The following is a 57,671-nucleotide window of genomic DNA, read 5'->3' on the forward strand; positions in this document are numbered from 1 at the left end:
CCGAGTTCCCGCTGGCTGATCTCCAGGATCACCGGGCTGTTCAGGTCCACCGCCGCCTTCAGCACCGGCCGCACACAGGCGCGGTAGCGGGCGCTGAAGGCCGCCACCGCGTAGCCGCCCTGCTGGGCCGGCGGCAGCAGTTCAGTGAGGGTCAGACTTCCGGGCAGTTTCATTGCAGCACCTCCAGGGCCCGGCTCAGTCCACTCTGGGGGCTGCTCAGCACCGGAGCGCCGCCCGGCTGCAGCGACGGCACCAGCCGGGCCATGCTCGCCTGGGCCAGCAGCACCACGTCCACCCGGCCCGCAAGGTCATTGAGCGCCGCCGTGACCAGCCGGTCGTGCTGCTCCGGCTGCCCGCCGATCAGGGCGGTGTAGGCGCCCTCCACCAGCACCCGCTCCACCTGCACCGGGCGCCCGGCCTGCTCGGCGGCCCGCTCCACCAGCCGCGCGGTCGGCTCCAGCGTGCTGGCCACCGTGGCGATCACGCCGATCCGCTCCCCGCGCTGCACTGCCTCGGCCGCCATCGGCCCGTCAATCCGCAGGAACGGCACCGGCAGCTCCGGGCCCAGCGCCTCCACCGCCTCCCCGACCGACGAGCAGCAGCACAGCACCGCGTCGGCGCCGGCACGGACCGCCGACTCGGCGTAGGTTTTCAGCCGGGCGGTGACCTCCGGCGTCAGGTGTCCGGCCCGCATCACGTCCGGCAGCAGGCTGTCGTCCAGCAGGTTCACCACCCGGACGTCGGGGGCCAGCTGGCCCGCCAGGGCCGACATGGTGGCCACCGTGACCGGGGTGGTATGCAGCAGCGCGAGTGTGCTCATGGCTGTCCTTTCCGCTGCACCTGCAGCGCGAGCGTAACGATTTCCCAGGGTCGGGCGGTCAGGGACACGCGGTCGTTCTCCACCGGCAGCGCCTCCAGCGGCCGTTCCCGCAGGTTGACCCGTTCGGCGGCCCACAGCGCAAACGGCAGGCCGACCGTGACCGGCTGCGGCTCGGGCGTCTGGTTGACGAAGCGCACGATCAGCGCTTCGCCCTCCTCGGCCCGCTTGATGGCCGTGACCAGCACCCGGCCCTCCACCTGCACGAACTGTCCCACCGGCTCCAGGTCGCCTGCCTCATCACGGTGCCGGTTGCGCAGCGGCACCACCTGGCTGGTGTGCGGCGTGGCCTGCAGCGGGGCCAGGCGCTCGTGCGCGGCCCGCCACACCTCCGCCTCGGCCCACGAGCCGGCGTGCGGCAGCACGCTGTACTCGGCCACCACCGGCCCGAGCATCTGGGCTTCCGGCGTGGCGGTGGTGGGACCGGCGCCCCCGACGCGCGTCAGGAAGTCCTCGCGCGATAGCCAGCCGACCGCCCGCAGCACCGTCAGGCAGACGGTGCCGTCCTCGCTGACGCTGAATTCCGGCAGGCCGACGTTGAGGATGCTCAGCCCGCGCTGGCCGTCGGTGACACTGACAAAGGCCATCTGCGGGTGCTCGTGGACCGCCGGCTCGCTGCTGCCGCGCTGGTCGTCGGGCAGCCCCACCGGCCGGTCCACCACCCCGAAGGGCGTCTCGGCGCTCGAGACCTGCACCGCCGCGCCGAGCGGGAAGCGGGCGCGCAGCCGGTGGTCGCGGGCGGTGTTGTCGAAGTGGGTGCGGACATCCAGGCGCCGACCGCCCGCGTGCAGGGTCAGGTCGGTGTGCAGCGTGAACGGCACGTGCTGCGGGCTGCGGCTCTGCCGGTCCTCGGTCAGGCCGTCCGGGAGGGTCCAGTTCCAGGTGACGCGCAGCGTGGCGCGGGCCGGCCCCACCTCCACCCAGCGGAGCCGCGGCTGAACGCGGTCGCTGTGGAACACCTGATCGCCCAGCGGCCACGCGTAGTTGTAGGTGTCGCCGTTGTCGCCGCCGTCGTCGAAGGTGTTCAGACCCTCATAGCGGTATCCGGTCTGCTTGTCGAGCAGGTCCACGCCGCCGGTCTCGCTGTTCACCGTGACCCGCAGGAAACTGTTCTCCAGCGTGCCGGGCCCCACGGCCAGGTCACTGACCGCCACCTCGCCCTTGTCGAGCGCCACCGGACCCAGCACCTGGTACGGCAGCGCCCGGTCCGCCCGGGGCACCGCCCGGCGCCGCAGCACGTACGAACGGTACCCCAGCCCCGGCACGTCGCGCGCCACGAAGCGCAGCTCGGTGAACTCGTTGGCGTCGTGCGGCCGGGTGGCCTGAGCGCCCAGCCACGGGAACGGCTCGGCCTTGTCCAGCTCGCTGTACACCGTGCCCACCTGGAAGGGCAGCTCCTCTCCGGTGTGGTCCGTCAGCGCCCAGCCCTCCGGCGTGACCTCCAGGAAGCTGTTCATCTGCAGCCGCGTTTCGTCGCTGCGGGTCCAGTTCAGCGGGTTGAACACCGTGACCAGCTGGCCACCCTCGGCAAAGCGGCGGTCAATCCGGCTGGTGAACGAGTGCTGGGCATCCTCGGCCAGCAGGTCCGCCATCTGCTGCGCCTCGTCGAAGCGGGTGATCATCTCGCGGTGCACCTGATCGGTGGAGCAGCCGCAGATGCTGTCGTGCGGGTGGTTCTCGATCAGCCGCTCCCAGGCGGTCCACAGGTAGTCGTGCTCGTAGCGCTCGCCCAGCAGCCAGTGAATGGCCTGCAGCGGCTCGGCGTAGCGCTCCAGCGCGGTCTGGGCCCGGGTGTTGCGCTGCTTGAGGTACAGCCGGGCGCTCAGCACCCCCGGCAGCAGGTGGGCCTTGCGCCCGAAGGCGCGGCCCTCACCCGGCCACACCACCTGCACCCGCTCCTGCTGCCGCTGCACGTCCTGCACGAACGCTTCCAGCGAGCTGATCCGGTACGTGACGCCGTCGTCCTGCAGCTGCTCGTTGAGCCCCGCGAGCAGCTCCGGCAGGCGCGCGTCCACCGGCAGGTGATCGCCGCCCATCGGTTCCAGCAGCACGTCAGTGGCCGCGTAGTTCGCCAGATAGCGGCTGGTCCGGCGGGCCCGTCCGATGGTCTGGTCCTCGGTCAGGGCCGGATCCTCGGGCACCACCTTGTAATGGCTGCGGTAGTACTCCAGCGGCAGGAACACACCCAGCACCCGGGTGCCGTCCGGCGCCTCCCACCAGAACTCGGTCTGCATCTCGGCCGGAAAGCGCGGGTCGCGGGCGCGCGGGTACAGGTACGAGTTGCGGCCCACCTCCGCCGTGCCCGCCTCGCCGCCCACCGGCGGCCCGCCGAAGCCGCGCCACACCACCGCGCTGCCGATGTCGAAGCCCTGCAGCAGCTGCGGCATCTGCGCGATGTGCCCGAACTGGTCCGGCAGGTACCCGACCCGGCTGAGCGGCACGCCCAGCTCGGTGGCAGTGCGCTCGCCCAGCCACAGGTTGCGGATGGTGGCCTCGCCGCTCACCAGAAACTCGTCCGGCAGGATGTGCCACGGCCCCACCTGCAGCCGGCCCGCGCGGATCAGGTCGGTCAGCTCGTCGCGCCGGGAGGAGCGCACCTGCAGGTAGTCCTTCAGCACGATGGTCTGCCCGTCCAGCACGAAACACGCCAGCTCCGGGTTGGCGGCCAGCGCGTCCATCACGGCGTCCACCGTGTGCACCAGCCGGAACCGGAAGCGCTCGCGGGTGCCCCACCACTCACGGTCCCAGTGGGTGTGGTGGTACATGTGCACCGTCAGGCGGCGCGCCGCAGGTTCGCTGGTCATGGCTGCTCCTGCCCGGCCGCGTGCCGCGCCCAGGTCTCGCGCACCAGCCGGTAGTCGTCGGGGGTGAGGGCCTGCCCGTCGCCGTCCACGTGCGTCACGTAATACAGGCTGGGAATGCCCAGCTCCGGCTGCAGCCGGGTGTAGGCGCGCCAGGCGTCCAGGCTCGGCATCGGCCAGTTGTCGGTGTCGATCAGGTGGTGCGGCAGGGCGGCCCGCGCCACCCGCGCCCGGTGGGTCATCTGCTCGATCACGTCCGCGCTGGTGTTCACGTCGTTCAGCCGGATCATGTCGGTCACGTCGGCAAACACCGGGTTCGGCGTGTGCGTCATGATCAGCGCGTCCGGCTTGCAGCGCTTGGCTTCGTCGTGCAGGATCCACAGCAGGCGGTGCAGCAGGTGAATGCCCCAGGCCGTCCCGTGCCGCTTCAGGCCCGGGCCGCTGGGCGTGCGGGCGCTGAAGTCCACCTTCACGCCGTCGGCGCCGTATTCCAGCAGCATCCGGCGCACGGCCAAGCGCAGCGCCGCCTCGTAGGCCGGGCTGGTCGGGTCGGTGGTGACCGGCTCGCCCAGGTCGTTCAGCACGCACGCCTCCGGGGGCAGTCCCTCCGCGTCCCAGGCCTTCCACCACAGCAGCACGTGCTGACCGCGCTGATGCGCCCGCTCAATCCAGCCTTCCAGGTCTGGCCAGCGCTCCCGGTCCACCTCGCAGGTGCCGTAGTGCAGGCTCCACTTGTCGTCCAGCACCAGGATGCCCGGGTGCAGCTCGTGGGCCGTCAGGGCCTCCAGAAAGGCGTCGTAGTTTGCCTGGGTGCAGTGGTCCGGCGCGCGCCCGCCCTGCAGGCGCGACACGGCGCACTGCGCCCCCCAGCCGCACTGGATCGGCGTGGCCCACCAGTCGGCCGGGGTGCCGCGGTCCAGCCGGGTGTAGCCGAGTTCGGCGTGCCGGGCGCTGTGCTGCTCGATGGCCCGGTACGGATCCTCGGCGAAGGCAAGGCGCAGCGTGGGCGTCTGAAAGGTGCCGTCCACCTGCGTCTGACCTTCGTAGGCCAGCCGGAACGAGAAGGCGTCCTCCTGCGCGTCGTAGTGAAAGCCGCTGAAGTTCAGGGCGTCCACCGGCGCCACGATGCCGGCGCTGAGCCACAGGCCGTCGACGGCGGAGAGCGGTTCGGCGGCGCTGTCCGGCAGGGGCGCGCCGCCCTGGTCCGCTCCCAGCGCCGCCGCGGCCGGGCCAGCATCGCGCCGGAAGGCGTACATCAACGGCGCCGGCGTGAAGAACCAGTGGCCCTTGCCCGGCAGGCTGGTGCCCATCACATCGATGGCGCTGGACTGGGCTGCCGGCACCGTGCGGTGTTCGCGGCTGTACGGTTCCGGGTTGAACATCCGGGTGAAACTGGCGCCGCTGGAGAAGTACCCGCTGCCCCAGCGCAGGTGCCCGCTGTACTGGCCGCCGAACAGCGTGACGTCGGTCAGGGTGCCCTGGCCCGTCACCTCCACGTGGCTGTCAATGCCGGAGGCGTCGCAGCGCAGCACCAGCGATTTGCTCTGCCACAGCCCGCCCTCCAGCTGGAAGCGCAGCGTGACGCTGCCCGCCTCCTGTGTGACCTCCGGCGGGTGCAGCCGCGCGGTGCGGTCCAGGCCGTGGGTGGTGTTCACCCCCGGCGCCAGAAACAGTTCTGCGTAGACCTGACCGCCGGCCGTGCACAGCCGCGCGAACGGCCGTCCACTGTCCAGCTGCAGCACATACGCGCTGCTGGAGACCTCCAGCCCCAGGGCGTGGTGCTCAACGCGCACCGGTGATGCGTCCGAAATCATGCTCATGGCGACCCCTTGTGTTGACTTGCACCACACCTTACCCTATTGCTTAAATATTTTAAATAACCCGGACCCTGGAGGCGGCATGACCAGCACGCGCAGCAAAGATCTCACCTTCCACCTCATCGGCCACGCCCACATCGATCCGGTCTGGCTCTGGGACTGGCGCGAGGGCCACGAGACCGTCAAGGCCACCTTTCGCAGCGCCCTGGACCGGCTGCAGGAAAACCCGGACATGGTGTTCGTGCATTCCAGCGCCGCCCAGTACGCCTGGATGGAGCAGCACCCGGCCCTGCTCGCCGAGGTGCGGGCCGCCGTGGAACGCGGCCAGTGGGAGCCGGTCGGCGGCTGGTGGGTGGAACCGGACGTGAATCTGGCCCACGGCGAGGCGCTGGCCCGCCAGGCGCTGCTGGGCCAGCGCACCTTCCGGCGGCTGCTGGGCCGGACCGCGCGGGTCGGCTTTCTGCCGGACTCGTTCGGCCATCCCGGCACGCTGCCGCAGCTGCTGGAGCAGTCGGGGTTGGAGGCCTTCGTGTTCATGCGGCCCGGCGCGGGCGAAATTGAGCTGCCGTCCAACCTGTTCCAGTGGGAGGGGGTGGACGGCACCCGGCTGCGGAGCGTGCGGGTGGAGTGCTACAACAGCAGCCCCACCCAGGTGCACACCAGCCTGGAGCGCAACCTGGCGTGGCGCCCGGACGCGCTGACCCACTGGCTGGGCCTGTTCGGGGTGGGCAACCACGGCGGCGGCCCCACCCGGCGGGCCATGGCGGACCTGCGGGCGCTGCAGCAGCATCCGGACTGGCCCACCCTGCAGCTGGACTCGCTGAGCGGCTTTCTGGAGGCGGTGCGGGACGCGCCGGCCCCGGTGTATGCCGGTGAGCTGCAGCATCACGCGCGCGGCTGCTACGCCGCCGTGAGCAGCATCAAGCGGCTGAACCGGCACGGCGAACACGCCCTGATGCGCGCCGAGAAGCTGGCGATCATGGCGGCCGACGCGGGCTTCCCGTACCCGCACGCGCAGCTGACCCACGCCTGGGAGGTGCTGCTGTTCAACCAGTTCCACGACATCCTGGCCGGCAGCAGCATCGAGAGCGCGGTGCGCGAGGCCGAGCAGCAGCTGAACGAAGTGCTGAGCATCGCCGGGCGGGTCAGTTTCGCAGCGGTGCAGGCGGTGGCGGACCGGGTGGAGACTCGCCGGGACGGCCAGGACGCCACCGAGGTGATCCGCAGTCTGAGCTGGGGGCCGGACGGCTGGGTCAGCGACTACGGCGACGGGGTGCCGCTGCTGGTGTTCAACCCGTCCGGCGACGCGCGCGACGAAGCGGTGGAGCTGGAACTGAACGACTGGCACACCTCCAACCTGCGGCTGACCGACGAGGCGGGGCAGACGGTGCCGCATCAGCGGCTCCAGCCCGAGAGCGTGAACGGCAACGGCCGGCCGCGCTTCGTGTTCCGGGCCCAGCTGCCGCCGTTCGGTTACCGGATGTACCGGGTGCTGGACGAGCCGTCACCCGAAGCGGAACCGGCGCTGTCGGCCACGCCGGAGCGGCTGGAAAACCCGCACTGGACCCTGCTGTTCGAACCGGACACCGGGGGCCTGCGCGGCCTGATCGACCGGTCACGGGGCCTGGACCTGCTGATCGGGACTGGTGCCCAGCTGCAGGTGGTGCGCGACGACAGCGACACCTGGGGCCACGGCGCCCGCGCGTTCCGCCAGCTGGTCGGCGTGTTCGGGGATGCCCGGCTGGAGGTGGTGGAGTGCGGCCCGGTGCGCGCGACGGTGCGGGCCACCACCCGCTACGGCCGCTCCACGGCCGCGCAGACCTTCACCCTCTACGCCGACTCGCCCGAGATCCACGGACAGCTCACGCTCGACTGGCAGGAGCCGCACCACGCGGTCCAGCTGGTGTTCCCGGCAGCGCTGAGCGACGTGGTCGCCACCTATGAAGCGCCGTACGGCTCGGTCACGCGTCCGGCCGACGGCGAGGAGGAGCCGGTCCAGTCGTGGCTGGACGTGAGCGGCGTGGCCCGGGACCGGCGGGGGGTGGCGCACCCGGCAGGGCTGGCGCTGCTGAACGACAGCAAATCGTCGGCCAGCGTGCTGGGCGGTGAGCTGCGCCTGACCCTGGCGCGCAGCCCGGTGTACGGGCACCACGATCCGGCCACCCTGGACCCGGCCCGGACGTACCGGTACCTGGACCTGGGCCGGCAGCACACCCGCTGGATGTTGGTGCCGCACCAGGGCAGCTGGCAGGCGGCGCGCATTCCGGCGCTGGCCGAGCAGCTGAACCAGCCGGCCGTGTTCACCCGCGAGTACGTGCATCCCGGCAGCTGGCCGGCCACCCGCAGCACCCTGCACCTGGAGGGGCTGCCGACGGTGGCGGTCAGCGCCGTCAAGCGGGCGGAAGAGGGGGACGGCCTGATCGTGCGGCTGCACGAGTGGGGCGGGCAGCCGGCCCAGGGCACCGTGCACCTGTCCGGCCAGGCCATTCCGGTCAGCCTGCGCCCGCAGCAGGTGCTGACGCTGCATGTGGGGACCGGCGGTCAGGTGCAGCAGACCAACTTCCTGGAGGAGCCGCATGACTGAGACGGTGCCCCAGGGCGGCACAGCCACCCTCACCGAACCGGCCAGCCACCCCCGGCCGCAGCTGCGCCGCCCCTGGCGCTCACTGGACGGCTGGTGGGACTTCGCGGTGGACGAGCAGGACGATCCGGACGCCGTAGAGTTCCGGCAGCGGATCCGGGTGCCGTACGCCCCCCAGACGGCCGCCAGCGGCCTGGACCTCGCGCTGGACGGCACCACCCTGTGGTACCGCACCACCGTCCATCCGGACGCGCACGAGCGCCCCGGCCCGCAGGAGCGGCTGCTGGTGCACTTCGGCGCGGTGGACTGGTCGGCGGAGGTGTACGTCAATGGCGCCTTCGCCGGCCGGCACGAGGGCGGGTATACGCCCTTCAGCATCGACGTCAGCCGCGCGGCCCGCGCCGGCCCCTTCGAGCTGATGGTGCGCAGCGTGGACGACCACACCGACATGGCCATGCCGCGCGGCAAGCAGGACTGGCGCGCCGAGCCGCACGCCATCTGGTATCCGCCCACCAGTGGGGTGTGGCGCACGGTGTGGCTGGAAAAGGTGCCGCGCCAGCACATTGCCCAGCTCAGCTGGACGCCGGACCTCCCGCGCTTCGAGCTGACCGCCTCGGTGGCCCTGGCCGAACCGCCCCGGCCCGGCACCCGGCTGCGCCTGGAACTGCTGGACCACGGGCGTCCGCTGGCCGACACGGACGTGCTGGTCACCGGGCAGCGGATCACCGTCCCGCTGCGCCTGCCGGACCCGGGCGTGGACGACGCCCGCAACGACCTGCTGTGGATGCCGGACCATCCGAAGCTGCTGGACGTGCGCGTCACGCTGAGCGTGGACGGCGTGGTCACCGACCGGGCCGACGGCTACGCAGCGCTGCGCTCGCTGGAAACGCGCGGCCGCCGCTTCCTGCTGAACGGGATTCCGCACCCGCTGCGGCTGGCCCTGCACCAGGGCTACTGGGCCGACACCGGCATGACCGGCGACGATGAGCGCTTCCGGGCGGACGTGGAGCTGGCCCGCCGGCTGGGGTTCAACGGCGTGCGGCTGCACCAGAAGATCGAGGACCCGCGCTTCCTGTACTGGTGCGACCGGATCGGCCTGGCGGTGTGGGTGGACCTGCCGGGCGCCTACGCCTTCACCCCCACCAGCATCGACCGGCTGACCCGCACGTGGCTGGAGGTGCTGCAGCTGTACCGCTCGCATCCGAGCGTGGTGGCCTGGGTGCCGTTCAACGAGAGCTGGGGGCTGCCGGACATTCCGCAGCGCCCGGAGCAGCAGCAGGCGCAGCGGGCGCTGTACGCCCTGACCCGCACCCTGGACCCGACCCGGCCGGTGAGCGGCAGCGACGGCTGGGAGCAGGTGGTCACCGACCTCTTTACCGTGCACGACTACGTGCAGGACCCGGCCGAGCTGCTGGCGCGCTACGGAAGTCGCGCGGCGGTGGAGGAGAACCTGTGGCGGCTGTGGCCGGGCGGCCGCGAACAGGGGCTGAACGGCTTCACGCCTGGCGACCGGCCGGTGATCCTCAGCGAGTTCGGGGGCACGTCGCTGGTGCCGGAAGGCGACGCGGGCTGGGGCTACGCCATCCTGCGCGACCCCGAGCAGTTCATGGCGCGCGCCGAGGCGCTGCTGCTCGCCGCCAACCAGGCGATTCTGAACAAGGGCATCCACGGCTACTGCTACACCCAGCTGACCGACACCTACCAGGAGATGAACGGCCTGGCCACCATGGACCGGGTGCTGAAGGGCGACGCGGCGCGGCTGTCCAGCGCGGTGCGCGGCGAGGCGCATGACCCGGCCAATCCGCTGTGGTACGCCAAGCGCTGGCTGCGCGGCAGGTCCACCCTGCTGCCCGGCGAAAAAGCGTGAGCTTGACGCCGCCACGCGGCAGGCACCATCATTTCATCAGGCCCGCCTGGACCGAGGGAGCGCGATGAATCAGGGCAAACCCAGAAGGATCCGGCAGGGCCGGAACCTGCCCGAGGTGCGGGCTGACAACCTCAGCGTGGTGCTGGAGGCGCTTCAGAAGCTGCAACCGATCTCGCGCAGCGGGCTGGCCGAGGCCACCGGCCTGACGGCCGCCACCATCACCCACATGGTGGACGAGCTCAGCGCCTATGACCTGCTGGTCGAGACGCCGTCCAGCGAGCGGCAGATCGGCCGGCGGCCCACCCTGCTGACCCTCAACCCGGAACGCGGACAGGTGATCGGGGTGGAGCTGTCCCGCTCGCGCATCCAGGTGATTCGCTCGAACTTCGGCGGGCAGACGCTGGCGCGGCTGGATCGCCCGTTCCAGCCGACCGCCTCGGTCGAGCAGGGCCTGACGCAACTGGCCGGGGTGATCTCCGACATCGTGGATCAGGACCGGCCGCTGCTGGGCATCGGGGTGGGGGTGCCGGGGCCGGTGAACAGCGCCGAGGGGGTGGTGCTGGGGCCGCCCAACTTCGGGGGCTGGCGCAATGTGGCGCTGACGGCGTGGCTGCGCGAGCGTTTCGGCGTGCCGTGCTGGCTGGACGACGACGCCAAGGCGGCCGCCTTCGGGGAACGCTGGTACGGTGCGGGCCGCCACGAGGATACGCTGCTGTACATCTCGCTGCGCTCCGGGGTGGGGGCTGGCCTGATCGTGGGCGACCGGGTGTACCGCGGCGCCCACGAGCTGGCCGGAGAGATCGGGCACACCACCATTCACGTGGACGGCCCGCTGTGCGAGTGCGGCAACCGCGGCTGCCTGGAAACGCTGGTCAGCGTGCCGGCCATCCTGCAGGAGGCGCGCCGGCTGGGCCTGACGGTGGGCTCACCCGCCGAGCTGCACACCTTGGCCCACGCCGGCGACCCGGTGGCCCGCAGCATTCAGGAGCGGGTCCACACCTACCTGTCGGCGGCGCTGGTCAACGCGGTCAACCACTACGACCCGGCGCTGATCGTGCTGGGCGGCGTGCTGGTGCGCAGCTGGCCGGACCTGACCGCCACGCTGGCCGAGAAGGTCAAGGGCCGGTCCTTCGGCTACCTCTCCAAGGACATCCGCATCGTGCAGAGCGTGCTGGGTGAAGACGCCACCGCGCTGGGCGCGGTGGCGATTGCCATCGATCACATTCTGGGCGACCCGCATCAGGCCCTGAGCGCCAGCCGCGCGGTGCTCGGCGGGGGTGCGGCTCAGCCCTTCACGCCGCCGCTCACCGCCGCGCCTTCCACGAAGTAACGCTGGAAGGTAAAGAACAGGATGATCACCGGCAGCATCACCATCAGGGCGGCGGCCATCAGGTACTGCCACTGCACCACGGTGGCGGTGCGGAAGAACTGCAGCCCCACCTGCAGGGTGTAGAGCCGCTCGTCGTTCAGGTACAGCAGCGGGCCGACGTAACTGTCCCAGGCGCCCTCGAAGGTGAAGATCGCGACGGTGGCGAGGGCCGGACGCGACAGCGGCATGATCACCCGGCTCCAGATCCACCAGTCGCTGGCGCCGTCCACCCGCGCCGCCTCCGAGTACTCGTTGGGAATGCCCATGAAGAACTGCCGCAGTAGGAAGGTGAAGAAGGCGCCGGCGAAGAAGCTCGGCACCACCAGCGGCAGGTATGTGCCGACCCAGTGCAGCTTGGAGAACAGGATGTACTGCGGGATCAGCGTCACCATGCCGGGAATCATCATGGTGGAGAGCAGCAGCGTGAACAGCAGGTTGCGGCCGGGAAAGCGCAACTTGGCAAAGCCGTAGGCGGCCAGCGACGACGACAGCACGGTGCCGATCACCACCGCCAGCGTGTACAGCGCGGTGTTGATGGCGTAGCGGGTGAAGGGCGCCAGCGACCACGCCTTGGCGAAGTTATCGAAGCGCAGCGGGTTGGGAATCCAGACCGGCGGGTTGGCGTACACCTGCGTGTCGGCCTTGAGCGCGGTGGAGAGCATCCACAGGCCCGGGAACAGCACCGCCACGCTGATGGCGCACAGGATCAGGAACGCGATCACCTTCCAGAACAGCGTGGCGCCGGCCTGCCGACTGAACGGCCGGCGCTCGCGGGCGGTGGTGGGGGCCTCGGTCACGGGCGGGTTGTGCTGAACGGTCATGAACGGGCCTCTCCTTCGTAGTACACCCAGCGCCGCGAGATCAGGAACTGCAGCATGGTCAGGAACAGTGTGATGATCAGCAGGATCCAGGCCATGGCGCTGGCGTAGCCCATCTGGTATTCGCCGAAGGCCTTCTGCCACATGTACAGGCCGTAGAAGAGGGTCGAGTACGACGGCCCGCCCTTGCCGCCCTCCGACACGATCAGCGACGTTTCCCAGAACTGGAAGGCCGCCGAGATGCCGGTCACCAGCTTGAAGAAGATGGTCGGCGACATCATCGGCACCGTGACGTTCCAGAACTGCTTGACCGGCGACGCGCCGTCCAGCATGGCCGCCTCGTAGAGGTGGCGCGGAATGCCCTGCAGCCCGGCCAGATAGATGATGTAGCCGCCGGCCGCGCCCCACATGCTCATGATCACCAGTGCCGGCTTGGCCCAGGTGGGGTCAGAGAACCACAGCGGCGGATTGGACACCCCGATGGCCCGCAGGAACACGTTGATCGGCCCGAAGTCGGGGTTGAAGACCCACAGCCACAGCAGCAGCACCGCCACGCCGGTCAGCACTTTTGGCAGAAAGAAGATGGTGCGGAAGATGCGCTGGCCGGGAATCTGCTGGTTGAGCAGCACCGCGATCAGCACCCCAGTGATGACGCTCAGCGGCACCGCGAACAGCACATAAAAGCCGGTGTTGTACAGCGAGGTCCAGAACAGCTCGTCGTCGAAGAGCAGACGGCGGTAGTTGTCCAGGCCCACCCAGCGCATCCGGGAGGTGACGTCGTAGTTGGTGAGGCTGGCGTACAGCGACCACAGCATCGGGCCGGCGATGAACACCAGAAAGCCCACCAGCCACGGCGCGATGAACAGGTAGCCGGTGACCGCCTCCCGGCGGCGGGCCAGCGTCATCCGGGGCATACAAACCTGCCGGGGCAGCATCCGGAGGCCGGGCGGCTGGGCACATCGGCGGACAGAACAGGGTACGGCATACAACCTCCTGGGCGCACCCGGCGAACAGTCGCTGGGGGGATGTGATGGGCGAGTTGCTTAAATATATAAAAAAATGCGCCGGTTTGGTATATGCTTTTTTTAAGATCATCCACCATTCCCCCTTGCCCGGAGAGGAGCTCTTCATGCCCACGCTTCCGCTGGAGGCATCGTCCAGTCATGTCCTGGCCATCGACATCGGTGGCACCAAACTGGCCGCCGGCATCGTGTCGGGCGCCGGCGTGCTGCTGGATTCCGCCCGCACCCCCACCCACGCCGCCGAAGGCCCAGACCGGGTGCTCGACCGTCTGCTGGACCTGTGCCGGACCCTGCTGCGTCGCAGCAGCGTGCCGGTGCAGCGGGTCGGCGTGGGCTGCGGCGGCCCGCTCGACACGGTCCGGGGCCTGATCCTGAACCCGCCGAACCTGCCCGGCTGGCTGGAGTTCCCGCTGGTGGCGCGGCTGCAGCAGGCGCTGGACCTGCCGGTCTCGCTGGACAACGACGCGAACGCCGCCGCGCTGGCCGAGTTTCACTTCGGGGCCGGCCGCGGGACCCGGCACATGGTCTACCTCACCATCTCCACCGGCATCGGCAGCGGCCTGATCCTGAACGGTGAGCTGTACCGGGGCAAGCGCGGCAATGCCGGCGAGCTGGGGCACCTGCAGGTGCGCGTGGACGGCCGGGCCTGCAACTGCGGCGGGCGCGGCTGCCTGGAAGCCTACGCGTCCGGCACCAACATCGCCCGGCGCGCCCGTGAGCTGGCCGCCCAGCACCCGGCGTCGCTGCTGGCCCGCAGCGTCCCGGACCTGGAGGCCATCACGGCCCAGACGGTGCTGCAGGCGCTGCAGGCCCAGGACGAGGTGGCCGTGCAGCTGTGGGACGAGACGCTGGACCTGCTGGCGGCCGGCGTGGCCAGCACCGTGAACGCCTTCGACCCGGAGCGGATCGTGATCGGTGGCGGCATCACCAACTTCGGTGACCTGCTGTTTGTCCCGCTGCGCGAGCGGGTCGCGGCCCGGGCGATGCCGGCACTGTGGTCCGGCGTGGAGCTGTGCCGCGCGGAGCTGGCCGCCGACGTGGGCATTCTGGGCGCGGCGGCCGTGGCCCTGCGCGAACGCCAGGGGCTGCCGGTATGACCGCCGCCGAGACGCATCTGCAGCAGTACATCGCGCGGCACCAGGAGGCCCTGAACCGGCTGCCGGAGCTGGCACCACAGGTGAGCGCGGCGGCCCTGGCCTGCGTGCAGGCGCTGACGGGTGGCGGCAAGCTGCTGACCTGCGGCAACGGGGGCAGCGCCGCCGACGCCCAGCACTTCGCGGCGGAGCTGACCGGCCGCTACCGCCGCGAACGCCGGCCACTCCCGGCCATCGCCCTGACCACCGACTCCAGCGCGCTCACGTGTATCGGCAACGACTACGCCTTCGAGGAGGTGTTCGCGCGGCAGGCGCAGGCGCTGGTGCAGCCGGGCGACGTGCTGGTGGGCATCACCACCAGCGGCAACAGCCGCAACGTGGTGCGGGCGCTGCAGGTCGCGCGTGAGCGCGGCGGCGTCACCATCGCCTTCACCGGTGAGGGCGGCGGAGAGGCGGCGGCACACGCCGACATCGCGCTGCGGGCCCCCAGCACCCGCACGGCTCACATCCAGGAGCTGCACATCCTGATGATCCACGTGCTGTGCGAAACGATTGACGACGCTTTTGTTGAGGACCCCACGGTATGACTGCGACAGATCCGGCCCGGCCGGTGTTTCATATGATCGGCAACGCCCACATCGACCCGGTGTGGCTCTGGAACTGGCAGGAGGGCTTTCAGGAGATCAAGGCCACCTACCGCTCGGCGCTGGACCGGCTGGCAGAGCATCCGGACTTCGTGTTCACCTGTTCGTCGGCCGCCCACCTCGCGTGGATCGAGGCCAACGAGCCGGAAATGTTCGAGGAGATCCGTGCCCAGGTGCGGGCGGGGCGCTGGGCGCTGGTGGGCGGCTGGTGGGTGCAGCCGGACTGCAACCTGCCGGGCGGCGAGGGCTTCGTGCGGCAGGGGCTGTACGGCCAGCGCTTTTTCCAGTCGCGCTTCGGGCGGGTGGCCGACACCGGCTACAACCCGGATTCGTTCGGCCACGCGGGGACCCTGCCGCAGATCCTGCTCCGAAGCGGCCTCACGCGCTACACCTTCATGCGCCCCGGCCCGCACGAGCAGGCGCTGCCCAGCCGGCTGTTCTGGTGGCAGGGGCCGGACGGCTCGCGGGTGCTGACGTTCCGCATTCCCTACGAGTACTGCACCTGGGGCAAGGACCTGGAAGCCCACGTGCGCAAGTGCACCACGGAAGTGAACGGGTCGCTGCAGGAGCTGATGTGCTTCTACGGCGTCGGCAACCACGGCGGCGGCCCCACCAACGAGAACCTGACCTCGATCCGGCGAATGAACGCGGAGCCGGACCTGCCGGAGCTGCGCCTGAGCGACCCCAGCCGCTACTTCGACGCAGTAGAGCGCCCGGACCTGCCGGTGTGGGCCGATGAACTGCAGCACCACGCGGTCGGCTGCTACGCGGCGCACTCGGGCGTGAAGGCCTGGAACCGCGCGGCGGAGCTGGCGCTGGTGCGGGCCGAGAAATTCGCCGCGCTCGCCTCGGCGGTGGCGCAGCTGCCGTATCCGGCGGCCGAGCTGGAACGCGCCTGGAAGCGCGTGCTGTTCAACCAGTTCCACGACATCCTGGCCGGCACCTCCATCGAGAGCGCCTACGTGGACGCCCGCAACGAGTACGGCGAGGCGCTGGCGACCGCGCAGCACATCACCAACGCGGCCGTGCAGCGCCTCAGCTGGCGCGTCTCGGTGCCGGAGCGGCCCGGCACCCGGCCGTACGTGGCGTTCAACCCGCATCCGTGGCCGGTGCGGGTGGCCCTGGAGCATGAAACGGGCGGCGTTCCCGCCGACTTCCGGCTCACCGACGAGCAGGGCCAGGAGGTGGCGGTGCAGCGGGTCCGCTCTGAGGCCACCGTGACCGGCTGGCGCAAACGGCTGATGTGGGTGGCGGATCTGCCCGCCTTCGGGCACCGCACCTACACCATTGAGCCGCAGGCGGCGGCCCCCCTGCGGGAGGTGGAGGCGAGCGAGACGCATCTGGAAAGCGCTGCCTTCCGGCTGGAACTGGACCCGCAGACCGGCGCTATTGCACGGCTGCTGGACAAACACGGGGAGGCCGAGGTGTTCAGCGCCCCGGCCGCCGCCGGCACCGTGATGCGCGACGACAGCGACACCTGGAGCCACGGCGTCTTCCAGTACCTGGACGAGGTCGGGCGCTTCTCGGACGCCCGCCTGGAGGTGCTGGAGCGCGGGCCGGTGCGCAGCAGCGTACGCAGCGTCAGCCGCTTTGGGGCCAGCACGCTGACCCAGACCTACACCCTCTACGCCGACCAGCCGTACGTGGAGGTGCGGGTCCGGGTGGACTGGCACGAGCGCCACCGGCTGCTGAAACTGCAGTTTCCGGCGCACCTGCACTTCCCGCAGGCGACCTGTGAGGCCCCCTACGGCGTGTCCAGCCGGGCCACCGACGGCCACGAGCAGCCGGCCCAGCGCTGGATCGACCTGAGCGGGGTGTACCGCCCGTCCGGCCACATTCGGGGGCTGAGCATCATCAGCGACGCGAAGGCCAGCCACCACACGCTGGACGCCACGCTGGGCCTGACGGTGCTGCGCTCCCCGATCATCGCCCACCACGACCCGTACGTGCCGGTGGAGGGCGGCGACTACCGCTACCTGGATCAGGGGGAGCAGCAGTTCACGTACTGGATCGTTCCACACACCGGCACCTGGCGCGAGGCGGGGCTACCCCGGCTGACCGCCACGCTGACCGAGCGGCCGGTAATGCTGCCGGAAACCTACCACCAGGGGCCGCTGCAACCGGCCGACTCGTGGATGACGGCCGAACCGGACAGCGTGATGGTGACGGTGGTCAAACGCGCCGAGGACGGCCAGGGTTACGTGCTGCGGCTGCAGGAGACGCACGGTTTGAAGGTGGAGGCGCGACTGACGCTGCCGTTCCTGAAGCGGGAACTGCGCCTGCCGCTCGGCCCGTACGAGCTCAGCACCGTCTACGTCCCGGATGATGGAGGCCCGGCCAGGACCGTAAACCTCACCGAACTGGAGCGGTGGGACAGCCCCGTGACCCAGGACACGCCGCTGTGAGCAGCCTGTGGATCACGAACGTCCGGATCGCTGCCGAGGCGGGCCTGATCAAGCAGGGCGCGGTGCAGGTCGTGGACGGCCGGATCGCGGCCATCCGGGAGGGTGCGCCGCCGGGCGGTGAACAGCTGGACGGCGCGGGTCAGCTGCTGATTCCCGGCATGCTGGACGTGCACATCCACGGTGCGCACGGCCACGACATGATGGACGGCACGGCCACGAGCATCGAGGTGGTGTCGCGCGCCTGCGCGGAGAGCGGCTGCACCGCGTTCCTGGCCACCTCGGTCAGCTCCACGATGCCGGACCTGCTGGGCATGGTGGACCGGGTGCGCGAGGTGCAGGGCCACGAGCCGGGCGCCGTGATCGCCGGCATCCACGCCGAGGGACCGTACCTGAACGTCCGGCGCAAGGGCATGCAGAACGAGCGCTTCCTGCGCCACCCGGACCTGAGCGAGATGCGGCAGGTGCTGGACCACGCCGGCCCGCTGCTCCGGATGGTCACGCTGGCCCCGGAACTGCCGGGGGGACTGGAGCTGACCCGGTTCCTGGTGGAGCGGGGCGTGATCGTGGCCGTGGCGCACTCGGACGCGACCTACGAGCAGGCGCTGGCGGCCTTCGAGGCGGGCGCGTCGCATCTGACGCACTGTTTCAACGGCATGCGCCCGATCCATCACCGCGATCCGGGCCTGATCGTGGCGGCCTTCGAGCAGCCGCAGGTCAGCCTGCAGGCGATCGTGGACCACGTGCACCTGCACCCGGCCATCGTGCGGCTGATGCACCGCATCAAGGGACCGGACGGCGTGGTGCTGATCACCGACGCGCTGCAGGCGATGGGGCTGGGGGATGGCCAGTACACCTTCGGAGGTCACCGGGTGACGGTTCAGGACGGGGTGGCGCGCCTCTCGGACGGCACGCTGGCGTCCAGCACCGTCACCATGAACGAGGCCCTGCGCAACACCGTCGAGCTGGGCGTGCCGCTGATGGACGCCGTCCGCATGGCGGCCACCACGCCGGCCACCCTGCTGGACCTGCCGCACAAGGGGCGCATTGCGGTGGGGGCCGACGCCGATCTGGTGCTGCTCGATCCGGCATTTCAGGTGCAGTGGACCATGATTGGCGGCCGAACCGTGTACAGCCGGTCGGAAGCCTCCTGATCCAGAACATGATCGTTCGCTCAAGGAAAACGGTCTTGCCCGCCGCGCCGTCCTTGACGGCACCCTAGTTTCTTAATAGAATAAAAGAAATCACAATCGACCCGTTGTTTAGAACGCAGGAGGAAGTCTATGAAGCGGAAAGTCCTCGCGGTTACCAGCATGCTCATCGCCCTGAACGCCTTCGCTGCGCCGAGTCTGGCCCAGAAAGTCACCCTGAGGTTCTCCGCCCACTGGCTGAGCGAGCAGCGCCGGCCGACCATCGCCCGGATCATCGACACCTGGAACCAGCGCAACCCGAACGTGCAGGTGGAGTACAACGGCGTGCCGTTTGACCAGATCATCACCAAGACGGTGGCTGGCGTGGCGGCCGGCAACGCGCCGGACGTGGTGGTGCTGGATATCCGCACCAGCCGCCAGCGCGCCGCCAAAAACCAGATCCTGGACCTCAGCGCGCTTGGCGCCGACCAGATCAAGAGCGGCTTCTTCCCGAACCTCTGGAACACCGGCACCTACAACGGCAAGCAGTACGCCCTGCCGTTCGTGACCGACACCCGGGTGCTGTACTACAACAAGGCCGCCTTCAAGGAGGTGGGCCTGGACCCCAACAAGCCGCCCAAGACCTGGGACGACCTGTGGAACTACGCTCTCAAGCTTGACAAGAAGGACGGCACCCGCTACACCCGCATGGGCTTCCACCCGAACTTCGGTGAATTCGGGTACGAAGGCTGGGTCACCAACGCCGGCGACTCGCTATGGGACAAGACCTCCGAGAACCCGCGCGCCAACAACGCCACCGCCGTCAAGGTCCTGGCCTGGATGAAGAAGTGGACCGACAAGTACGGCGCCAACAACTACGCGGCCTTCAAGGCCTCGTTCGGCGGCGGCGCCCAGGACGAGTTCATGTCCGGCAAGGTCCCGATGGTGGTGCGCAACGGCAACTACCTCAGCACCCTGAAGCTCAACGCGCCCAACCTGAGCTACGGCTTCGTGGCGGTGCCGACCGAGGACGGCAAGCAGGACGGCAACAGCAGCTGGGGCGGCGGCTTCAACGTGGAGGTGCCACGCGGCACCAAGTACCCGAAGCAGGCCTACGCGTTCGCCAAGTACCTGGCCACCGAGGGCGCCAAGGTCTGGGCGGCCGAGCAGAACGACCTGCCCGGCTACCAGGTGGCCCGCCTCGCCAACAAGAACCCCAACTTCCTGAAGCTGGCCAACAACCTGAAGAACACCTACGTGAGCCTCGCCCCGCTGTACGCGCCCACCGCCGACACGGTCGTCAACAAGGCCGTGGACGACGTGCTGCTGCGCGGCAAGGACCCCAAGGCCGCGCTGGACGAAGCGCAGGCCTCGCTGGAGAAGCAGGTCGCCGACGCCAAGAAGGACGCCGCTCGCTGAGCAGGACCGTCAACATCTGAACCGAGTTGCCTATCGCGCCTGGATGAACGTCCAGGCGCGACGGCTGTCTGAAAAGTTTTGGCTTCCGCCGGTACCGGGGGACCAGCAAGACACCAGTGGAAAAAGGGCGTCCTGCTTCCGCGCTCACCATGCAGCCGAGTTGACCCGCCCCTCTACCCTCTCTGCCCAGTGTGTCAGCGCCTACAATTTACCCTGTCTCTCAATTCCTTATAAATATCTCGCCGGAACACACATGGTAGCTTGCCTGCAGTCGCTGTACAGCGTCATTCATAACGACTTATGGGGTGATGAGATGGCTTATAAACATCGTGTTGTGCCCGGACTCCTGACGCTGCTGCTGGCCCTGCAGGGTGCGGTTCACGCAGAACTTGCGGATATCCAGAAGCGCGGCGAGATCCGCATCGTGATGTCGGGCGATTACCCACCCTTCTCCCAGCCCGCGCTGAGCGGTGGCCTGGAAGGCTTCGATGCCGACGTGGCGCGCGAGATCGCCACCCGGCTGAAGGTCAAGCCGGTGCTGATCAAGGCGGAGTTCTCGTCCATCGTCGCCGGGCTGCAGGCAGGCAACTTCGATCTGGCGGTGGCCTCTCAGAGCAAGACCCCGGAGCGCGCCAAGGCCGTGGACTTCCTGAGCCAGCCGTACTACTACGACGGCGCACAGCTGTTCGTGCCGCGCAACTCCACCGCCACCAGTCTGGCGGACCTGAAGGGCAAGCCGGTGGCCGTGGCGCTGGGGACCACCTTCGAGAAGTTCCTGCGTGCCCAGAACTACGCCAACATCGTGACCTTCCAGGGTGAGCCGGACGAGTACCTGGCGCTGGGGTCGGGCCGCGCGGCCGGCATGGTGACCACCCGGACGGTGGGCAGCGTGGCCGCCAAGAAGGGCCAGCCAATCAAGGCGGTCGGTCCGGTGCTGCAGCAGGACAATCCGTACATCAGCCTGGGCCAGAATCAGCCGAAGCTGAAGGCGGCAGTAGAGCAGGCGCTGGACGCGATGCGCAAGGACGGCACCCTCAAGCGCATCAGCGAGAAGTGGATCGGCAGCGACGTGGTGACGCCGCCCAAGGCTCCCTGAGCCGGATGCTGGCCGGGTCCTGGCCTCTTGAGCGGACCGGCCGGGTCCGGAGGCTCGTATGAGCCAGCTGTTCACGCCGGACGTGCTGCGGGCACTGTGGCAGGGGACCCGGCTGACCCTGACGCTGACGCTGCTCGCGTCGGTGTTCGGGCTGACGCTGGGCATGATCGCCGCCCTGGGCCGGCTGTCGCGCCTCTGGCTGCTGCGGACCCTCGCCGGTATCTACATCGAGACCTTCCGAGGCACGCCGTTGCTGGTCCAGCTGTTCTTCCTGTACTTCGGGCTGCCGCAATTGACCCATGTCACGCTGCCGGCCTACCACACAGCGGTGCTGGGCCTGAGCCTGTTTGCCGGAGCCTACGCCGCCGAGATCATCCGGGGCAGCCTGGGGGCGGTGCCGCGCGGTCAGCTGGAGGCGGCGCGCGCGCTGGGACTGCCGGCCAGCACCACCCTGCGGTACGTGCTGGTGCCGCAGGCCACCCGCATCGCCATTCCGGCGCTGGGCAACCAGTTCATCGGCCTGCTGAAGGATTCCAGCCTCGCGTCGGTCATCACCGTCACGGAGCTGCTGCTCACCACCCGTGGGCTCGTCAGCATCACGTATCAGCCGCTGCCGCTCTATTTCGCGGTGGGGGTGGTGTACTTCGTGCTGTCGAACGCGGCGGCCCGGCTGTTCGCCCTGATCGAACGCCGGCTGAACCGGCCCTACGCGGTGGCGGTGGCCGCTCCCCAGCCTCCTGTAATCACGACCCTGACCGACTCGGAATGAGCCGGTCAGGGTGGTGTGGATGGCAAAGCCGTGCTGCCCGGCAGGACAGCTCAGGCGCCTGAGGAGTTGAACTGCTGTACCTGCCGCCACACCCCGGTGATGTCGGTGGGCAGCAGCACCACCAGGTCGCCCGGCTGGGCCAGCCGTAAGGCGGTGTCGGCCGCATCGGACTCGCGCAGCACCCGGTGAATGCGGTCCTGAGCGAAGCCGGCGGCCAGCGCGCCCTCGGTGAGCTTTTCCAGCACGTCTCCCGTGGGCCGTCCCCGGCCGTCCGGCGCCTCGCGGAACACCAGTTCGTCGAAGATGCCGGCCGCCGTCCGGCCGAGCTGGTAGATGTCCTCGTCGCGGCGGTCGCCGGGAATGCTGACCATACCCAGCAGCCGCCCCTGCGGGGGCCGCATCCGCTGCAGCAGCTGGCCGAGCGCTTGGAGCCCCGCCTCGTTGTGGGCGTAGTCCAGCACCACCCGGAACGGATGGCCGTCGTAGACGTTCAGGCGGCCCGGTGACTGCTCGAAGGACGTGCTGAAGCTCCGCAGCGCCTCGGCCACTTGCCCGGGCTCCACGCCCGCTGCGACGCAGGCGGCCGTGGCGGCCAGGGCATTCTGGACGTTGAACTCGGCCAGGCCGCCCAGGGTGGCGGGCACGTCGCCGGTCGGGAGCAACGGCTGCCGCTCGCCGCCCCGGTACAGCACGATCCAGTCCTGGCCCTCCTGAACCTCGCGCACGGTGGCCAGCCCGCCCCCCTCGATGTGGCGGCGCAGCGGCGCGGACAGCGGCGCCTGGATCGAGAAGAAGGCCGGGCGGCCCCCCGCGTACCGGGCCATGCGGGCCGTGAGCGGATCGTCCGCGTTCAGGACGCTGGTGCCGCGCCGGTGCACCGAACGGGCGATCACCCCCTTCACCCGCGCCAGATCCTGCAGCGTATCGATGCCCTTCAGGCCCAGGTGGTCCGCCTGCACGTTCAGCACCACGCCCACGTCACAGTGGTCGAAGCCCAGACCCTCGCGCAGCAGGCCGCCGCGCGCGGTCTCCAGCACCGCCACCTCCACCGACGGGTCCCGCAGCACCAGCCGCGCACTCCTGGGCCCGGTGGCGTCGCCGGCCGTGACCAGCTGACTGTTCACGTACACGCCGCTGGTGGTGGTCAGGCCCACCGTGCGGCCCAGCGAGCGGAACACGTGCGCGATCATCCGCGAGGTGGTGCTCTTGCCGTTGGTGCCGGTCACGGCCAGGATCGGCACGCGGGACGGCGTGCCGCGTGGAAATAGCATGGCCATGACCGGCCGCGCCACGTCTCTGGGCTGGCCCTCGGACGGCGCTAAGTGCATCCGGAACCCCGGCGCGGCGTTGACCTCCACCACCCCGCCGCCGGTCTCGGTGACCGGCCGGCTGATGTCGGGCGAGATCATGTCGATGCCGGCGATGTCCAGGCCGGTGGCGCGGGCGGCCCGGACGGCCAGCCAGGCGTTGTCCGGGTGAATGACGTCGGTGCGGTCGATGGCGATGCCGCCGGTGGACAGGTTGGCCGTCTCCCGCAGCACCACCGTCTGTCCGGATGCCGGCACGCTCTCCAGCGTCAGGCCTTGCTTGGGCAGCAGCGCCAGCAGCGCGTCGTCCACCTCGATGCGGGTCAGGACCTGACCATGGCCAGAGCCCCGGCGCGGATCGCGGTTCACCTCCTCGATCAGCTGCCCGATGGTCTGGTGCCCGTCGCCCGTGACCTGCGCCGGCACCCGCTCGGCCACCGCCACGACCTGGCCGTTCACCACCAGAATCCGGTGGTCGTTGCCCCGGTAGTACTGCTCGACCACCACCTGCGGCGCGTACTGGGCGGCCCGCCGGTAGCCCTCGCGCACCTGGTCCTCAGTGCTCAGCTCCACGCTCACGCCCTCGCCATGGTGGCCGTTGAACGGTTTGGTGACCACCGGCGTGCGGAGCCGCCGGGCGACCTGCACCGCCTCGTCGGCGCTGCGGACCAGCTGACCGCGCGGCACCGGCACCTCCGCCTCCGCGAGCAGCGTCTTGGTCACCACCTTGTTGCTGGCTGCCTGCACCGCGATATGGGACGTGCGGCCGGTGATGCTGGCCTGAATCCGCTGCTGGTACTGTCCGGTGCCCAGCAGCACCATCTTCACGTCGTCCAGCCGGGCGACCGGAATGCCGCGCCGCCGCGCCTCCTTCACCAGCGACGCGGTGGTGGGGCCCAGGGCCCGGCGGCGGGCCAGCCGCTGCAATGGGGACAGCAGGTCCCCCAGTTCCAGTGGCGCTCCGGCCGCCGGGACTGCAGGCGGCGCGTCCTCAATCAGGTCCAGGCCCTGCACGCCCCGCAAGTCGTCCGGAAGCAGGCTGTCCACCAGCTGCAGCGCCAGCCGGCCTGCCAGCAGCCCGACCGCCTCATCGTCATAGGCGTACAGCACCTGATACACGCCCGGCCGTCCGCGCACGCTGCGGGTCTTGCCCCGGGTCACGGTGGCGCCGGTCAGCCGCTGCAATTCCAGGGCGACGTGTTCGGTCACGTGCCCCAGCCAGGTGCCGTCCCGCAGCCGCTCCACGAAGCCGCCAGGCCGCTGCAGGCTGCAGTGATGGGACTCCAGGCCCGGCAGCAGTGCCAGGAGCCGGTCGGTGAAGGTGGGCAGCAGATGGGTGGGCCAGGCCTCCAGCGTGCCGAGGTCCAGCATCACGCGGATCATCGGCCGGGTGCTGTACAGGTGCGGCCCTCGATACACGCCGCGCTCGAGTACCTGCATGGGCCGGATATCGGTGGTCATGGTGCAGCTTCCTTTCGGGTACGTCTGTCGGCGCAGGTCACGTGCCTGCGCCGAGGGGTTAGGGTGAGCATGCTGATGAATCTGAACTGGGGAGACCGGCTCCAGAGGGAACGGGAGGGAATTTCCCTTCTCCCAGCCGCATCATCCGGCACCGATCTGGGCTCTGCCACCGGATTTGGCTAAGCTCCGGAAAGGTTCAGAAATGATGTGGTGCCGGTGATGGGCAGGGGCCCAGACGAACGCTGAAGAGGTGGTGCTAAACCGTGGGGTCGGCGACGGGGAACGAGCCCAGGCCAGTCCTCCCCAGACGAGCGGCCCGGGCATAGATGCCCGGACCGACCTGATTCGTTTCCCTCTTCCCGCCAGGGCTGTACCGCCCGCTGCCGACCCGCGTTACTCAGTGCGTGTGGCCGCCCGTGTCCGGCTTCGCCTCCGCCCACGGGTCCAGCACGCACTTCACGCAGTGGTCGTGCTTGTGTTTGAAGATGTCGTAGCCGTGCGGCGCCTCATCCAGACTGAGCCGGTGCGTCACCACCACAGTCGGGTCAATGTCACCCTTCATGATGTGCTCCAGCAGCTTCGGGACGTAGCGGTGCACGTGCGTCTGGCCGGTGCGCATCGTCAGGCCTTTATTCATGAACGCGCCCAGCGGGATCTTGTCCCCGAGGCCGCCGTACACCCCGGCGACGCTCACGGTGCCGCCCTTCCGCACCGACATGATGGCGGCGCGCAGGGCATGAGGCCGGTCACTCTCCGCCATCCGGGTCGTCTGCTTCAGCGCGTCGTAGAGGCCGCCCGGCCCGGTGCCGTGCGCCTCCATCCCCACCGCGTCGATGCAGGAGTCCGGGCCGCGCCCGCCGGTGCGGAGCTTCAGCGACGCCAGCACCTCCTCCTGCTCGTAGTTCAGCGGCTGGGCTCCCAGCTTGGCCGCCATGTCCAGCCGGTCCGGGAAGCGGTCGATGGCAATCACCTCACCGGCCCCCAGCAGGAACGCGCTCATGATGGCGAACAGCCCCACCGGCCCACAGCCGTAGACCGCCACCGTATCGCCCGGCTGAATATCGCAGTTCACGGCCGCCATGTAGCCGGTCGGCAGGATGTCGGTCAGGAACAGGAGCTGCTCGTCGGGCACGCCTTCGGGCATCTTGAACAGGTTGGCGTCGGCGTAGAGCGTGCGGGCAAACTGGGCCTGCCCACCCGCGTAGCCGCCGGTGAGATGGGAGTAGCCGTAGATGCCGCTGGGCGCGTACCCGAACATCGTTTCGGCCAGTTTGGCATTGTCGTTGCTGTTGTCGCACAGCGAGGTCAGGCCCTGCTGGCAGAACCAGCACTTGCCGCAGGCGATCGGGAACGGCACGATCACCCGGTCGCCCACCTTGATGTCGCGGACGCCCTTGCCGACCTCCATCACCTCACCCATGAACTCGTGGCCCAGGATATCGCCCGGCACCATGCTGGGGACGTACCCGTCCAGCAGGTGCAGGTCCGAGCCGCAGATGGCGGTGCTGGTGATGCGCACGATCGCGTCGGTCGGCTGCAGAATGGTCGGGTCCGGCACCGTCTCGATGCCCACGCGGTTGATGCCCTGCCACACGAGTGCCTTCATCCGGTCCTCCGGTTGTCGTACATCTGAGCGAGGCCGCGACCAAGCGGCGTCTTGCGGCCACTGGACTGCCCCTCGTTGGTGGGCACCATGCCCGTTTCGAGCAGCTGCTTGAGCCGCCGCAGGTCCTGGCTGATCTGCTGATGCGGCTCCTCACCGAACAGCCGGGCGAAGGCCGCCCCCAGCGCGCCGGCCGGCGGGCGGTAGGTCAGGCGTACCCGCACCTCGGTCCCCCGGTTCCCGGGCGCGGCACGGAACTGGACGCTTCCTTCGTTGGGCACGCTGCTGCCTTCGACGCTGCGCCACGCCAGCCGCTGGTTCGGCACGTCCTCCGTGATCTCGGCGTCCCACTCGGCCCGGGTGCCAGCCGGTCCCTTCGCCACCCAGTGCGACTGCCCCTCTCCCTTGACCTCCACCTGCTCCAGGTGGGTCATGAACTGCGGCAGGGTGTCGAGCTTGCGCCAGAAGCTGTACACCTGCTCGACCGGCAGGGAGAGGGTGATGGCCTGTTCCACCTCGATGCCGTCCTTCGGCTGGCGGTCCTTCCGGGCCGCCAGGTTCTCCGGCAGCGGCGCGCTGGACCCCCGCAGCGCCAGATACGCCCCGACCCCCGCCGCTGTGGCGATGAGCAGGCCGGGCGCGACGCGGTTGAAGGTGGACGGAGGCGTTTCCTGCCGGACCAGTTTCCTGACCGTGCCGCGCACGCCCGTCTCCTCCGGAGCGGCGCTGAGCTGCAGGGCACACCAGAGATCCGCCACTGCTGTCAAGGTGACCATGCCCAGCGCCACGGCAGCCCCGCCGCGGTGCGGATTGTCCGCCTTCAGGCGGGGGAGCAACGTGCCGATGTCAAGCAGGTCACCTGCGACCCGTGACCACACGCCCGCCACCGGATGTGGCCGCGCAAAGATCAGGGCGCCACTGACCAGTTCGCGGGCGCCATACAGCTGGATCTGCGCCGTGCGGTCGAGCATGCCGAGACGGCGGGCGAGTGCGGCGCCGAGAAAGATCTCGGCGCTGCCAAGGGCCACGCTGTATCCGCCGAGCAGCCTTGCGGTGCGTTCTGCACTATTCATGGGGTCTGACCTCCCTGGTGGTGGCTGCCGGTGAACGCAGACGGCCCAGCTTCGAGCCCGTGGCCCGTCTGGTTCGCGTTGAGCGAAGACAGAGGAGGCCGGAACTCAACAACGGGGTTCCGGTTCATATGCAAACCTGGTGTATTGCTTGCTGTGGAGCCCGCTCAGGGCTGCTGTTATTGATACTCTTCTGATGTTTGGCTTGATGAGAGCAGGGCGAAGTCCCAGAAGCCATTGCTTGAGCGAACCCGCATATGACCGCCGATGACGAAAGAGCGGGGAGGCTTTAGGTCCCAGACCCATGAACCAGATTCATCAGGCCTGAGCCGGCCTTTCAGACCATGCTCGTGCCGCTCACTCGCGCCTCCGGACCCCTTGAAAGACAGACTGAACCATCGACAGCCCCGATTGCCTGAGAAGCCCGCACTCCGGGACTGCCCCCTGAGCGCAGTCCGTGGCACCCTGGAGGCCCGGACCACTGCTGCTCATCCGGCAAATTGCGTCCCCGGACCGGCTCCCTGGAACCCCTCCCGACAGCAGGCCCTGGAAAAGGAGGCCTGTTCCGCCGATGCTGAGCCCCATGTTGCCCCGAAGACTGCTTCAACTGCTGCTCGGCCTCACGCTGTACGGTGTGTCGCTGGCCCTGATGCTGCGTGCCAACCTCGGCCTCGACCCGTGGGACGTGTTTCACCAGGGGCTGGCCCGTCACCTGGGTTGGAGCATCGGGACGGTCGTCAATGTGATGGGTGCGGTGGTGCTGCTGCTCTGGTGGCCGATCCGTCAGCGGCCCGGACTGGGCACCGTGCTCAATGTCCTCGTCGTCGGCTCGGTGGTGGATGTGACGCTGTCGCTTCTCCCTCCGGCCTCGTCCCTGACCGAACGGATCATTCTGCTGCCGTGCGGTGTCCTTCTGAACGCTGTGGCCACTGCTGCCTACATCGGCGCGCGGCTGGGCCCGGGGCCCCGTGACGGCCTGATGACCGGCCTGGTCCGCCGCACCGGACGGCCGGTCCGGGTGGTGCGGACTGCCATCGAGCTCAGCGTGCTGGCAGCTGGGTGGCTGCTGGGCGGCTCGGTCGGCGTGGGCACGGTCGCGTACGCCCTGCTGATCGGCCCGCTGGTTCAGCCGCTGCTTCCGCTGTTTGCGGTGCCGGAAACGTCGCCCATCCCACAGGAAGCCTGAAGGCGGACTGCGAGGGCCCTAGAACGCCGCTTTCCCTACAGCAGACGTCAGGCGGTGCATTAAGCACCGCCTGACGTCTGAGCTGCCCTTACAGGCTGGCTTTGAGGGTGCTGGCGACCTTGAAGGCCACCTTCCTGCCGGCTGGGATGGTGATGCGCTCGCTGGTGCCGGGCCGCACGCCCTGCCGCTCCGCGGTCGTTTTGACGCTCAGGGTCCCCAGGCCCGGCAGGCCCACGGTCTTGCCGCTGCTCAGGGCGTCCACGATTACCTGCAGGGCGGCACTGACGGCCGCGTCGCTCTGCTGACGGGTCAGCCCGGTGGCCTCGGTGACCTGCTCGACCAGCAGGGCCTTTCCGAGCTTGCCGGCGTCTCCGACTTCTGCCGCCGGTGCGGGGGCGGTGGACTTGGGGACGGTGTCGTTCTTGCGTCTGGTCATGCCTGCAGTGTGCTCGTCTGCCTGCCATCGTGCAACTGGCCACCCGCTCAGATCCATCATCGAGTGTTGGTGCAGTCGCGTGACGCCGGTTTCAGCCCAGGCGGCTAGCATGACGGTTTGCAGCGGTCCACTTACGCCTGGGCACCGCCCAAAACGACTCTCAGCTCACCCAGCAGGCTCCCGATCAGCAGTGTCCAGTCCTGCGGGCCAGCGCCACCAATCCAGCGCTCAAAAGCTACCCGGAACACCACCACGCCGACCTCCGCTGTCAGATCGGCCGTCAGGTCCGGCGTGCCGCGCTGACGCAAGGCCGCCGCGATGCCGGACGCGAGGGTGGCGAGTTTGCTCAACTCGCGCGCCTGCAATTCCGGGTTCGCCGTGATGACCGTCTGTCGCAGCCGGGCCCGCTCGACGTCGCCCTGGAACACGTCGCCGGCCGCCTCCAGGCCGGCGGCCACCGCCTCGATGGGCGCGGCCGAAGCGGGCGCAGCCAGGACAGTGTTTACTACCAGCGCCTGCAGGCGACCGGCACCCCTGAACAGCACCTCCCGCTTGTCGGTGTAGTGCCGGAAGAAGGTCCGTTCCGTCAGCCCGGCCCGCTCCGCGATCTCGGCCACGGTCGTCTGCTCGAAGCCCTGCTGGAGATACAGCTCCATGGCCGCCCGCTCCAGCCGGCCGCGCGTGTCTGGCCCCCACCGACCCATGTCCCGATTCTACCTGATGACAGCCGCTGTCATCAGGTGTATGCTGCTGATGTCAGTGACTGTCATCGTGCGCCGGCGACCTGCTGACAGGGCCGGCCAACCTCTGGAGGATCAACCATGCGTGTATTTGTGACCGGTGCATCAGGCTTTATCGGCTCGGCAGTGATTCCTGAGCTCATCGGGGCGGGCCATCAGGTCGTGGGGCTGGCCCGCTCGGATGCGGCGGCGGTGGCACTTGTTGCCGCCGGTGCCCAGGTGCAGCCCGGCTCCCTGGAAGACCTGGCGAGTCTGCACGCCGGCGCCGCTTCGGCCGACGGCGTCATCCACCTCGCCTACATCCACGACTTCTCGCAGATGGAGGCGGCGGCGCAGGCCGACCGGAGCGCCATCGAGGCGCTCGGGGCCGCCCTGGCCGGTTCGGACCGGCCGCTGGTGATCGCCTCCGGACTGGTGGGGCTGGCCCCCGGCCGGGTCGCCACCGAACAGGACCGCCCCGCGGCCGCCGGTCACCCGCGCATGGCGGCGGCCGAGGCGACGCTGGGCCTGGCATCGCAGGGCGTGCGTTCGTCGGTCGTGCGGCTCTCGCCGACGGTCCACGGCCAGGGGGATCAGGGCTTCATCTCCGTGCTGATCAAGATTGCCCGCCAGAAGGGCGTCTCCGGATACGTGGGTGACGGGACCAACCGCTGGCCGGCGGTGCACCGGCTCGATGCGGCGCGCCTGTTCCGCCTCGCGCTGGAACAGGCACCGGCGGGTTCGGTGCTGCACGGCGCAGCGGAGGAAGGCGTCCCGATCCGAACCGTCGCCGAGGTGGTCGGACGGCATCTGGATGTTCCAGTGCGCGCCATTGCGCCGGAGGAGGCCGCCGCGCACTTCGGCTGGCTGGGCGCCTTTCTGGCGGCGGATGCTCCAGCCTCGAACGCCCTGACCCGCGCCCTGCTCCACTGGCAGCCGGACCAGCCCGGGCTCATTGACGACCTCGACCAGGGACACTACTTCGCCTGAAGCGGCTGGGCGCCGGCTTCGGCCGCACCTGCCACACGCTACACTGGCGCGGCATGTTGCGCCCCTCCCCACTCCGCAGGATCGTTTCGCTGATGACCTGCGCCCTGCTGACCAGTGGGGCCGCCCAGGTGCGGTTCGCCGAGCACCCCGGCTCGACCCGTCTGGTGTTTGACGTGCCGCAGGCCACCGGGGCGGCCGGTCACGTCACGTCCCTGGGCCTGAGCATCGAGCTGAGCGGCGCCCGTCCGGTGCCGGAACGCCGGCGGCTGCAGACGGCGGCGGGCACCGTGACGGTAGACGTGGCGGGCACGACGATTCAGGTGCAGGCACCGGGCCATCCGCTCCAGCTGCTGACCCTGCCGGCGGGTGACGGTAAGCCCTTCCGGGTGGTGGTGGACGTCCTCGCCACGTCCCCAGTCAAGGCGTCCGGTCCCGCGCTGATTCCGCAGCCGGTGGCGGCGGCGTGCCCGGGCGTCCCGGACACCTCGGCCGTCCCGTCGTTGCCGCTGAAGCTGCCCGTCGGGGTGACCGGCAACGTCAGCTTCATGGCCGCCGTGATTGATCCGGTGAGCTTAAAGCCGCTGCGGGTGGCGATGCTCAACCCGGACGCGGTCCATCCGATGGCCAGCACCTTCAAACAGCTGGTTCTGTGGTCGGTGCTGCGCGACGTGGATGCCGGGCGGTTGAGCCTCAGCCAGACCTTTACCGTCACTCCGCAGAACCGCTCGCTGGAGAGTTATGTGCCCGGCACGCGGACCGTGTTGCAGCTGGCCACGGCCAGCATCAGCCGTTCGGAGAACACGGCGGCCGACATCCTGATGCGCGCCACCACGCCGGACCGGGTCCAGGACCTGGTGAACAGCGTGGGCACCTGCGCCACCAGCGTGCTGATGCCTACCAAGGCGTACTGGTCGGTGCAGACGGGTCTGCTGCCAAAGCTGTTCGGTCCAGCTCACCTGCTCGCCGCGACCGCGCCCCTGATGACCGCCGACGAGCCGACCCGCCGGGCGCTGGCCCGCCGGGCGGTGCTGGCGTCGCTGCAGGTGGATGTTGGGCGCCTCAACGCGGCGCTCGACCACTTCGACCAGGGCGGCTATGATCCGAGAATCGTCTGGCAGGTGGAGAACCGCACCACCCCGCGCGAGATGGTGGATCTGATCAGCCACGCGTACCTTCGCAATGGCCTGAGTGCCGCGCAGAACCGGCTGTACTGGGACCTGATGAAGGATGGGTGCTGCCGACCGGACAGCAAGGCCGGCTACCGCTACTGGGGCGCGAAATCCGGCGTGGACTGGGGCCTGCTGAACCTGACGGGTCTGGTGCAGACCCCGGACGGGCAGTACGTGGCCTACGCCTACATGAATCACCAGAGCCGCACCCACGATGTGCAGGCGCTCCAGGCTCAGAAGCCGCTGGTGACCGCCTGGATTGCGAGTGTGTTCAAGCGGCTGACCCGTGCAGATGAACGTCCATAAGCTCCAGCCAGCCACATAAGTTCAGCCCACAGGGGGGCGCAGCTGTGCCTGGAGTTCATGTCTTCAGTGCGTGAGCCCAGGAGGCGCAGCCGTGGACCGCTAGGAAGCCGACCCACCGGGATCGGGACACCGCCTTACCTTCTTATCCTGCTTTACAGCGCCGAATACGAAATTCGGTAGATCAGGCCGTTGCTGTCGTCGGTCAGCAGCAGCGCGCCATCCGCGGTCATCTGAAGGTCCGCCGGTCGTCCGGAAGTGGTCACGCCGTTCAGGAACCCGGTGATGAAGTCCGCGGTCTCGCCGGTCTGGGGATCCACCGTGATGACCTTGTACCCCGACGGCGGAAAGCGGTTCCAGGACCCGTGCAGAGCCACAAACATCTTGTTCCGGTACGCTGCGGGGAACGCCTGACCGGTGTAGAAGGCCAGCCCGAGCGGTGCGGAGTGGGCCGTGGTGGTCGCGATGGCGGGCTGTGCCGCAGTGCAGGCGCCCGGATCTCCCTTGCCGAAATCCTTGTCCCAGGTCTGCGGGGCCGCCCTGGCCACCGGATAGCAATAGGGCCAGCCGTAGTTCTTGCCGTCCTGAAGCGTGTAGAACGACTCGGGCGGCGTGTTGTTTCCCGCCAGGTCCCGGCCGTTGACAGTGGCGTAGAAGGTATCGCCGAACCATTCCAGGCCCACGGCGTTTCTCAGCCCAGTGGCAAACGGCCGGCCGTTCTTGCCATCCGCGTTGTAGACCCATACCGAGGCACGTTTCGGGTCCGTTTCCTCGCAGACGTTGCAGTCGCTGCCTGCAGCCACGTACATGTGGTCATCCGGGCCAAATACCACCGTCCGCGACGAGTGCAGGCCGCCGCCCGGCAGGTCCACGACCTGCTCGGGCGCCGCGCTGGCCTTGACGTCGCCGCTGGCATAGGGAAACCGGACAATCCCGTCCGTGTTGGCCACGTACAGAGAGCCGCCGTGAAACGCCAGGCTGTTCGGCTTGTTGAGGCCAGTGGCGTACACCTGCTGACTGTCCAGCTGACCGTCATTGTTCCGGTCCAGCAGGGCGATCACCTCGCCTGTCTCCGCGTCGGCCACGAAGGTGTCTCCGTTCGGGGCCGTCGCCATCAGGCGCGGTTTCTTGAACCCGCCAGCGTAGAGGGTGGCGTGGAACCCGGCGGGGAGGGTCAGGCCCAGGTCGGGGGCCGCCGTTTGCGGACCGGTGACGACGGCGCAGGCGCTGAGCGCACCGAGCAGGCCGAGCAACAGTCCGCTGAGCCGCTTCCTTCGGTTTGAGGTCATGATTCCAGAAGAGGGCTGCAGCATGAGTTCTCTGAGCCAGCCGCGTAAAGATCCGGCCAGATGTGCACCCAGGCTGGTAGCCCGGGCCACGGTTGCACATGCCGGAGGCAGATCCGCTGGCTCGCCGCCGCTTCCGGTTCGTCAGTGTGCGCGGCGGGGCCGGAGATGCATGGCGCCCACTATCAGCAACCCGACCACCAACCCGACCAGCGCCGAGCCCAGCGTCTCGACGAGCCAGTGGACCAGCCCGGACAGCGCAGGCACGGCATGGGCCGCCGACTCGGCGGCCTCATCAAGCGTGTGCATCGGCCCGCCCACCCCCACCTTCTCCAGACCGTCGAGCAGGATATGGCCGCCGACCCACAGCATCGCGGCGGTGCCGATCACCGACAGCCCGGCCAGCACGGCGGGCATGCCGCGAACCAGCGCTCGCCCGAACGCCTGCATCCCGCTTGACCGGCCCCTGGCCAGGCGCAGGCCCAGGTCGTCCACCTTCACGATCAGGCCGACCACACCGTACACCAGCACGGTAATCAGGACGGCCACCACCACCAGGCTCAGCGCCCGCGAAAGGAACGGCTGATCCGTGACGGACGACAGGGAGATGGCCATGATCTCTGCGGAAAGAATCAGGTCGGTGCGGATGGCGCCCGCCACCATCTGATCCTCGTGCGCCTGGCCGGTCCCGGTGGCCGCTTCCGGACCGTGCGCCGAGGCGTGGCCCCCAACTGCCTCATAGACCTTCTCGGCGCCCTCGTAGCACAGGTACGCGCCGCCCACCATCAGGATCGGGGTGATCGCCCAGGGAAGGAACTGACTGAGCAGCAGGGCGACCGGCAGGATAAAAACGATCTTGTTGCGCAGCGAACCCCGCGCAATCCGCCAGATGATCGGCAGTTCGCGGTCCGGCGTGAAGCCCGTGACATACCGGGGCGTGACGGCGGTGTCGTCCACGACAATGCCCAGCGCCTTGACACTCGCCTTGCCGGCGGCGGCCCCAATGTCGTCAACGGAAGCGGCAGCGAGTTTGGCGATGGCGGCCACATCATCCAGCAACGCCACCAGACCCCCGCTCATCGCCCGGCTCCGGGCCAGTGCGGACGGCAGGGAAAGAAGCTCAAGCCGGAAGTGTGCGAGGGGTCCATGTGGCGGCCAGCTTATCAGGCGGCTGAGGTCATGCTGGGGTGTCGGCGGTGGCTATGAAGGGCCAGCGGGTCCGGTGACTGCCTGGGCCAGGACCGCTCCGCCGGATGACGCTCTGGCTTCCCGTCAGCCGCCGCGCGGTCAGTCGGCAGCCTGCAAGGCCTGGGGAATGAAGGCACCGTGCTGGGCGAGCAGGGCATCGACCAGTGCCCAGATCTGGTCCAGGTCCAGCTCGGCGCTGGTGTGCGGGTCCAGCATCGCCGCATGGTAGATGTGCTCGCGCTTGCCCGTCACCAGCGCCTCCACCGTCAGCGCCTGCACGTTGATGTTCGTCTGCATCAGGCCAGCGAGCTGCGGGGGAAGGCGGCCGATGCGGGTCGGCTGCACCCCCTGGCGGTCCACCAGGCACGGCACCTCCACGCAGCACTCGTCCGGCAGGTTGCTGATGAGTTTGCCGCTGCCCACCGTTGGGCTGTTCATCACGTTGCCGTACACCACCCGCGGCTGGCCGGTGACCATGCTGTGAATGATCAGCGAGCCGTACTCCACTGAGCGTTTCACCTCCAGCGGCTCGTCGGGGTTCTGGAGTTTCACCCGCAGCTCCTCCCACCCGCCGATCTGCGCCACGCAGCGGCGCGGATACTCGTCGAGCGGCACGCCAAAGCGCTCGATCAGGTCTTCACGCCCACGCTTGATGAAGTACGGAACGTACTCGCTGAAGTGCTCGCTGCTCTCGGTCACGAAATACCCGAGCCGGCGCAGCATTTCGTAGCGCACCCGGTTGGTGGCCGGCACTTGCCCGGACTCGGCGAGGTCCATCAGGCGCGGGTAGAGACTCTGCCCCTGATGCTCGAACTTGAGGTAGAAGGCCATGTGGTTGATGCCGGCGCACAGGTAGTCGATCTCCGAGGCGGGGAGGCCCAGGTCGCGCGCGAGTTCTTCGGCGGTGTGCTGCACGCTGTGGCACAACCCCACCGTGCGGATGGCGCTCTGGCGGCTCAGGCCCCAGATGTTCATGGCCATCGGATTGACGTAATTCAGGTGCAGTGTGTCCGGGCAGAGGCGTTCCATGTCGCGGCTCATGTCCACGAGGACGGGAATGGTGCGCAGGCCGCGCATGATGCCGCCGATGCCGAGCGTATCGGCGATGGTCTGGCGCAGACCGAACTGCTTGGGCACCTCGAAGTCGGTGACGGTGGCCGGCTGGTAGCCGCCGACCTGGATCATGTTGATCACGAAGTCCGCGCCGTCCAGGGCGCGGTCGCGGTCGGTGGTGGCGGTGACGGTGGGGGTGGCCTGGGCCGCCTTGGCGACCCGGTGGGCGACCTGTTCGGTGACGTCGAGGCGTTCCTGATTGATGTCAAAGAGGCGGATGTCGGCGTGGGCGAGTTCGGGGAAGCTGAGGATGTCGCCGAGCAGGTTCTTGGCGAACACCGTGCTGCCCGCGCCGATCATCGCGATGCTGGGGCTGGTCATGCGGAACCTCCTGAACTGCGGATGGGCCTGAAAGACGCCGGCTATCATCGGACAGTATGTCCCCTTCTCAGCTGCCTGCGAGGTCCGCCGTGTGGACCCAGGTCGTGCGGCCAGCCCACCTTGCGCTCACCTTCCTGACCACCTTTCCGCTCCCCCACCTGAACGACCTCCAGGACGGTGAATTCGCGCGGGCCAGTGGCTTCTACCCGCTGGCGGGCTGGGCCATCGGCGGCCTGAGCGCGCTCCTGCTGTGGGCGCCGCTGCCGGTCGCGCCCGGGGTCCACGCGGCCCTGGTGCTGGCGGCTGGGCTGGCCGCCACCGGCCTGCTGCACTTTGACGGTCTGGTCGACACGGCCGACGCGGTGTTCGCGATGGCCTCGCCCGAGCGGCGGCTGGAGATCCTGCGCGACGTGCACATCGGCGCCTTCGGGCTGGCCACCGGCGGACTGATCCTCCTGACGTGGTGGAGCCTGCTGGGGGCCGCCCGCCCGGCGGACCTGCTGCTCGCGGCGGTGCTCGCCCGGACCGTGGTGCTGGTGCCCATGAACGTGTTCCCGGCGGCCCGCACCGTCTCCATCGGCGCACGCTCCCGCGAGGGCCGCTGGGGCACGGCGCTGCTGGTCGCGGCCCCCGTCCTGCTGCTCCCGGGTCTGCAGCTGATGACCAGTGGCGCGTTCCTCGCCGCGCTGATCAGCGCGTTGCTGGCGGCGCTGCTGGTCGCCCGCTTCTGTGCGGGCCGGCTGGGCGGCGGCATCAACGGCGACGTGTACGGCAGCTGCATCATCGCGGCGGAACTGGCGGTCCTGCTGGCGCTGCAATGGGGCCGCTGACCCGGACGCGCCATGCTTGACCTGTACCTGATCCGGCACGGACAGACGCTGGCCAACCGTCAGCGCCGTTACCCCGCCGAAGACGAGGACCCGCCGCTCAGCCCGGACGGTCGCCGTCAGGCGCAGGCGCTGGTGTTGCCGGAAGGACGCGTGTACAGTTCGCCGGCCCGCCGGGCACGCGAGACGGCTGAACAGGCCGGACGGTTCCCGGTGCAGGTCAGCCCGGCGCTGGCCGAGGCGCACTTCGGGGTGATGGCGGGCCACACCTGGGCCGAACTGGAGGCCCGGTACGGCGCGACGCCGGCCGGCTGGGTCACGGCCCTCAGCGACCCGGCCGCGCCGGATGGGCCACCGGAGGGGGAGAGCGGCGAGGCCTTTCATGCCCGGATAGACGAGTGGCTGCAGACCCTGCCGCTCTCCGGAACGGTGCTGGCGTTCACGCACCTTGGCCCGGTGCTGGCGGCGCTGCGGCTGACCGTCGGGCTGCGGGCCGCCGAGCTCCCGACCTGCGGCGTGGTGCATCTGCGGCGGTCGGAGCAGGCGTGGTGGCTGGTCCGTCTCGGCCCGGGGCCGGGGTGAGGGTGTGCTAGCCTCCGGGGGCCTGAAGCCCGCCCAACCGCAGCAGGTCCGCACGGGGAAGCCCGGTGAGCGTCCGGCGCTGTTCCGCAGCCGGATGTGCCTTGCCGGTCTGGAGGCATCTGTTTGAATGCCCCTCAGGTCAGCACGCCCGCTCTGGGCGTTCGTCTCCCGTTACCTAAGGGATTCGGGAAGTTGGACTGTCCGTCACCGACAGGGCCGCCCTGGCCCGCGCCCGGGCGGTTTTCGTGCGCCTTCCCGGATGAGTCTGCCTGCACGCTGGAGCCTGATGTTCAACCGTCCCTGCCTGCGGAATGGCCGCACTCGCCTCGATCCTCTCGGCTGCCTGATGCCGTCTGGTGATCGCAATTGACCCCGCCCATCAACAGCCTGATCTATGTGACGGGCGGCGCCCGCAGCGGGAAGAGTCGGTACGCCGAACAGCGGGCCAGCGCTCTTGACGGCGGACAGGTAACGTATCTGGCGACCGCCCAGGCCTTCGACGACGAGATGGCTGACCGGATCCGCCGTCACCGCGCTGACCGGCCGGCCGGCTGGCACACTCTGGAGGAGCCGCTGGAGGTGGTGGAGGCCGTACAGCGCGTGTCCGGCGTGGTGCTGCTCGACTGCCTGAGCCTGTGGGTCAGCAACCAGATGCTGCGCGGCGACAGTGACGAGGCGATGCTGCGCGCCGCCGACGACCTGATTGCGGCCCGGCACCGGCGCCGAGGTCCGCTGGTGGTGGTCAGCAACGAGGTGGGGCTGGGCATCGTGCCGGACAATCCGCTGGCCCGGCGCTTCCGCGACGTGCTCGGCTGGGTCAACCAGCGTGTGGCGGCCGACAGCGACGAAGCCTGGATGCTGGTCAGCGGCCTGCCACTGCAGCTCAAGGAGCATGGCGGTGCAGCTCCTGGCTCCGCTCAGGAAGGGAGATGTTCATGATGGATGTTCATCCGTACGAGGCCCTCAAGACCCTGATCGCCTCCATCCTGCCCGCCGATGAGCAGGCCATGCAGCGGGCGCGGGAGCGGCAGGCGCAGCTCACCAAGCCCACCGGAGCGCTGGGCCTGCTGGAAGACCTGAGCGTCCGGCTGGCCGGGGTGTTCGGCACGCCGACCCCGGCGCCACGGGGCGCGGCCGTGATCGTGGCGGTGGGTGACCATGGCGTGGTGGCCGAAGGGGTCAGTGCCTATCCACCCGAGGTCACGCCCGCGATGGTCGCCAACTTTCTGGCCGACACGCCCTTTGGTCCCGGGGGCGCGGCGGTCAACGCCCTGGCCCGCACGGTGGGGGCGCGGGTGTATGTGGCGGACGTGGGCGTGAACGCCACCCTGCCGGATCATCCGGCCCTGATCAGCGTCAAGGTCCGGCGCGGCACCCGCAACCTGCGGCATGAACCGGCCCTGACCCGGGACGAGGTGATCCAGGCGATCCTGGCCGGAGCAGCGCTGGCGGCCGAAGCCATCCGGAACGGCGCCGACCTTCTGATTCCCGCCGAGCTCGGCATCGGCAACACCACGCCCGCCAGCGCCGTGACCGCCCGGCTGCTGCAGCGGGAGGTGCCGGGCCTCACCGGTCGGGGTACCGGCGTGGACGACGCCACCCTGGCCCGGAAGCAGGCGGTGATCGAGGCGGCGCTGGCGCGTGGGGGCAGCGTGCCCACCGACCCACTGGGGGTGCTGGCCGACCTGGGCGGCCTGGAGATCGCCTGCATGCTGGGCATGATGCTGAAGGGAGCGGCGGAGCGGCGGGCCATCATCCTGGACGGCTTTGTGGAGGGAAGCGCGGCGCTTGCCGGGATGGCCCTTGCTCCGGCGCTGCGTGATTACCTGTTTGCCGCGGGGGAGTGTGCGGAGGTCGGCCATGCCGCGCAGCTCGCACACCTGGGCCTGCGTCCGATGTTCCGCCTCGACCTGCGGCTGGGTGAGGGCACCGGCGGTGTGCTGGCTGTGCCGATGCTGATGAGCGCCGCCGCCGCTCTGCGCGAGATGCGAACGTTCGCCGAGGCACAGGTCCCGGACCGCGCCTGACCAGAGGAACCGGATTGCCGGACGCTGGGGTTCCGAGTGGTCGTCTTCTGCCAGCGCCCAGCTGCCGGGGGAGCGTTCTAAGCGCCTGACGCGGACCGGCTCGGGTTCTGCTCAGTGATAGGGCCGCCGTGGGTAGACGCAGGGTTGGTGGCACCAGCCCCCGTTCATCGCAGGGCGCTGCAGTTCTCCCGTCCCGCCAGTCGTGGAAGCGCACGCCCTGACCCATGACTCAGGTCTGGCCTGACATTCCGGTACAGGCGCTGCCCTGCACAGCTGACCGCAACACCAGAACACCGATGTGCCTCCTCCCAGCGGCGGCATACGTGACCCTAGGCCGCGACCTTCCAGCGCGGCCTGCGAGCAGTTCTGGCATCAGACCGACGGTTCTACAGCGCTCAGGCAGCTCTCCAGGTAGCGGAGCAGGGCGTCTGGGGACGTGAAGACGCGGCGTTGCTCCTCGTGCGGCGGCTTGACCGACGCCCGCCACCTTGGGCGGCCACCGTCGTCCTCGAGCCAGATGCGCAGCTGATACAGGGCATGTTCGCCGGGCTGGAGCGTGATGACGTGCTCTGGCATGGTTGTGGGCACCTCCTTCCACGGTCAGGGTAGGTCAGGGCCAGTGATTGGAGCCTGATTCGGGCGGCCGACCTTCACGTCCGGCCCGTTCCCGCTTAGACTGAGGGAGTCTTCTATGCAGCCCGATCACTGGCGCGTTCAGTTGCTCGGTCCGGTTTCCCTTCAGGGACCGGGCGGCGTGTCGCAGCGCCCCGAGCGGAAGCTGGCGGCGGCGCTGGCGTACCTGGCGCTGGAGGGGGCCACCGGGCGCGGGCGGCTGGCAGGCTTGTTGTGGCCCGACTCGCTGGAGAACACCGCCCGCAACAACCTGTCGCAGATGCTGCGCAAACTGCGCCTGTTCGCCGGCAGCGACCTGATGGTGGGCGGCGACCTGCTGACGCTCAGCCCGGAGCTGGAGGTGGACGCGGCACGGGTGCGGGCCGCGTACACGCAGGGGCACAGTGCGGAGCTGCTGGCGGCGGGGGGTGAGCTGCTGGCCGGGCTGCGCTACGACGACTGCCCGGACCTGGATGACTGGGTCAACAGCGAGCGTGAACGCATGTCCGAGTGGCGCGGTCTCGCGCTGCGTGCCGAGATCACCCGGCTGGAGAGCGCCGGAGAGTATGCGGCGGCCCTGCTCCAGGCGCGCACGCTGCTGGACCTGGACCCGGTGTCGGAGGAAGCGTGGCGCCATGTCATGCGGCTGCACTACCTCGCGGGTGACCGTCCGGCGGCGCTGCGGGCGTACCACCGCTGCAAGGAAACGCTTCAACGCGAGTTTGGAACCGGGCCGCTGCCCGAAACGGCGGAGCTCGCCCGGGAAATTGATCAGGGCCGCGTGCCGACCCGCGCTCCGCTGAAGGCGTCGGCCCTACCGCTGGCGGTGCTGCGCCCGCCGCACCTGATCGGGCGCGAGCAGGAGTGGGCGCAGCTGAACGAGGCCTGGGAGCGCGGCCAGATGATCTACGTGGAGGGTGACCCAGGGGTGGGCAAAACGCGGCTGATCACCGACTTTGCGGCGAGCAAGGGCGGCTTCATCGAATTCCGCGGTCGGCCCGGCGACATCCACCAGCCGTTCACCAGTTCGGCCCGCAACTACCGGATGCTGGCCGAGCGCACGCCGAACCTGGAGCTGGAGCCGTGGGTGTGGCGGGAGGTGGGCCGCGTGCTGCCCGAGTACGCCCCGCCGGGCCCGCCGCCCGAACCGCTCGGCTCCGGGGCCGACCTGCTGCGCTACCGCCAGGCGATGTCCGTGTTCTCGCGGCAGACCTACCAGGGCCTCGCCACGGTGGTGGCCGACGACCTGCAGTTCTACGATCACCCCTCCACCCGCGACGGCCTGTACTTCTTCTCGAGTTTCTTCTCTGCCCCCCGTGACCCGGATCACCCGTTTCCGCGTGTGATCGGCGCCTACCGCACCGGAGAACTGTTGCCGGAGGTGGTGCGCGACACCGAGGAACTGGTGCGGCAGGGCATCGCCATCCGGATTCAGCTGCGGCCGCTCGGAGAGGCGCTGCTCAATGCCCTGATGGACGACCTGGGCGTGCCCGAGGACCGCACGCTCCGCACGCGGCTCGCGGGGTACTCGGGCGGCAGCCCCCTGTTCCTGCTGGAGATCGTCAAGCACCTGATCGAGAGCGGCACCTTCTCGCGCGCTGGGTTCTCTGGGGTGGAACTGCCCGTCACCGCCCGCGTCGGGGAGGTGATCTCCCGGCGCCTCTCGCGCCTGTCGGCCCCGGCGCTGCAGGCGGCGCGGGCGGCCAGCGTACTTCAGAGCGACTTCGACGTGGAGCTCGTTGCCGAGATGCTGGGCGCACCGCTGCTGGACATCGCCGCCGCCTGGGAGGAACTTGAGACCGCCGGCATCGTGCGGGGGCACAGCTTCTGGCACGACCTGGTGTACGAGACGGTCAGTGCGAACATCCCCGCCAGCGTGCGGAGCCTGCTGCACCGCGCGGCGGCCCGCACGCTGGAGCGCGCCGGCGGGCACGTGGCGCGGGTGGCCCGGCACTGGCAGGAAGGCGGCAAGCCGGACCTCGCCGCGCCGGCTTTTCTGCGCGCCGCCCGGGACGCCCAGGACCGCTACCAGCTCACCGAGACCGTCGGGTTCTACGTCCAGGCGGCGGCCGCCTTTGAGGCGATGGGCTGGGCAGACGAGGCGGCGGCGGCCCAGGCGGAAGCCGCGCGCGTGCAGGAGCAGCTGCTCACCGTGGGGGTCCAGTGAGCACCCCGGGGTGGCACCTGCGGGTGCTGGGACCGCCGGTGCTGGAAGGCCACGGCCTCGAACTCCCCCGGGTGGAGCGGAAGCTGGCGGCGGCGCTGGCGTACCTGGCGCTGGAGGGGGCCACCGGGCGCGGGCGGCTGGCAGGCTTGTTGTGGCCCGACTCGCTGGAGAACACCGCCCGCAACAACCTGTCGCAGATGCTGCGCAAACTGCGCCTGTTCGCCGGCAGCGACCTGATGGTGGGCGGCGACCTGCTGACGCTCAGCCCGGAGCTGGAGGTGGACGCAGCGCGGGTGCGGGCGGCGTACACGCAGGGGCACAGTGCGGAGCTGCTGGCGGCGGGAGGCGAGCTGCTGGCCGGGCTGCGCTACGACGACTGCCCGGACCTGGACGACTGGGTCAACAGCGAACGTGAACGCATGTCCGAGGCGCGGCTGCAGGCCCTGCGGCAGGCGGCGGATCTGCTGGAACGTGAGGGGCAGTACGCGCAGGCGTTGACGCAGGCGCGCACGCTGCTGGACCTGGACCCGGTGTCGGAGGATGGGTGGCGCCGGTTGATGCGACTGCACTACCTCGCCGGGGATCGCCCCGCCGCCCTGCGGGCCTACCAGCGCTGCAAAGAGGTGCTGCAGCGTGAATTCGGGACCGGGCCACTGCCCGAGACGGTGGACCTCGCGCGGGAGATCGACCGGGGTACCGTGCCGGTCCTGGCGCCTGCTGTCCGCACCGAGCTGCCGCTGGCGGTGCTGCGCCCGCCTCACCTTGTCGGGCGGGAGCGGGAGTGGGCGCGGCTGGAGGCGGCCTGGGCGGCCGGGCAGTGGATTTTCATCTCCGGCGAGCCGGGCTCCGGCAAGACGCGGCTGGCGCTGGACTTCGCCGGGAGCAAGGGTGAATACGTCGTGTATTCCGGGCGGCCCGGCGACCGGGTGCAGCCGTGGTCCACCCTGACCCGGATGAGCCGCATCAACACCCAGCGCCTGCCGGACCTGCAGATGGAGCCGTGGGTGCGCCGGGAGATCTCGCGGCTGGTGCCGGAGCTGCTGCCGCCGGAAGATCGGCCCCCACCGATCACGGGGGACGAGGAACTGCTGCGCTTCCGGGAAGCGCACATGATCTGGACCATCGCCATGCACCAGGGCCTGCAGTCCAACATCTGTGACGACTGGCAGTTCTACGACGACCACACCAACCAGATGGGCCTGTACATGTTCGGCACGTCCTTTCCGCTGGGGCAGCCGGGCGGCATGCTGCGCCTGCTGGCGACCTTCCGGCGCGGTGAACTCCCGCCCGAGAGCGCGGCGCTGGTGCGGCATACCCTGGAGCTGGGCATCGCGGTGTTGATCGACCTGGAGCCGATGGACGAGCCGGCCGCCGACCGCCTGATGAGCGACATCGGCGTGCCAGACGACCCGGACCTGCGCCGGCAGCTGTGGCGGCACTCGGCCGGGAACCCGCATTTCCTGCTGGAGACGGTCAAGCTGCTGCTGGAAGCGGGCCGCCTGGACGGGCCGCTGCCCGAACGGCTGCCGCTCCCCGAGAAGGTCTGGGCGCTGATCGGGCGGCGGCTGGAACGGCTCTCGCCCCCGGCGCTGCAGGCGGCGCGGGCGGCGGCGGTGCTGCAGAGCGACTTCGACCCGGAACAGGTGGCGCAGATGCTGGGTGCCCCGCTGCTGGATCTGGCGCAGGCCTGGGAGGAACTGGAGGCCGCCCAGGTGCTGCACGGCAACCGCTTCACGCACGATCTGGTGTACGAGGCGGTGGTGGCCGGCATCCCGGCGTCCGTGCACGGCCTGCTGCACCGGGCCGCCGCGCGCACGCTGGAAGGCGGCGAAGGTGTGGCGGCCCGGGTGGCACGCCACTGGCAGGAGGGCGGCAAGCTGGACCTCGCCGCGAAAGCCTACCTGCGCGCGGCGCAGGAAGCGCACGACCAATATCTGCTCTCCGACGCTACGCGCTTCTACACCCTGGCGGCCGACCTGCTGGAAAGTCAGGGGGACGTGCGCGGAGCGGCCGAGGCGAGAGCGGCCGTCGCAGCGGTGCCCCTGGAGTCTGCCGTGCGCCTGCCCTCCTGAACGCCAGGGGTCAGCGGCCGATCGCCCATGGCTCCCACCACGGTTGGACGCCATCCCGCACCGCACACCCCCAGAGGAGGGAACGCACATGACCGACGGACCGAACCGTGACCTGTGGGGCGCTGCCGAGGCCTACGAGCGGTATATGGGCCGCTGGAGCCGCGCGGTCGCGCCCCTGTTCCTGGCGTGGCTGGCCGCGCCCCCAGGCCAGCGCTGGGTGGACCTGGGCTGCGGCACCGGCGTGCTGTCCGGCTGCATCGCTCAAACCTGCCAGCCGGAGTCGCTGCTGGGCCTCGATACCGCCGAGGCGTTTGTGCAGGTCGCGGCGGAGCGGGTGCCGGGCGCCACATTTCGGGTGGGGGATGCCACCGAGACGGGGCTGCCGCCGGGCGGCTTCGACCGGGCCGTCAGTGGCCTGGTGCTGAACTTCACCCGTGACCCGCTGCAGGCGTTGCGCGAGATGGCCCGGCTCGTGCGGCCCGGCGGACAGGTGGCGCTCTACGTGTGGGACTACGCCGGACACATGCAGATCATGCGCCGCTTTTTTGACGTGGCCCGCACGATGGACCCCGAGGCCGTCCGGTTCGATGACGGAGTCAACGCCCCGATCTGCCGCCCCGGGCCGCTGCGGGAGGGGGTAGAGGCGGTGGGCCTCGGGAACGTGCAGGTGACGGCGCTCGACATCCCCGCCGCGTTCGAGCATTTCGACGCGTACTGGGCGCCGTTCCTGGGCGGGACCGGGTCCGCACCGAAATATGTCGCGACCCTCACGACGGAGCATCGTGACCGGCTCCGGGAAGCAGTCCGCGCTTCGCTGCCCACCGGGCCCGACGGGGAGATTCTGTTGGCAGTCCGCGCCTGGGCGGTCAGGGGCACCGTCGGCCCCTGACCGCGTCCGGACCCTGCCGTCAGGAGACCGGCTCGTGCAGGCGCTGTTCGGCGTCGAGGCCCGCCGGCCACGCCGCTGGGGCCGTGGCCAGCCAGCTGGCCGCCACGTCGCGGGTGTACTCGGCGAAGGAACGAGGTGGACGGCCCAGCAGGAACTCGGTCTGCTGCACGTCGGCCGCGGAGGTCTTCATCTTCACCCTGCCGACCATCCGGTAGCTCTTCTGGCAGTCCAGCGCCTTGCGCCCCCCGTAGACACGGTCAAAGATGGCGTCCGTGACTTCAAGGTCGGGAAGGTACGCCACCGGCCGGCCAAGCGCCGCGCTCCAGTGGGCGGCCGTCTGTTCACCGTCGAGCGACTCCGGGCCCACCAGCGCGTACCCGCCAGACGGTACGCTGGGATCGAGCAGCGCCCGGGCCGCCGCCTCGCCCACGTCGCGGGTATCGACCCGCGGCACCAGCCCCAGCGGGAAGGGGTAGCGACCGCCCTCCAGGTGTGCCCGGCAGACCTCATCCATCTGGAAGTAGTTGCCGGGACTCAGCACCACCGGGTCGGTGCGCGAGGTCCGGACGCGCTCGGCGAGGCGAAGTTTAGGCCGGTAGTGCGGCATCATCAGTCCGAACACCGTCCGCATGGCGAAGCGGGCGAGCCGCGTCCGGCCGTCCACGTAGACGCCGGAAAAGACCAGCCGCACGCCCTCGCGTTCGCAGGCCGAGACGAACCGCTCGGCAAACACCTCCTCCTGCTCATCGTGTGGCGAAACGTAGAAGGCGGCGTGGACGCCCTGCAGGGCGCGGGCGATGGCGACCGGGTCCTCCAGCGTGCCGGGGGCGCGCTCGACCGTTTCCGGCAGGTCACGCACCTTTTCCGGCGAACGGACGAAGACCCGCACGGGGGCACCGGCGGCGAGCAGTGCCCGCACGACCTGAGAGCCGATGGCCCCGGTGGCTCCGACGACGAGGATGGGGCGGGTGGGCAGCGGAAGCGAGTGGACCGTGTTCATGGGGTTCCTCCTGAATGGGAGTGGGCGACGCGCCGCACGTTCAGGGCGCGGGAAGGAGTGCTGGGCCGGGTGAGATGTACGGTGAGGGCCAGAGATCTGGCGTTACGGTCCCCGCTTCAGGTCCCAGCTCAGCAGGTACTGGGTCGGCTGGATGAACACCGTGCTGCTGCCCTCGGCTTTCCCCTTCAGGACGTTCGGATGGGCGGGATCGAGGGCGCCCTCGACGTTGGTGTTGAGCGGCTCCTCGCTGGTGTTCACCGGCTTGGTGCTCGAGTGGTCATTGACCGTATGCGCGCAGCCGTCCTTGTAGATGTCAACCGTCTTGTCCTGCCCGGTCATCGGGACCAGCTTCGGAGCGAACGACAGGCTGTAGTGGCCGTCTGACAGATGCAGCCGCGCCTCGAGCGTCGCTTTCACCGTGCCGGACATCTGGAAGTTACGGTCGTAGATGAAGTGGTGGCGCAGGATCTTTTCTCCGAAAGCCTGACAGATTTCGTAGATCTTCTTCTCCCTATGCCCGATGGACGAGTACTCAGCCGACCCCTCCTGCTCAAGCAGCAGCGTGGTGTTCCAGGCATCCACGGGTGTTTCGCCCACCACCTTGAAGGTATGCGTCTGCTTGGCATAGTTGGAGCCCGCACCCTCGAAGCCGTCTTGCATCTTCCACGGTTGCCGCCCCGTCTCGGTGTAGAAGACATACCCCTGCCAGGTGTTGGCTGGCGGCCTGACCTGCACATTTGCAACCACGGTCACGTCGCCCAGCATCAGGTCCGACACCCGCACCGACACGGCCACAGGGTTCTTGCCCGGCGGCTTCATTGGGGCGGTGTAGCGGGCGGTGCCCTGGCCGTTGCCCGTCTCGGCCACGGTCCCTGCGGTGCTGTTCCCGCCCACGGCTCCGTTTGCGGCCCAGCTGTGCGCCGTGAACGCCGCAGCCGCGGGACCGCAGCTGGAGGAGGGAATCGGGCCTTCTGTTTCACCATCCGGGTGCAGGCAGGTGATGAGCTGAAGGTCAAGCGACCCGCCGACCTCGACCTCAGCCGACAGCGGCTTGAGTTGAATGCCTTCCAGCAACGACCAGTCGCTGAAGTGGGTGGTCTCTACCGAGACGGTCTTTGCCGCCACATCCCGGGTCGGTGCGCGGTGGTACTGCCACACCCCCCGCACGTCCTGAAAGCCAAGGCTCAGGACCTCCGGTGCAGAGCCGGACACGTCCTGATCGGTGTAGCTGAAGGTCAGGCGGACCGGGCGAGCGAAGGTGAGGCCCTCCGGGCTCAGGCGATACGCCTGACCGGTGCCGCCCGGGGCAGTGCGGGTGATCGGCTGCAGGCCGACCGTCTGGTCGCCGCTGAGCGCCCCGGCAGGGATATCGATCCGGACCGAGCCGTCCGCCGTCGTGAGCGTGCCGCCTGCCGCGCCGATGGTCGCCTGAACGCCCGTGCCGGTCGGCGTGCCGATGGGGGCGGGGACCGGTACCTGATGGCCGGGCGGCGTGGTGGTAGGACCGCGCCCCGTGGGACCGCCGCCGCAGGCCGTCAGGGCCAGGAGGAGCGTGGTCACGAGGATCAGGGGGGGCCGTGCAGGGGGCCGCAAGGGGCCGGTCGTCCGGGGTTCGTTCATGGTGGTCCTCCATGCCGTGTGGCCAGGACACCATCGCCCAGGACCTCTGATCCGGCCGTGATCCGTCAACGCGGGCCCGGTGGCGGCCCGGATGTCCGCTGGACCTCGTGTTCATCGACGAAATCAGGGTGTTGTGGCCGTCTCAGGGAGACGATCACGCGGAAATCAGACGGGCGGGCGTACGCTCACGCCACTTCCCAGGAAGGCGCCTCTAGACCGGGGCGCAGAAAGGACCTCCGATGATCCGCACTGCCCTTCTGACCGCCCTTGCCCTGATGTCATCTGCCCTCGCCGCGCCCACCGCCAGTTCACCGCTGCCGGCGCCAATGCTCGGCAGCTGGCTGTACGGCCGGCTCTCGCCCATCGAGTACTACGACCGCACCTCGAACAAATGGATGGACGCCAGCGGCGCGACCGAGATCGTCACCTTCGCCGCAGACGGCCGCTACGAGCGCACCCGCCTGCTGTCCATGACCACCTACGGCTGCACCTCCAAGCTCTACATCTACGAAAAGGGGAGCGTGAAAATCGAGGGCGACCGGATCACCTACCGCCCCTCCGAGGGCATGAACAAGGGCTACACCTGCACGCCCTCGAACCACTGGGAAACGACCACAATCAATCCTGAAACCTGGGTCTTCCGCTTGGAGAAGAACCAGGCCGGAGCGGACATCATGGTCATGCGGAACCTCAAGGGTGACGCCGAAGCGCACTACGGCCGGTACAAGCGGTGAACAGGGCGCACCTGAACGCCTGGACCGTCGTACCCGCCCGTGAAGGAGAACAAATCGGTCCGGCCCACGCCCGGGACCAGAAGCAAAGGAGAACCATCGTGCCCCTTGTCCCCCTGCACACCGACCAGCACGCAAATAACCGGCCGCCAAGGGGACGCATCTGGCCTCTCTGCGCCGCCCTCTTGGCCATGCTGACCACTCCCCTGGCCGCCGCGGCCCCCGACCTGAAGGGTGCCACGCTCTGCCTGAGCCCGGAGACCACCATCTTCGTCATGGTCGAGGACGGGGTTCCTCTGAAGCTGACCGGGCTGGAGAACCAGCTCTACGTCGAACTGAAAAAAGTTCTGCGGACCGGGGCCGTGACCTATCAGGATGCAACAGCCTGCAGCCGCTCGTCCGCAAACCTCACTTTGAGCCTGCGGGTTCGCCCAATCCAGGGCAGCTCCGCCCTGGAGACGCAGGTCTCGACCAGAGTTCAGGATTCAACCAGCCCGGGAGCGACCTCATGGATGGGTGGTGAGTACCGCTGGTCAACGGTGGAGTACGGCAAAGTTAGCCCCGGCAAGGCAGAGGTAACGGCGGAACTGCTGAACGGGACCCGCACCTCGCTGAGCCGCCTCGTCAATGCGTGGAAAGCCGCCAATCGTTAAGTTCCATGTCCGTTCTCAAAAAGTTGCGGTGGGCCAGGGCAGGCGTTGTTTCCCTGACTGGAGCCCCCTGAAGCGGTGGCCGGAATTCCGGCCACCGCTTCCGTTCCAGGGCACATGGATTGGGTGCCACCAGTTGATTCGCGAAAGCGATGGGGAGGCCTTCGGGAACCCCGTGCACCAGGGGATGAGGCAGTGTGCTTGCGCGTCCGGACACATTCGAACCCTGCCGTGCGGTCACACCGTTGTCCGCATCGAATTTGCAGTCCCGTGTTCAGCCAGAGGTCGGTCGCTGGCGGAGCTTCTTCCTGGATTCGGTTATCAAGGACATGACCGTACGGTCCCGGAATGCGCCGGTGCGCTTGCCGGGAGTGCGTTGGTGCGACAGGAAGAAGTGCTTCAATGCACCCCTGGGCCGGGACAGGCTTGCGGTGTCCAGTGCACGTCGCCTGTGGGGGCTCTGTCCTGCAGGCGACGGACCATGACCTTCTCAATGTCGGTGCCGGGCACCACACCGGACTGTCCGTTGCTCGACACGGCGCGCGCCAGCCCAGGACGGCGACGCCCATGCTGCCCTGAATGATGCTGGGCAGCAGCCCGGTGGGCAGAGACGAAGGCATAGCGGGCTGCTGCCGGGAAGGAGCGCCCATCGCGGCAGGCTGTCCGCGGCACATTACAGCTGAAGTACGGTCGCCCGGGAGGTGGCCCATATTTCCGAGCCCGGCGCGGAAAAGGTGAGGCGCCCACATCGCTGGAGGCCGTACGTCATGTTTCTGCCCCTGGCGCACCCTGACCGGTGTGGTAACGGCTTCGTAATGGCGGCGTTCGAGACTCTGCATGTACCCGGGAGGACAGAGGTTCTCCCCCGTCTCAGGTACACGGAGCAAGCACATGAACGCCAAACAGGTCCAGCGCCGCATTGCCATCACCACCCTCGCCGTCTCGGTTCTCGGTGCCGCCCTCACTGCCGGGTTTCTCGCTTCCGCCCGCAGCGCAGCCACCGCCACCAGCGGCCGTGACGGCATCATCAGCCGCTTCGAACAGGCCGCCAACCGCACCGTGACCGTGCAGCAGGCGACCGGTCAGCGCCGCGAGTTCACCCTTGAAGTGCACAAGATTCAGGCCGAGATCGCGCCGGGGGTCAAGGTCGAGCAGTGGGCCTTCAACCTGCCCGGCCAGCCGCCGACGGTGCCGGGGCCGGCGCTCGTGGTGAATCAGGGCGACCACGTGGTCATTCATTTCAAAAACACCCACGACCAGCCGCACACGCTGCACCTGCACGGCATTGACCGCCTCTCGCAGGAGATGGACGGCCTGAACGAGGTACTGCCCGGACAGGAAACCACCTATGAATTCGTGGCGACCGAGGCGGGGACATTTGGATACCACTGCCACTTCCAGACCTATCTGCACGCGGACATGGGCATGTACGGGGCCATCATCGTGGAACCGCGGGACCCGGCGGCCAGGGTCTGGAAGGGCGAGCATGCCATGATCCTCGACGAGTGGGACAGCCGTCAGGACCCGAAAGCGGCCGTGCACAAGAGCGAGCCCAATTACTTCCTGGTGAACGGCAAGTCGTTCCCGCTCATTCCTGACATCACCATCCCGGACGGGCAGACGGACCTGATCCGCATCGCGGATTTCGGGGAGGAGGTGCACAGCCTGCACATGCACGGCAACAGCTTCCTGATCATCGCCCGCAACGGCTTCCCGCTGCCTGAGCCGCTGCAGGAGGACACGCTGCTGATCGCGCCCGGCGAGCGGGTGGACATTCTGGTGAAGGGCCGCGACGGCGCCTTTCCGTTCCACGATCACATCGTGAAGGACGTGACCAACAATGGAATCTACCCCGGGGGGATCCACGTGATGCTCAAGGGCGGCCCGGCCGTGACTGCCTACGGGCTGCCGCTCACAGACCCCACCGACGCCCACAGCCACTCGATGGCCGGGATGCCGCCTGCTGTCGGCGCGGCCAGCACCGCCGGCGAAGCGGACGAAGCCTACCCGGACAGCAGCCCCGCCCACAACCACTTCTACGATCACCTGCCCAAGAACTCACCCATCAAGGTGGTAAACATCGTCAACTTCGGCTTCGATCAGAAGGAACTGCACGTCAAGGTGGGCACCAAAGTGGCGTGGGTGAACCGGGACGCCGTAGGCCATAGCGTGACGGCGGGCACGCCGGGTGGAGACCCCAGGACGCGCGCCTTCGACTCGTCGAATGAGGCGGGAGGGACGCCGGTCATGATCGCTCAGGGCAAGGACTGGGCGTATACCTTCACCAAGAAGGGTGTTTATACCTACTACTGCCTGCCCCACACGAACATGGTCGCCAAAGTGGTGGTGGAGTAAAGAGCGGCAGTTCCCGCCCGGGAACCCAGGAGAGGGCACCGTGGGGTGTCCTCTTTTGCTGGTCCTGGGCAGAACGCGAGGCGATGGCCGCCTGAGGGTGTGGGGTCGAACTGAGCTGGAGCATGTCCGGGGTGCCGGATTTCTCCGAGACGGTTCGTCCGCTGATAAGTTCGCCTTGCCCGTGTCGTTCCACGGCCAGCCTGCACCGACCGGGCGCACCAGGAAAGGAAATAGCGAAGCCTGCCCGCTTCCTTTACTGCTGAAGCTGAGCGTGCGCCTCCCGCAGCACGGCTGCGCTATGGTCCAGTGCCTGTTGCTCGGCGGCGGTCAGCTGTGTCGGCAGCGTGGCGAGAACGCCGCTTCCACCCACCACCCGTGGCAGGGCCAGTGAGGTGCCGTACTGCTCGCTGGGCGCAGAGACCGTCAGGACAGAACGGCGGTCGCGGAGGACCGCTTCGCTGATACGGGCCAGGGCCGCGCCGATGCCGTAGGCGGTGGCGCCCTTTCCTGCGATGATCTCGGCGGCAGCATGGCGGACGGCATGGTCCATCTCGACCTGCATCTCGGGCGACCACGACTGCCCCCGCGACTCGTAGAACTGCGTCAGCGGTAGGCCGGCGATTTGCACGCCTGACCAGGCCACCACTTCGGTATCGCCGTGCTCACCCAGCACGTACCCATGCACGTGCTGAGGGTCCACTTCCGCCCGCGTGGCCACCAGGGTACGCAGTCGCGCGGTGTCCAGCACGGTTCCTGAGCCGACGACTCGCCCTGCCTGGGCTGGCCCGACCAGGTCCACGGTCAGCTGGGTCATCACGTCCACCGGGTTGGTGGCCACCAGCAGCACCGCGTCGGGTGCAACCTGCACCACGTTCGGGACGACTTCCCGGAACACGGCGGCATTCCGGCCCAGCAGTTCAAGTCGCGACTCCCCCGGGCGCTGATTTGCTCCGGCCGTCAGGATCACGACGCTCGCGCCCCGCAGATCCTGATACTGCCCAGCGAAGACGCGGGTGGCGTGGGCGACCGGCGTCGCGTGGCTGATATCGGCCGCCTCAGCGCGGGCTTTCTGTTCGTTCTTGTCAACGATCACCACTTCGCTGCACGACCCGCGCAGCACCATGGCAAACACAGCTGCTGCACCCACATATCCTGCCCCGATCACGCCAACTTTCATTTCCATCCTTTCTGTGCTTCGGCTGCCGGTGTCGTCTGCTCCGCGGAAACCTGCCGCACGTCGAGCACCGCTTCCGGCATTCCAGCAGAGTTGTGTCCGGGCATGGTGTACAGGGCATGTTAAAGGGACGTCTCTTCAGACACGGTCAACCCCGGGCCCGATCTGGCCCGAGGTCTTCATTGCTGAGCAATGCGGGCGGCGTGAACAGCTGCATCTCACGCCACAGGCCGTGGACTCCCGTCAACCAGCGGCTCCTCACCTATGCCGGCACCTACCTTCTCAGTCGGCGGTGCAGAGATGCCATCCCCTCGGTTCCCTGCAGTCATTGAATCTTTACTCCTGCTGGCCGGAAGTTGACCGGGTTGCGATTCCATGGTCGGATGGGCAGGTATCGACAACTGTACCCGCGCCAAGCTTCCGGTTCTCCAGGCTCTGTCACTCAACGTGTGTCCATATCAAAGGTGCGTCTCATGCCCAAGACGAACATGGCCCTCAGTCTCCTGGTTCCTCTGATCCTCGCCGGTTGTGGAATGCCGGGTCTGCCGGCCAGCGACCGTGTGCCGCTGTCAGCCCCGGGGCAGCTGACAGCGCAGGCCCAGACGAGCATCCACAATGCCGATCCCAGTGTGATCCGGGTGGGCAGCACCTACTATTCGGTCGAATCGGACGGCAACAACATCTACTCGCGCGCCGCCACCAGCGTGGACGGCCTGGGGGCGTCGGCGCGCAGCCTGATCTGGTCGGCGCCCAGGAACATGCCAAACGTCTGGGCTCCGGAACTGGTCCGTGACCCCGGGACCGGTCGGTTCTACGTGTACTTCGCGTCCGGCGACGGTGGAGCCGGCCAGCGGATGTACGTTTCCGAGTCGGCGAACCCCGGCACCGGGTTTGGTGCGCCCCTGCAGATGGCGTTGCCGGACAACCGGTGGGCCATCGACGGCACCGCATTCTTCTTCAACAACACCCGGTGGTTCGTCTGGTCCGGATGGGCTGGGACGACCAACGGCGAGCAGAACCTGTACATCGCCCGCATGAGCAGTCCCACCGCCACCACCGGAGCACGGTTCATCATCTCGCAGCCGCGCGAGGGCTGGGAGCAGGCCGATCCCAACCCGCCTACCCGGGTGGATGAGGGGCCAGAAGCGATCATTGATCCCGCCGGGCAGCTGCACATCGTGTACTCGGCAAATGGCAGCTGGGCGGCTAACTACTGTCTGGGCGATCTGCGCCTCAGCGCGGGGGGCGACCCGACCAACGTCTGGGCGTGGTACAAATCCAACGGCTGTCTGTTCGGCTCGAACCGGTCCCTGATGATGGCCGGCTGGGACCCCACCATCAATGTCAACGGTCCGGGTCATCACAGCTTCGTGCTGCTCAACGGCGATCCGGGCACCAGTCCGCCGGCAGGGTCGAGCTTCCCGCTGATGTATCACGCGGTCCCGAAGAGCCTGTCCTACAGCTGGGGCAACCGCTCCTGGTATAGCGGGTCATTCATGTGGTGGGGCAACACCACCTATTCCCGCAGCTGTTGCAGCGGGCCGAACACCAACACCGGCTGGAGTCTGAAGTTTTTTGAATAGCCGGCCCGCTGAGACGGAGCAGTCCATCGGTGGCGCCCTTCGCATCTGAACCGGGTCTGCCGTTGCCTGCAGGTCCTCCGGGCTGTGGGCGTGGTGGTCTGACTGTTCATCCGCTGCACTTGGCCTGAACAGGGTGCGGAAACAGGACCCTACGGCGGGCCGCCCCCGATGGATCACCGACATCAGCCTCCAGCGTGCAGGAGCCCAGGCCGGGAACCGCCACCTCCAGCGGGAAAGGGGTCAGGTGCCCTCAGCTGGCCCCGACCGTCTTTAACCCTCAGGCGCTTACAGGGCGCTCCAGTGGTGGTCCGGCAACCCGTGCAGCTCACGGATGGCGACGGCCGCCGCCTGATGGTGCCGGTCCTCGTCCCCCTGAACAGCGGCCCGCAGGCTGTGCAGCCGGGCCTGCCACGCGACGTTCGGCACCTCACGGAGCTGCTCCTCTGCCTCAGCGAGGTGCGGGGCGGCCCGATCGGCCTGTCCCAAAGCCAGCAGGATGGCCGCTTCCTCCAGCGCGCGCAGGATCTTCAGGTGCGCCGGGAACGGCCGGCCATCCCGGGAGCGCGCCACCTCGGCCCACGCATCCTCGGGGCGGCCGGCGAGGCGCAGGGTCTTGGCATGGAGCACCGGGAACGCGCCGAGCAGCACGTTGTGCTCGACCGTGTGGTCGCGGTGGGCCCGCAGGTACAGGGCCTCCGCCAGGGCGAGGTCTCCAGACAGTTGTGCGACCATCAGCTGGGCGCTGAGCAGGGCGACGCGCTCACCATGGTTGGCGTCGAGCCGACCCAGATGCGTCTCGCCGCGGGCCACCACCGCCTGGGCGGCGGCCACCTCACCCAGTTCGCACAGCACGCGGGCGAGCTTGGCCATGCTCGACCCGGCCCGCAGGTGATCGTGTCTTCTGAGGTGCAGCGTCTCCGCCCGTTCCAGGTGCAGCCTGGCCTCGCGCGGGGACGTCGCACTCAGTGCGAGGCCGAGCCCCTCCTGCGCTTTGGCCTGCCACTCCAGCGACGCCGTGCGCTCACCCAGCTCTGCCATTGACCGGAGGTGCTGAAGCGTCTCGTGCTGCTGCCCGCGGACGAAGGCCAGGAGCGCGAGGCCCTCGGTGAGCTGAGCCTCCACCAGCCAGGCCTCCAGGCCCGGCTCCGCGCCTCGCAGGGCGGCGAGGCCCGCGTGGACGACCGGTTCGATTCGCGCCACGTCCATTGTCCCTTCGAGGGCCCGGTAGTCCTGCATGAAGGCCGTCGCACGTTCCAGCGGGGTGGTCGCCCGTTGATGGAGCGCCCGCACCGCGTCCACGTGCCGGGGGTCATCCATGTTCGCCAGCACCTCCGCCTGACGTGCGAGTGCGGCAAACGCGGTGGCCGGATCGTGGCCGGAGAGCAGGTCGGCGGCCCGCCCGAAAAAGCCCTGTGCCTCCTCCAGCCGGGCCGCTCGCCACGCGGCATGTCCGGCCTGAATCAGCCATGGCGCGGCCTGCTCCGCCTGACCTCCCGCCAGCCAGTGCTGGGCGATCCGTGCCGGTGAGATCCCTTCTGCGGCGCTCAACGTGCGGGCTGCCGCGCGGTTCAGCAGCCGGCGCACCCCTTCAGGCGTTTCCTGCCGTAGGGTTTCGGCCATCAGGTCGTGACTGAAGCGCTCGCCCACCACGATCTGCGCATTCTCCAGCTCTTCCCAGGCGTCCGCGACCTCCAGCAGGGGCGCCTGCAGGACCCCCGCCACCAGTTCCAGGTCAAAATCGCTCTGAAGCGCCGCCGCAGCCCGTGCGGCCTGCAGCGCCGGCGTCGAGAGCCGGGCGAGGCGGCGGGAGAGGAGACCCGAAACCTTGCCGGCCAGCGGGAGTGGCTGGGCCTCGTCGAGTGCCCCCCGTTCGATCATGTGCCTGACGGTCTCCAGCACGAACAGGGGGTTGCCGCCGGAAAAGCGGGCCAGTTCCTCCGCACGTGCGCTCAATCCTGGAAGCTCCAGGCTGCCGACCAGCCTCCCGACATCTGCCTCATCAAGCGGCGGAACGTCGATCCACACCGAGTGCCCGGCCGTCACGAAGCGCTCAAAGACGGCCCGCGCATGCGGGTCGAGTTCCTCTGCCCGGAAGGAGCCGATAAAGTGCGGCAGCCCGCCCGGCTGTCCGAGCGGAAAATGGTTGGCCAGCATCGCCATACCCATGTCGGTGGTCGCGGCGTCCACCTCGTGGAGGTCCTCGAACACGGCCGCCACCGCCCCCTCCACCTGGATGGCGATGGCTGACATCATCTGAAGCGCCTCGGTCATGTGTGGATCGGGACGGTTGCCGGTCAGGTCGGCGGGGACGCCGGGGACCAGAGGCGCGAGGGCCGGCATCACCCACCCGGGCACCTCGACGCCGGGTGGCATCCGGTCCAGCACGCGGCGCAACATCCGCGCGGCCGTCGAGAAGGGGGCGGCACGGTCGCCGGGGCGGCCCTCCAGTCGGAAGGCGACGCCTTTGCTGGCCACGAAGTCATGCATCAGCCGCGACTTGCCCGACCCGGCCGGACCGACCAGCATGATCGACTGCCCGCGCGCCCACGCCTGCTCCATCTGCGCCCACTCGGCGGCCCGCCCCACCAGCAGCGGTGGCCTCAGCACCGACAGCGGAATTCGGGGGGCGGCGGGCACCGGGGCACCGACGGCGCCCTGTTCGATCAGGCGGGCGAGGTCACGGGTCTCCGGCAGCGGCTCGGCTCCCAGCTCACGTTCCAGCATCTCCCGGCAGCGCTGGTAGGCCTTCAGGGCTGCCGGACGGTCGCCGGACAGATACAGCAGCCGCATCAGCCGCCGGTGGGTGTCCTCGGACAGGAGGTCCAGGTCCAGCAGACGGCGGGTGAACTGGAGCGCCGCCGCGAGATCGCCCTCCGCCTCCGCACGCGTGGCGTTGCCAGAGAGGCGCTCGGCCCGCGCCTGATCCACCCGCTCCCGCCACGCCAGCACCCACTCGGCGAGGTCCGGCTGGTCGTCGAAGGCGAAGCCGTCCAGCAGCACGCCGGTCGGCACGGCGTCCGGTGCGGGCAGAGAAGCGCCCACCTCACCCCAGGGCGCCACGTCCGATGTCAGCGCCTGGCCCAGCGCAACGGCTTCTCCCACCTGAACCAGGTCAGGGTGGTGGGTTTTCGCCACGCGGCGCAGCAGGTGAACGAGGTTGTTGCGGGCGCTGCCCTCGACGGTCTCCGGCCACAGCAAACTCGCGAGCCGCGAGCGTGACGTGGGTCCCTCCAGCGCGAGGTAGGTGAGGAGGGCGAGCGTCCGCACCTCACAGCGCACCGGCTGACCGGACGGGTCAAGGAGGCGCGGTCTGCCGAAGGCCGCGAGGTGCCAGACTGCGCTGTTCATGGACCCTGGTTATACCAGAGGAACGGGAGGCGGGCCGGAAAGGGGAGGGCCGCGTGGGGACCCTCGGCGCAAGCAATCGTTGTGTCCGCCGTAGCTGCTGGAGTCTATGCATTTGGGCTCGCCCGCAGCGTGCAGAGGAGGCGACCTCATCTCCGGCACAGACCATCCTGGCCATG

43 protein-coding genes (1 of these 43 cut by a window edge) are annotated in these 57,671 nt (G+C 69.1%); 24 read left to right on the top strand and 19 right to left on the bottom strand.

Annotated features, from left to right (window positions below; all coding sequences use genetic code 11):
• The 4 genes in view from ABOD76_RS21155 to ABOD76_RS21170 are tightly spaced (each overlapping or abutting the next) and all read right to left on the bottom strand, a layout consistent with a single transcriptional unit that may run on beyond the window.
• Window positions 1-173, bottom strand: the beginning of a protein-coding gene (locus ABOD76_RS21155) for a class II fructose-bisphosphate aldolase (RefSeq protein ID WP_350245342.1). The gene continues 736 nt to the left of window position 1, outside the view; only the first 173 of its 909 coding nucleotides appear in the window; its start codon is at window positions 171-173; its stop codon lies off the left edge, out of view.
• Complete coding sequence (locus ABOD76_RS21160) at window positions 170-820, bottom strand: aspartate/glutamate racemase family protein (protein WP_350245343.1); 651 nt, start codon at window positions 818-820, stop codon at window positions 170-172. Before ABOD76_RS21160 ends, ABOD76_RS21155 begins: the two co-directional genes overlap by 4 nt.
• Complete coding sequence (locus ABOD76_RS21165) at window positions 817-3,681, bottom strand: alpha-mannosidase (RefSeq protein ID WP_350245344.1); 2,865 nt, start codon at window positions 3,679-3,681, stop codon at window positions 817-819. The genes ABOD76_RS21160 and ABOD76_RS21165 overlap by 4 nt, the downstream gene beginning before the upstream one ends.
• Window positions 3,678-5,498, bottom strand: coding sequence for a hypothetical protein (locus ABOD76_RS21170; RefSeq protein ID WP_350245345.1), 1,821 nt, complete (start codon window positions 5,496-5,498; stop codon window positions 3,678-3,680). The genes ABOD76_RS21165 and ABOD76_RS21170 overlap by 4 nt, the downstream gene beginning before the upstream one ends.
• 79 nt (window positions 5,499-5,577) lie before the next feature.
• On the opposite strand from ABOD76_RS21170, the gene ABOD76_RS21175 reads away from it, so the two are divergent.
• The 3 genes from ABOD76_RS21175 (at window position 5,578) to ABOD76_RS21185 (ending at window position 11,273) form a co-directional block, all read left to right on the top strand.
• Window positions 5,578-8,079, top strand: coding sequence for an alpha-mannosidase (locus ABOD76_RS21175; RefSeq protein ID WP_350245346.1), 2,502 nt, complete (start codon window positions 5,578-5,580; stop codon window positions 8,077-8,079).
• Window positions 8,072-9,943 carry a glycoside hydrolase family 2 protein gene (locus tag ABOD76_RS21180; protein WP_350245347.1) on the top strand — a complete coding sequence of 624 codons (1,872 nt, stop codon included), beginning with the start codon at window positions 8,072-8,074 and terminating at the stop codon, window positions 9,941-9,943. Before ABOD76_RS21175 ends, ABOD76_RS21180 begins: the two co-directional genes overlap by 8 nt.
• Before the next feature lie 64 nt (window positions 9,944-10,007).
• Entirely contained in the window at window positions 10,008-11,273 is a 1,266-nt protein-coding gene (locus ABOD76_RS21185) for an ROK family transcriptional regulator (RefSeq protein ID WP_350245348.1), read from the top strand.
• Here ABOD76_RS21185 and ABOD76_RS21190 read toward each other — a convergent pair.
• Together ABOD76_RS21190 and ABOD76_RS21195 are read right to left on the bottom strand one after the other, a co-directional pair.
• Window positions 11,228-12,133, bottom strand: a complete 906-nt coding sequence (locus tag ABOD76_RS21190) for a carbohydrate ABC transporter permease (RefSeq protein ID WP_350245349.1) — start codon at window positions 12,131-12,133, stop codon at window positions 11,228-11,230. The two genes, ABOD76_RS21185 and ABOD76_RS21190, sit on opposite strands and share 46 nt — an antisense overlap.
• Window positions 12,130-13,044, bottom strand: a complete 915-nt coding sequence (locus tag ABOD76_RS21195; RefSeq protein WP_350245350.1) for a carbohydrate ABC transporter permease — start codon at window positions 13,042-13,044, stop codon at window positions 12,130-12,132. The genes ABOD76_RS21190 and ABOD76_RS21195 overlap by 4 nt, the downstream gene beginning before the upstream one ends.
• A 215-nt stretch (window positions 13,045-13,259) precedes the next feature.
• Here ABOD76_RS21195 and ABOD76_RS21200 point away from each other — a divergent pair, with 215 nt between their 5' ends.
• The 7 genes from ABOD76_RS21200 to ABOD76_RS21230 all read left to right on the top strand — a co-directional run bounded on the left by ABOD76_RS21200 (window position 13,260) and on the right by ABOD76_RS21230 (window position 21,706).
• A complete protein-coding gene (locus ABOD76_RS21200; RefSeq protein ID WP_350245351.1) occupies window positions 13,260-14,249 on the top strand; it encodes an ROK family protein in 990 nt (329 codons plus the stop codon).
• Window positions 14,246-14,833, top strand: coding sequence for a D-sedoheptulose-7-phosphate isomerase (locus tag ABOD76_RS21205; RefSeq protein ID WP_350245352.1), 588 nt, complete (start codon window positions 14,246-14,248; stop codon window positions 14,831-14,833). Before ABOD76_RS21200 ends, ABOD76_RS21205 begins: the two co-directional genes overlap by 4 nt.
• Window positions 14,830-17,295, top strand: coding sequence for an alpha-mannosidase (locus ABOD76_RS21210; protein WP_350245353.1), 2,466 nt, complete (start codon window positions 14,830-14,832; stop codon window positions 17,293-17,295). Before ABOD76_RS21205 ends, ABOD76_RS21210 begins: the two co-directional genes overlap by 4 nt.
• Window positions 17,292-18,446 carry an N-acetylglucosamine-6-phosphate deacetylase gene (nagA, locus tag ABOD76_RS21215; protein ID WP_350245354.1) on the top strand — a complete coding sequence of 385 codons (1,155 nt, stop codon included), beginning with the start codon at window positions 17,292-17,294 and terminating at the stop codon, window positions 18,444-18,446. The genes ABOD76_RS21210 and nagA overlap by 4 nt, the downstream gene beginning before the upstream one ends.
• Before the next feature lie 129 nt (window positions 18,447-18,575).
• A complete protein-coding gene (locus tag ABOD76_RS21220; protein WP_350245355.1) occupies window positions 18,576-19,841 on the top strand; it encodes an ABC transporter substrate-binding protein in 1,266 nt (421 codons plus the stop codon).
• Window positions 19,842-20,175: 334 nt separating this feature from the next.
• Window positions 20,176-20,937, top strand: a complete 762-nt coding sequence (locus ABOD76_RS21225) for a transporter substrate-binding domain-containing protein (RefSeq protein ID WP_350245356.1) — start codon at window positions 20,176-20,178, stop codon at window positions 20,935-20,937.
• A 58-nt stretch (window positions 20,938-20,995) separates the two neighbouring features.
• Window positions 20,996-21,706 (top strand): amino acid ABC transporter permease, encoded by a 711-nt coding sequence (locus ABOD76_RS21230; RefSeq protein ID WP_350245357.1) that lies wholly within the window; start codon window positions 20,996-20,998, stop codon window positions 21,704-21,706.
• Window positions 21,707-21,756: 50 nt separating this feature from the next.
• Here ABOD76_RS21230 and cphA read toward each other — a convergent pair whose 3' ends face one another.
• From cphA to ABOD76_RS21245, 3 genes are all read right to left on the bottom strand, one after another.
• Complete coding sequence (gene cphA, locus ABOD76_RS21235; RefSeq protein WP_350245358.1) at window positions 21,757-24,474, bottom strand: cyanophycin synthetase; 2,718 nt, start codon at window positions 24,472-24,474, stop codon at window positions 21,757-21,759.
• Window positions 24,475-24,871: 397 nt separating this feature from the next.
• A complete protein-coding gene (locus ABOD76_RS21240) occupies window positions 24,872-26,080 on the bottom strand; it encodes a zinc-dependent alcohol dehydrogenase (RefSeq protein ID WP_350245359.1) in 1,209 nt (402 codons plus the stop codon).
• Complete coding sequence (locus ABOD76_RS21245; RefSeq protein WP_350245360.1) at window positions 26,077-27,150, bottom strand: SRPBCC family protein; 1,074 nt, start codon at window positions 27,148-27,150, stop codon at window positions 26,077-26,079. Before ABOD76_RS21245 ends, ABOD76_RS21240 begins: the two co-directional genes overlap by 4 nt.
• Window positions 27,151-27,730: 580 nt before the next feature.
• Between ABOD76_RS21245 and ABOD76_RS21250 the strand changes: the two genes are divergently transcribed.
• The gene (locus ABOD76_RS21250; RefSeq protein WP_350245361.1) at window positions 27,731-28,333 is read left to right on the top strand and encodes a YczE/YyaS/YitT family protein; all 603 of its coding nucleotides are present in this window, start codon (window positions 27,731-27,733) and stop codon (window positions 28,331-28,333) included.
• 88 nt (window positions 28,334-28,421) lie between these two features.
• Here ABOD76_RS21250 and ABOD76_RS21255 read toward each other — a convergent pair whose 3' ends face one another.
• Both ABOD76_RS21255 and ABOD76_RS21260 read right to left on the bottom strand, forming a co-directional pair.
• A complete protein-coding gene (locus tag ABOD76_RS21255; RefSeq protein ID WP_350245362.1) occupies window positions 28,422-28,769 on the bottom strand; it encodes an HU family DNA-binding protein in 348 nt (115 codons plus the stop codon).
• 131 nt (window positions 28,770-28,900) lie between these two features.
• On the bottom strand, window positions 28,901-29,473 hold the full coding sequence (locus ABOD76_RS21260) for a TetR/AcrR family transcriptional regulator (RefSeq protein WP_350245363.1): 573 nt from the start codon (window positions 29,471-29,473) through the stop codon (window positions 28,901-28,903).
• Window positions 29,474-29,590: 117 nt separating this feature from the next.
• Between ABOD76_RS21260 and ABOD76_RS21265 the strand changes: the two genes are divergently transcribed.
• Both ABOD76_RS21265 and ABOD76_RS21270 read left to right on the top strand, forming a co-directional pair.
• Window positions 29,591-30,478, top strand: a complete 888-nt coding sequence (locus ABOD76_RS21265) for an SDR family oxidoreductase (protein WP_350245364.1) — start codon at window positions 29,591-29,593, stop codon at window positions 30,476-30,478.
• Window positions 30,479-30,531: 53 nt separating this feature from the next.
• Complete coding sequence (locus ABOD76_RS21270) at window positions 30,532-31,953, top strand: serine hydrolase (RefSeq protein ID WP_350245365.1); 1,422 nt, start codon at window positions 30,532-30,534, stop codon at window positions 31,951-31,953.
• A 152-nt stretch (window positions 31,954-32,105) separates the two neighbouring features.
• Here ABOD76_RS21270 and ABOD76_RS21275 read toward each other — a convergent pair whose 3' ends face one another.
• From ABOD76_RS21275 to ABOD76_RS21285, 3 genes are all read right to left on the bottom strand, one after another.
• Entirely contained in the window at window positions 32,106-33,239 is a 1,134-nt protein-coding gene (locus ABOD76_RS21275) for a PQQ-dependent sugar dehydrogenase (protein ID WP_350245366.1), read from the bottom strand.
• A 141-nt stretch (window positions 33,240-33,380) separates the two neighbouring features.
• Entirely contained in the window at window positions 33,381-34,316 is a 936-nt protein-coding gene (locus ABOD76_RS21280) for a DUF808 domain-containing protein (protein WP_350245367.1), read from the bottom strand.
• A 207-nt stretch (window positions 34,317-34,523) separates the two neighbouring features.
• A complete protein-coding gene (locus tag ABOD76_RS21285; protein WP_350245368.1) occupies window positions 34,524-35,858 on the bottom strand; it encodes an alpha-glucosidase/alpha-galactosidase in 1,335 nt (444 codons plus the stop codon).
• A 56-nt stretch (window positions 35,859-35,914) separates the two neighbouring features.
• Here ABOD76_RS21285 and ABOD76_RS21290 point away from each other — a divergent pair, with 56 nt between their 5' ends.
• From ABOD76_RS21290 to cobT, 4 genes are all read left to right on the top strand, one after another.
• Complete coding sequence (locus tag ABOD76_RS21290) at window positions 35,915-36,688, top strand: adenosylcobinamide-GDP ribazoletransferase (protein WP_350245369.1); 774 nt, start codon at window positions 35,915-35,917, stop codon at window positions 36,686-36,688.
• Between the two features lie 12 nt (window positions 36,689-36,700).
• Complete coding sequence (locus tag ABOD76_RS21295) at window positions 36,701-37,267, top strand: histidine phosphatase family protein (RefSeq protein ID WP_350245370.1); 567 nt, start codon at window positions 36,701-36,703, stop codon at window positions 37,265-37,267.
• Between the two features lie 366 nt (window positions 37,268-37,633).
• On the top strand, window positions 37,634-38,206 hold the full coding sequence (cobU, locus tag ABOD76_RS21300; protein ID WP_350245371.1) for a bifunctional adenosylcobinamide kinase/adenosylcobinamide-phosphate guanylyltransferase: 573 nt from the start codon (window positions 37,634-37,636) through the stop codon (window positions 38,204-38,206).
• The gene (cobT, locus tag ABOD76_RS21305; protein WP_380129774.1) at window positions 38,206-39,294 is read left to right on the top strand and encodes a nicotinate-nucleotide--dimethylbenzimidazole phosphoribosyltransferase; all 1,089 of its coding nucleotides are present in this window, start codon (window positions 38,206-38,208) and stop codon (window positions 39,292-39,294) included. Before cobU ends, cobT begins: the two co-directional genes overlap by 1 nt.
• A gap of 372 nt (window positions 39,295-39,666) precedes the next feature.
• On the opposite strand, the gene ABOD76_RS21310 is transcribed toward cobT, so the two are convergent.
• A complete protein-coding gene (locus tag ABOD76_RS21310) occupies window positions 39,667-39,870 on the bottom strand; it encodes a hypothetical protein (RefSeq protein ID WP_350245373.1) in 204 nt (67 codons plus the stop codon).
• A 115-nt stretch (window positions 39,871-39,985) separates the two neighbouring features.
• Between ABOD76_RS21310 and ABOD76_RS21315 the strand changes: the two genes are divergently transcribed.
• The 3 genes from ABOD76_RS21315 to ABOD76_RS21325 all read left to right on the top strand — a co-directional run bounded on the left by ABOD76_RS21315 (window position 39,986) and on the right by ABOD76_RS21325 (window position 45,034).
• The gene (locus tag ABOD76_RS21315) at window positions 39,986-42,073 is read left to right on the top strand and encodes a BTAD domain-containing putative transcriptional regulator (RefSeq protein WP_350245374.1); all 2,088 of its coding nucleotides are present in this window, start codon (window positions 39,986-39,988) and stop codon (window positions 42,071-42,073) included.
• Entirely contained in the window at window positions 42,070-44,145 is a 2,076-nt protein-coding gene (locus ABOD76_RS21320) for a BTAD domain-containing putative transcriptional regulator (protein WP_350245375.1), read from the top strand. Before ABOD76_RS21315 ends, ABOD76_RS21320 begins: the two co-directional genes overlap by 4 nt.
• A gap of 88 nt (window positions 44,146-44,233) precedes the next feature.
• The gene (locus ABOD76_RS21325) at window positions 44,234-45,034 is read left to right on the top strand and encodes a class I SAM-dependent methyltransferase (RefSeq protein ID WP_350245376.1); all 801 of its coding nucleotides are present in this window, start codon (window positions 44,234-44,236) and stop codon (window positions 45,032-45,034) included.
• Window positions 45,035-45,053: 19 nt separating this feature from the next.
• Here the strand turns inward: ABOD76_RS21325 and ABOD76_RS21330 are convergent, their stop codons facing one another.
• Window positions 45,054-46,034, bottom strand: coding sequence for an SDR family oxidoreductase (locus ABOD76_RS21330; protein WP_350245377.1), 981 nt, complete (start codon window positions 46,032-46,034; stop codon window positions 45,054-45,056).
• A gap of 102 nt (window positions 46,035-46,136) precedes the next feature.
• Complete coding sequence (locus tag ABOD76_RS21335) at window positions 46,137-47,594, bottom strand: hypothetical protein (protein ID WP_350245378.1); 1,458 nt, start codon at window positions 47,592-47,594, stop codon at window positions 46,137-46,139.
• A 335-nt stretch (window positions 47,595-47,929) separates the two neighbouring features.
• On the opposite strand from ABOD76_RS21335, the gene ABOD76_RS21340 reads away from it, so the two are divergent.
• The 3 genes from ABOD76_RS21340 to ABOD76_RS21350 all read left to right on the top strand — a co-directional run bounded on the left by ABOD76_RS21340 (window position 47,930) and on the right by ABOD76_RS21350 (window position 51,390).
• Window positions 47,930-48,388, top strand: coding sequence for a hypothetical protein (locus ABOD76_RS21340; RefSeq protein WP_350245379.1), 459 nt, complete (start codon window positions 47,930-47,932; stop codon window positions 48,386-48,388).
• Between the two features lie 188 nt (window positions 48,389-48,576).
• Entirely contained in the window at window positions 48,577-49,038 is a 462-nt protein-coding gene (locus tag ABOD76_RS21345; RefSeq protein ID WP_350245380.1) for a hypothetical protein, read from the top strand.
• An 888-nt stretch (window positions 49,039-49,926) separates the two neighbouring features.
• Complete coding sequence (locus tag ABOD76_RS21350; RefSeq protein WP_350245381.1) at window positions 49,927-51,390, top strand: multicopper oxidase domain-containing protein; 1,464 nt, start codon at window positions 49,927-49,929, stop codon at window positions 51,388-51,390.
• Between the two features lie 253 nt (window positions 51,391-51,643).
• Here ABOD76_RS21350 and ABOD76_RS21355 read toward each other — a convergent pair whose 3' ends face one another.
• Window positions 51,644-52,567, bottom strand: coding sequence for an L-lactate dehydrogenase (locus ABOD76_RS21355; protein ID WP_350245382.1), 924 nt, complete (start codon window positions 52,565-52,567; stop codon window positions 51,644-51,646).
• Window positions 52,568-53,037: 470 nt separating this feature from the next.
• On the opposite strand from ABOD76_RS21355, the gene ABOD76_RS21360 reads away from it, so the two are divergent.
• Window positions 53,038-54,147: a glycoside hydrolase family 43 protein gene (locus tag ABOD76_RS21360; RefSeq protein ID WP_380129765.1), complete on the top strand. Its 1,110-nt coding sequence runs from the start codon at window positions 53,038-53,040 to the stop codon at window positions 54,145-54,147.
• Window positions 54,148-54,432: 285 nt separating this feature from the next.
• Here the strand turns inward: ABOD76_RS21360 and ABOD76_RS21365 are convergent, their stop codons facing one another.
• Window positions 54,433-57,495: an ATP-binding protein gene (locus tag ABOD76_RS21365; protein WP_350245383.1), complete on the bottom strand. Its 3,063-nt coding sequence runs from the start codon at window positions 57,493-57,495 to the stop codon at window positions 54,433-54,435.
• Between the last annotated feature and the right edge of the window lie 176 nt (window positions 57,496-57,671).

Origin of the sequence: Deinococcus sonorensis KR-87, assembly GCF_040256395.1 — a bacterium.
Lineage (GTDB): Bacteria > Deinococcota > Deinococci > Deinococcales > Deinococcaceae > Deinococcus > Deinococcus sonorensis.

Bases quoted from the DNA above. Each gene is read 5' to 3' on its own strand.
- ABOD76_RS21160 (WP_350245343.1), bottom strand. From the start codon at position 820: ATGAGCACACTCGCGCTGCTGCATACCACCCCGGTCACGGTGGCCACC.
- ABOD76_RS21165 (WP_350245344.1), bottom strand. From the start codon at position 3,681: ATGACCAGCGAACCTGCGGCGCGCCGCCTGACGGTGCACATGTACCAC.
- ABOD76_RS21170 (WP_350245345.1), bottom strand. From the start codon at position 5,498: ATGAGCATGATTTCGGACGCATCACCGGTGCGCGTTGAGCACCACGCC.
- ABOD76_RS21175 (WP_350245346.1), top strand. From the start codon at position 5,578: ATGACCAGCACGCGCAGCAAAGATCTCACCTTCCACCTCATCGGCCAC.
- ABOD76_RS21180 (WP_350245347.1), top strand. From the start codon at position 8,072: ATGACTGAGACGGTGCCCCAGGGCGGCACAGCCACCCTCACCGAACCG.
- ABOD76_RS21185 (WP_350245348.1), top strand. From the start codon at position 10,008: ATGAATCAGGGCAAACCCAGAAGGATCCGGCAGGGCCGGAACCTGCCC.
- ABOD76_RS21190 (WP_350245349.1), bottom strand. From the start codon at position 12,133: ATGACCGTTCAGCACAACCCGCCCGTGACCGAGGCCCCCACCACCGCC.
- ABOD76_RS21195 (WP_350245350.1), bottom strand. From the start codon at position 13,044: ATGCCCCGGATGACGCTGGCCCGCCGCCGGGAGGCGGTCACCGGCTAC.
- ABOD76_RS21200 (WP_350245351.1), top strand. From the start codon at position 13,260: ATGCCCACGCTTCCGCTGGAGGCATCGTCCAGTCATGTCCTGGCCATC.
- ABOD76_RS21205 (WP_350245352.1), top strand. From the start codon at position 14,246: ATGACCGCCGCCGAGACGCATCTGCAGCAGTACATCGCGCGGCACCAG.
- ABOD76_RS21210 (WP_350245353.1), top strand. From the start codon at position 14,830: ATGACTGCGACAGATCCGGCCCGGCCGGTGTTTCATATGATCGGCAAC.
- ABOD76_RS21220 (WP_350245355.1), top strand. From the start codon at position 18,576: ATGAAGCGGAAAGTCCTCGCGGTTACCAGCATGCTCATCGCCCTGAAC.
- ABOD76_RS21230 (WP_350245357.1), top strand. From the start codon at position 20,996: ATGAGCCAGCTGTTCACGCCGGACGTGCTGCGGGCACTGTGGCAGGGG.
- cphA (WP_350245358.1), bottom strand. From the start codon at position 24,474: ATGACCACCGATATCCGGCCCATGCAGGTACTCGAGCGCGGCGTGTAT.
- ABOD76_RS21240 (WP_350245359.1), bottom strand. From the start codon at position 26,080: ATGAAGGCACTCGTGTGGCAGGGCATCAACCGCGTGGGCATCGAGACG.
- ABOD76_RS21245 (WP_350245360.1), bottom strand. From the start codon at position 27,150: ATGAATAGTGCAGAACGCACCGCAAGGCTGCTCGGCGGATACAGCGTG.
- ABOD76_RS21250 (WP_350245361.1), top strand. From the start codon at position 27,731: ATGTTGCCCCGAAGACTGCTTCAACTGCTGCTCGGCCTCACGCTGTAC.
- ABOD76_RS21255 (WP_350245362.1), bottom strand. From the start codon at position 28,769: ATGACCAGACGCAAGAACGACACCGTCCCCAAGTCCACCGCCCCCGCA.
- ABOD76_RS21260 (WP_350245363.1), bottom strand. From the start codon at position 29,473: ATGGGTCGGTGGGGGCCAGACACGCGCGGCCGGCTGGAGCGGGCGGCC.
- ABOD76_RS21265 (WP_350245364.1), top strand. From the start codon at position 29,591: ATGCGTGTATTTGTGACCGGTGCATCAGGCTTTATCGGCTCGGCAGTG.
- ABOD76_RS21270 (WP_350245365.1), top strand. From the start codon at position 30,532: ATGTTGCGCCCCTCCCCACTCCGCAGGATCGTTTCGCTGATGACCTGC.
- ABOD76_RS21275 (WP_350245366.1), bottom strand. From the start codon at position 33,239: ATGACCTCAAACCGAAGGAAGCGGCTCAGCGGACTGTTGCTCGGCCTG.
- ABOD76_RS21280 (WP_350245367.1), bottom strand. From the start codon at position 34,316: ATGAGCGGGGGTCTGGTGGCGTTGCTGGATGATGTGGCCGCCATCGCC.
- ABOD76_RS21285 (WP_350245368.1), bottom strand. From the start codon at position 35,858: ATGACCAGCCCCAGCATCGCGATGATCGGCGCGGGCAGCACGGTGTTC.
- ABOD76_RS21290 (WP_350245369.1), top strand. From the start codon at position 35,915: ATGTCCCCTTCTCAGCTGCCTGCGAGGTCCGCCGTGTGGACCCAGGTC.
- ABOD76_RS21295 (WP_350245370.1), top strand. From the start codon at position 36,701: ATGCTTGACCTGTACCTGATCCGGCACGGACAGACGCTGGCCAACCGT.
- cobT (WP_380129774.1), top strand. From the start codon at position 38,206: ATGGATGTTCATCCGTACGAGGCCCTCAAGACCCTGATCGCCTCCATC.
- ABOD76_RS21310 (WP_350245373.1), bottom strand. From the start codon at position 39,870: ATGCCAGAGCACGTCATCACGCTCCAGCCCGGCGAACATGCCCTGTAT.
- ABOD76_RS21315 (WP_350245374.1), top strand. From the start codon at position 39,986: ATGCAGCCCGATCACTGGCGCGTTCAGTTGCTCGGTCCGGTTTCCCTT.
- ABOD76_RS21325 (WP_350245376.1), top strand. From the start codon at position 44,234: ATGACCGACGGACCGAACCGTGACCTGTGGGGCGCTGCCGAGGCCTAC.
- ABOD76_RS21330 (WP_350245377.1), bottom strand. From the start codon at position 46,034: ATGAACACGGTCCACTCGCTTCCGCTGCCCACCCGCCCCATCCTCGTC.
- ABOD76_RS21340 (WP_350245379.1), top strand. From the start codon at position 47,930: ATGTCATCTGCCCTCGCCGCGCCCACCGCCAGTTCACCGCTGCCGGCG.
- ABOD76_RS21345 (WP_350245380.1), top strand. From the start codon at position 48,577: ATGCTGACCACTCCCCTGGCCGCCGCGGCCCCCGACCTGAAGGGTGCC.
- ABOD76_RS21350 (WP_350245381.1), top strand. From the start codon at position 49,927: ATGAACGCCAAACAGGTCCAGCGCCGCATTGCCATCACCACCCTCGCC.
- ABOD76_RS21355 (WP_350245382.1), bottom strand. From the start codon at position 52,567: ATGAAAGTTGGCGTGATCGGGGCAGGATATGTGGGTGCAGCAGCTGTG.
- ABOD76_RS21360 (WP_380129765.1), top strand. From the start codon at position 53,038: ATGCCCAAGACGAACATGGCCCTCAGTCTCCTGGTTCCTCTGATCCTC.
- ABOD76_RS21365 (WP_350245383.1), bottom strand. From the start codon at position 57,495: ATGAACAGCGCAGTCTGGCACCTCGCGGCCTTCGGCAGACCGCGCCTC.